At 58.3% G+C, this 57,671-nt stretch carries 48 protein-coding genes and 1 pseudogene (1 of these 49 running past the window's edge); 17 read left to right on the top strand and 32 right to left on the bottom strand.

All coding sequences use genetic code 11. The features are described 5' to 3' along the window. Positions 1-86 (top strand): annotated as a pseudogene (locus tag NW816_RS04830) (IS5/IS1182 family transposase); the annotation flags it as partial. Positions 87-368: 282 nt separating this feature from the next. Here the strand turns inward: NW816_RS04830 and NW816_RS04835 are convergent. From NW816_RS04835 to sufR, 6 genes are all read right to left on the bottom strand, one after another. After that, positions 369-2,669 carry a DUF1796 family putative cysteine peptidase gene (locus tag NW816_RS04835; protein ID WP_414408420.1) on the bottom strand — a complete coding sequence of 767 codons (2,301 nt, stop codon included), beginning with the start codon at positions 2,667-2,669 and terminating at the stop codon, positions 369-371. A gap of 309 nt (positions 2,670-2,978) precedes the next feature. After that, complete coding sequence (locus NW816_RS04840; RefSeq protein WP_414408421.1) at positions 2,979-4,328, bottom strand: sensor histidine kinase; 1,350 nt, start codon at positions 4,326-4,328, stop codon at positions 2,979-2,981. Between the two features lie 34 nt (positions 4,329-4,362). Then, complete coding sequence (locus NW816_RS04845) at positions 4,363-4,944, bottom strand: tRNA-(ms[2]io[6]A)-hydroxylase (protein ID WP_414408422.1); 582 nt, start codon at positions 4,942-4,944, stop codon at positions 4,363-4,365. A 30-nt stretch (positions 4,945-4,974) separates the two neighbouring features. Next, complete coding sequence (folB, locus tag NW816_RS04850; protein WP_414408423.1) at positions 4,975-5,421, bottom strand: dihydroneopterin aldolase; 447 nt, start codon at positions 5,419-5,421, stop codon at positions 4,975-4,977. 145 nt (positions 5,422-5,566) lie between these two features. Beyond that, a complete protein-coding gene (locus tag NW816_RS04855; RefSeq protein WP_414388446.1) occupies positions 5,567-6,637 on the bottom strand; it encodes a 3-deoxy-7-phosphoheptulonate synthase in 1,071 nt (356 codons plus the stop codon). 289 nt (positions 6,638-6,926) lie between these two features. After that, on the bottom strand, positions 6,927-7,643 hold the full coding sequence (gene sufR / locus NW816_RS04860) for an iron-sulfur cluster biosynthesis transcriptional regulator SufR (RefSeq protein WP_414344186.1): 717 nt from the start codon (positions 7,641-7,643) through the stop codon (positions 6,927-6,929). A gap of 179 nt (positions 7,644-7,822) precedes the next feature. Here sufR and sufB point away from each other — a divergent pair, with 179 nt between their 5' ends. From sufB to NW816_RS04885, 5 genes are all read left to right on the top strand, one after another. Beyond that, the gene (sufB, locus tag NW816_RS04865; protein WP_414332217.1) at positions 7,823-9,259 is read left to right on the top strand and encodes a Fe-S cluster assembly protein SufB; all 1,437 of its coding nucleotides are present in this window, start codon (positions 7,823-7,825) and stop codon (positions 9,257-9,259) included. A 128-nt stretch (positions 9,260-9,387) separates the two neighbouring features. Beyond that, a complete protein-coding gene (gene mscL, locus NW816_RS04870) occupies positions 9,388-9,786 on the top strand; it encodes a large-conductance mechanosensitive channel protein MscL (protein WP_414408424.1) in 399 nt (132 codons plus the stop codon). A gap of 97 nt (positions 9,787-9,883) precedes the next feature. Continuing rightward, the gene (gene sufC, locus NW816_RS04875; RefSeq protein ID WP_414408425.1) at positions 9,884-10,699 is read left to right on the top strand and encodes a Fe-S cluster assembly ATPase SufC; all 816 of its coding nucleotides are present in this window, start codon (positions 9,884-9,886) and stop codon (positions 10,697-10,699) included. Beyond that, positions 10,696-11,997, top strand: a complete 1,302-nt coding sequence (sufD, locus tag NW816_RS04880; protein WP_414408426.1) for a Fe-S cluster assembly protein SufD — start codon at positions 10,696-10,698, stop codon at positions 11,995-11,997. Before sufC ends, sufD begins: the two co-directional genes overlap by 4 nt. Positions 11,998-12,248: 251 nt before the next feature. Next, complete coding sequence (locus NW816_RS04885; RefSeq protein ID WP_414408427.1) at positions 12,249-13,469, top strand: S-layer homology domain-containing protein; 1,221 nt, start codon at positions 12,249-12,251, stop codon at positions 13,467-13,469. Between the two features lie 17 nt (positions 13,470-13,486). Here NW816_RS04885 and NW816_RS04890 read toward each other — a convergent pair whose 3' ends face one another. Then, on the bottom strand, positions 13,487-14,158 hold the full coding sequence (locus tag NW816_RS04890; protein ID WP_414408428.1) for an exopolysaccharide biosynthesis protein: 672 nt from the start codon (positions 14,156-14,158) through the stop codon (positions 13,487-13,489). A 94-nt stretch (positions 14,159-14,252) separates the two neighbouring features. On the opposite strand from NW816_RS04890, the gene NW816_RS04895 reads away from it, so the two are divergent. Then, complete coding sequence (locus tag NW816_RS04895) at positions 14,253-14,678, top strand: hypothetical protein (RefSeq protein WP_011433014.1); 426 nt, start codon at positions 14,253-14,255, stop codon at positions 14,676-14,678. A 151-nt stretch (positions 14,679-14,829) separates the two neighbouring features. Then, a complete protein-coding gene (locus tag NW816_RS04900; RefSeq protein WP_414408429.1) occupies positions 14,830-15,024 on the top strand; it encodes a hypothetical protein in 195 nt (64 codons plus the stop codon). 108 nt (positions 15,025-15,132) lie between these two features. On the opposite strand, the gene NW816_RS04905 is transcribed toward NW816_RS04900, so the two are convergent. The 9 genes from NW816_RS04905 to trmFO form a co-directional block, all read right to left on the bottom strand. Continuing rightward, positions 15,133-16,125: a tyrosine-type recombinase/integrase gene (locus NW816_RS04905; protein ID WP_414408430.1), complete on the bottom strand. Its 993-nt coding sequence runs from the start codon at positions 16,123-16,125 to the stop codon at positions 15,133-15,135. Between the two features lie 94 nt (positions 16,126-16,219). Continuing rightward, the gene (gene accC / locus NW816_RS04910) at positions 16,220-17,575 is read right to left on the bottom strand and encodes an acetyl-CoA carboxylase biotin carboxylase subunit (RefSeq protein WP_414332260.1); all 1,356 of its coding nucleotides are present in this window, start codon (positions 17,573-17,575) and stop codon (positions 16,220-16,222) included. Between the two features lie 154 nt (positions 17,576-17,729). Further along, on the bottom strand, positions 17,730-18,665 hold the full coding sequence (ispE, locus tag NW816_RS04915; RefSeq protein WP_414408431.1) for a 4-(cytidine 5'-diphospho)-2-C-methyl-D-erythritol kinase: 936 nt from the start codon (positions 18,663-18,665) through the stop codon (positions 17,730-17,732). A gap of 105 nt (positions 18,666-18,770) precedes the next feature. Beyond that, entirely contained in the window at positions 18,771-19,223 is a 453-nt protein-coding gene (locus tag NW816_RS04920; RefSeq protein WP_414388642.1) for a hypothetical protein, read from the bottom strand. A gap of 246 nt (positions 19,224-19,469) precedes the next feature. Continuing rightward, positions 19,470-21,491, bottom strand: a complete 2,022-nt coding sequence (locus NW816_RS04925) for an FHA domain-containing protein (RefSeq protein WP_414382798.1) — start codon at positions 21,489-21,491, stop codon at positions 19,470-19,472. Positions 21,492-21,666: 175 nt separating this feature from the next. Then, on the bottom strand, positions 21,667-22,209 hold the full coding sequence (locus tag NW816_RS04930) for an FHA domain-containing protein (RefSeq protein WP_414408432.1): 543 nt from the start codon (positions 22,207-22,209) through the stop codon (positions 21,667-21,669). Positions 22,210-22,738: 529 nt separating this feature from the next. Then, positions 22,739-23,206, bottom strand: a complete 468-nt coding sequence (locus NW816_RS04935) for a hypothetical protein (protein ID WP_414356936.1) — start codon at positions 23,204-23,206, stop codon at positions 22,739-22,741. Positions 23,207-23,343: 137 nt separating this feature from the next. Then, a complete protein-coding gene (locus NW816_RS04940) occupies positions 23,344-24,555 on the bottom strand; it encodes an acetate kinase (RefSeq protein WP_414374027.1) in 1,212 nt (403 codons plus the stop codon). A 110-nt stretch (positions 24,556-24,665) separates the two neighbouring features. Further along, positions 24,666-26,045 carry an FADH(2)-oxidizing methylenetetrahydrofolate--tRNA-(uracil(54)-C(5))-methyltransferase TrmFO gene (gene trmFO, locus NW816_RS04945; protein ID WP_414408433.1) on the bottom strand — a complete coding sequence of 460 codons (1,380 nt, stop codon included), beginning with the start codon at positions 26,043-26,045 and terminating at the stop codon, positions 24,666-24,668. A gap of 183 nt (positions 26,046-26,228) precedes the next feature. Here trmFO and trpD point away from each other — a divergent pair, with 183 nt between their 5' ends. Beyond that, complete coding sequence (trpD, locus tag NW816_RS04950; protein ID WP_414408434.1) at positions 26,229-27,260, top strand: anthranilate phosphoribosyltransferase; 1,032 nt, start codon at positions 26,229-26,231, stop codon at positions 27,258-27,260. A 51-nt stretch (positions 27,261-27,311) separates the two neighbouring features. Here trpD and NW816_RS04955 read toward each other — a convergent pair whose 3' ends face one another. After that, on the bottom strand, positions 27,312-27,938 hold the full coding sequence (locus NW816_RS04955; RefSeq protein ID WP_011431721.1) for a nitroreductase family protein: 627 nt from the start codon (positions 27,936-27,938) through the stop codon (positions 27,312-27,314). 263 nt (positions 27,939-28,201) lie between these two features. Between NW816_RS04955 and dapA the strand changes: the two genes are divergently transcribed. Both dapA and NW816_RS04965 read left to right on the top strand, forming a co-directional pair. After that, positions 28,202-29,122: a 4-hydroxy-tetrahydrodipicolinate synthase gene (dapA, locus tag NW816_RS04960; RefSeq protein WP_414408488.1), complete on the top strand. Its 921-nt coding sequence runs from the start codon at positions 28,202-28,204 to the stop codon at positions 29,120-29,122. Between the two features lie 232 nt (positions 29,123-29,354). Next, positions 29,355-31,190: a ribonuclease J gene (locus tag NW816_RS04965; protein ID WP_414408435.1), complete on the top strand. Its 1,836-nt coding sequence runs from the start codon at positions 29,355-29,357 to the stop codon at positions 31,188-31,190. 71 nt (positions 31,191-31,261) lie between these two features. On the opposite strand, the gene NW816_RS04970 is transcribed toward NW816_RS04965, so the two are convergent. Beyond that, on the bottom strand, positions 31,262-32,221 hold the full coding sequence (locus NW816_RS04970) for an SGNH/GDSL hydrolase family protein (protein ID WP_414390498.1): 960 nt from the start codon (positions 32,219-32,221) through the stop codon (positions 31,262-31,264). A 160-nt stretch (positions 32,222-32,381) separates the two neighbouring features. Here NW816_RS04970 and NW816_RS04975 point away from each other — a divergent pair, with 160 nt between their 5' ends. The 3 genes from NW816_RS04975 (at position 32,382) to purD (ending at position 36,328) form a co-directional block, all read left to right on the top strand. Continuing rightward, entirely contained in the window at positions 32,382-33,671 is a 1,290-nt protein-coding gene (locus tag NW816_RS04975) for an HD domain-containing protein (RefSeq protein WP_414349558.1), read from the top strand. Between the two features lie 83 nt (positions 33,672-33,754). Beyond that, complete coding sequence (locus NW816_RS04980; protein WP_414383000.1) at positions 33,755-34,930, top strand: glycosyltransferase; 1,176 nt, start codon at positions 33,755-33,757, stop codon at positions 34,928-34,930. A gap of 102 nt (positions 34,931-35,032) precedes the next feature. Then, positions 35,033-36,328 (top strand): phosphoribosylamine--glycine ligase, encoded by a 1,296-nt coding sequence (gene purD, locus NW816_RS04985; RefSeq protein ID WP_414408436.1) that lies wholly within the window; start codon positions 35,033-35,035, stop codon positions 36,326-36,328. Between the two features lie 366 nt (positions 36,329-36,694). Here purD and NW816_RS04990 read toward each other — a convergent pair whose 3' ends face one another. The 11 genes from NW816_RS04990 to NW816_RS05040 all read right to left on the bottom strand — a co-directional run bounded on the left by NW816_RS04990 (position 36,695) and on the right by NW816_RS05040 (position 49,284). Further along, complete coding sequence (locus NW816_RS04990; protein ID WP_414408437.1) at positions 36,695-37,183, bottom strand: nitrate reductase associated protein; 489 nt, start codon at positions 37,181-37,183, stop codon at positions 36,695-36,697. Between the two features lie 24 nt (positions 37,184-37,207). Next, a complete protein-coding gene (locus NW816_RS04995) occupies positions 37,208-39,343 on the bottom strand; it encodes a molybdopterin oxidoreductase family protein (RefSeq protein ID WP_414408489.1) in 2,136 nt (711 codons plus the stop codon). A 108-nt stretch (positions 39,344-39,451) separates the two neighbouring features. Further along, positions 39,452-39,985, bottom strand: a complete 534-nt coding sequence (locus tag NW816_RS05000; protein ID WP_414408438.1) for a Uma2 family endonuclease — start codon at positions 39,983-39,985, stop codon at positions 39,452-39,454. Between the two features lie 33 nt (positions 39,986-40,018). Beyond that, positions 40,019-40,861: an ABC transporter ATP-binding protein gene (locus tag NW816_RS05005; protein ID WP_414408490.1), complete on the bottom strand. Its 843-nt coding sequence runs from the start codon at positions 40,859-40,861 to the stop codon at positions 40,019-40,021. A 38-nt stretch (positions 40,862-40,899) separates the two neighbouring features. Continuing rightward, positions 40,900-42,891 carry a nitrate ABC transporter ATP-binding protein gene (locus tag NW816_RS05010; protein WP_414408439.1) on the bottom strand — a complete coding sequence of 664 codons (1,992 nt, stop codon included), beginning with the start codon at positions 42,889-42,891 and terminating at the stop codon, positions 40,900-40,902. Between the two features lie 72 nt (positions 42,892-42,963). After that, on the bottom strand, positions 42,964-43,923 hold the full coding sequence (ntrB, locus tag NW816_RS05015) for a nitrate ABC transporter permease (RefSeq protein WP_099834651.1): 960 nt from the start codon (positions 43,921-43,923) through the stop codon (positions 42,964-42,966). A 160-nt stretch (positions 43,924-44,083) separates the two neighbouring features. After that, positions 44,084-45,406, bottom strand: a complete 1,323-nt coding sequence (locus NW816_RS05020) for a CmpA/NrtA family ABC transporter substrate-binding protein (protein WP_414408440.1) — start codon at positions 45,404-45,406, stop codon at positions 44,084-44,086. A gap of 61 nt (positions 45,407-45,467) precedes the next feature. Continuing rightward, positions 45,468-47,015 carry a ferredoxin--nitrite reductase gene (locus tag NW816_RS05025; protein WP_414408441.1) on the bottom strand — a complete coding sequence of 516 codons (1,548 nt, stop codon included), beginning with the start codon at positions 47,013-47,015 and terminating at the stop codon, positions 45,468-45,470. 192 nt (positions 47,016-47,207) lie between these two features. Further along, positions 47,208-48,347 (bottom strand): CAP domain-containing protein, encoded by a 1,140-nt coding sequence (locus NW816_RS05030; protein ID WP_414330507.1) that lies wholly within the window; start codon positions 48,345-48,347, stop codon positions 47,208-47,210. 16 nt (positions 48,348-48,363) lie between these two features. Beyond that, on the bottom strand, positions 48,364-48,510 hold the full coding sequence (locus NW816_RS05035) for a hypothetical protein (RefSeq protein WP_187147246.1): 147 nt from the start codon (positions 48,508-48,510) through the stop codon (positions 48,364-48,366). A gap of 288 nt (positions 48,511-48,798) precedes the next feature. Beyond that, on the bottom strand, positions 48,799-49,284 hold the full coding sequence (locus tag NW816_RS05040) for an ureidoglycolate lyase (protein ID WP_011431703.1): 486 nt from the start codon (positions 49,282-49,284) through the stop codon (positions 48,799-48,801). A gap of 215 nt (positions 49,285-49,499) precedes the next feature. On the opposite strand from NW816_RS05040, the gene NW816_RS05045 reads away from it, so the two are divergent. From NW816_RS05045 to NW816_RS05055, 3 genes are all read left to right on the top strand, one after another. Further along, positions 49,500-50,291, top strand: a complete 792-nt coding sequence (locus NW816_RS05045) for a hypothetical protein (RefSeq protein ID WP_414408442.1) — start codon at positions 49,500-49,502, stop codon at positions 50,289-50,291. Between the two features lie 226 nt (positions 50,292-50,517). Further along, on the top strand, positions 50,518-51,159 hold the full coding sequence (locus tag NW816_RS05050) for an ABC transporter permease (protein WP_414408443.1): 642 nt from the start codon (positions 50,518-50,520) through the stop codon (positions 51,157-51,159). A gap of 18 nt (positions 51,160-51,177) precedes the next feature. Further along, the gene (locus tag NW816_RS05055) at positions 51,178-54,186 is read left to right on the top strand and encodes an ATP-binding protein (RefSeq protein WP_414408444.1); all 3,009 of its coding nucleotides are present in this window, start codon (positions 51,178-51,180) and stop codon (positions 54,184-54,186) included. 3 nt (positions 54,187-54,189) lie between these two features. Here NW816_RS05055 and NW816_RS05060 read toward each other — a convergent pair whose 3' ends face one another. The 3 genes in view from NW816_RS05060 to ureC are tightly spaced (at most 50 nt apart) and all read right to left on the bottom strand, a layout consistent with a single transcriptional unit that may run on beyond the window. Continuing rightward, positions 54,190-55,473, bottom strand: coding sequence for an ABC transporter substrate-binding protein (locus NW816_RS05060; protein ID WP_414408445.1), 1,284 nt, complete (start codon positions 55,471-55,473; stop codon positions 54,190-54,192). 45 nt (positions 55,474-55,518) lie between these two features. Continuing rightward, on the bottom strand, positions 55,519-56,625 hold the full coding sequence (locus NW816_RS05065) for an ABC transporter ATP-binding protein (protein ID WP_414408446.1): 1,107 nt from the start codon (positions 56,623-56,625) through the stop codon (positions 55,519-55,521). 50 nt (positions 56,626-56,675) lie between these two features. After that, positions 56,676-57,671, bottom strand: partial view of an urease subunit alpha gene (gene ureC / locus NW816_RS05070; protein ID WP_414351194.1) — the 3' portion only. It continues 723 nt past the right edge of the window; 996 of the gene's 1,719 nt are visible here — the last part of the coding sequence; its start codon lies beyond the right edge, outside the window — the gene reads right to left on this strand; its stop codon occupies positions 56,676-56,678.

The raw sequence follows: 57,671 nt of genomic DNA on the forward strand, positions 1-57,671 counted from the left end.
GGCATCTATGTTCTCGTTTTGACAAATTGGCCAGGAACTTCTTGAGTTTTCTCTATCTCGTCAGTGCTCTCTTTTGGATCAAATGAAAGATCAACACAACCTAGGGTGAGACGCCTGGGCTACTGAGATAAAGCCTTCTGGCTTAGTGCATTATTGCTCCGCAATGCTGACGCGAAGACGCGACCAACGCTTTAGGTGCGGCTGCAGTGTCCTGGCTTGAATCGGAATGACCGTAATTTTTGATGGCTACAGCAGCAGCCATTCTTCCGGATCACAGTGAAGCAGCTCGCAGAGATCAAGCTCCTCTCTCCTGATTTTGGAAAGAGGGTTGGGTGTGAGGGACAATCTCTTAAACTTACTTAGAACACCTATAGTTGTGGGGGGCACCAAAAGAGATTTCGGGTAGAGACCCCCAAAGAATGGAGAATATCCCTCATCAGCCCTGTGCAGTACTTCCAATGCTCAGGATCTGCGCACATGCGGTCGGGATTCAACTCCATCTCATAATGAATAACATTGGGGATCTCGGCAAATTCATCAGAAGACTGAGGGGAAATAATCAGCAACAGAAAAGGCTTACCCCTGCGCTTGGTCGATAGCTTATCCATCAAGTCAGTAACGGCCTCTCGCCGGCAACCTCCTGTGCGCACAAACAAGACTTTATCAGCTTTTTCCAAAACATGCATAAAGCGCTTGGCGCGAGCAGCGTAGCGAGTTCGCATTCGCTCATAGATGGGATCCATATTCTGAAGTGGATCCTCCCCCTCTTCCACCTCATGGCCAAAGGAGAGGCCCGTCCACTTGCTGTGGTAAATTCGCCGATCTTCAGGACTGTAGTGTAAATATTGCGGATCCCACATGCCCTGAAACTCGTTGTGGATCATATCGGCCACATCAGCCAAATTGCTGGTGCGTGTCAAATCAAAAGGAAAGGCAGGCCCGTCATATTCCAACTTGTAGAGCAGCATTCGCACCGCGCAGCGATCCCCTAACGGCACAATGGCAAAGCGATGAATATCGGATAATTTACAGGTGTATTCCAGCAGCATGACCGATCCAGGAGCAGCCTTTACCCGACTTTCGAGGCCACCTTCCCCGATCATCAGGGTTCGGAAGAGAGCTTCGCGGTGGCTCGGATCTTCATAAACACCCGCTGGCATGGCTTTGAGAGCGGCCCGCACTTCCTTCCACATGGGGTGGATGTTGTACTCGTGACTGCTCTGGTTGATCACGCACAGGCGAGGCATGGGATTAGAAGAGCCTTCTGAGGATCCACTGAGCTTGAGAAGGATCAACGATCCATCCTCGAAGATCGTTTCTACTGATTCCGAGGAAAAGAACTGAGCTATTGGGGAGAAGACCAGATCGGCATCTGCAGGAACGGAGAGGGTGGTTTGCACCGAACCATCTTCTTGTACGGAAAGGGAATATAAGGTAGCATCCCCTAGCCTTTCATCGCTTTTGCCAATATACAGACCCGGCTGTAGACCTGCTTTTTGGAAAGCGGCTTGCAAAGGTTGCCAAGTGGGCGTGATGGTGTAAGGGTAGGGAGTTATATTCACGATGCGAAATTGGTTTTTGCCTGTTTCTGCAGTCACCCAAAAACCATGCTCATCTGCAAAAACGACCCGTTCTCCAACGGGTTGAGCAAGCTTTCTACGAGCTGAACTAACTTGGCCGGGATCCAAAAGAGAGAGATCGATGGCCTCAAACATGACCTGATGACCCTTGGAATTGGGGTGAGCTGGGTCAAAAGCAAGGTCTGGTTTCCAGCGGCCCTGTCCATCTTCCAAATGGGGCAGCCAGTTGAACACAGGGCATCCCCAGTCGAGCATTCTCTGCTGAGTCTCCTGCAAAAGAAGATGCTGTTCTGGGCCGTAGTCTGCATGGGGATAAACCCCCCCCAGGATCGGCAAGGCTCCAATGTCTTGAATTCGCTGAATTAACCGCCGCAGGCCGTTTTCAAACCGTCTCTGCAGGGCGCGGCGATGCTGGGGCAAGGCCGATGCCAAGCCTTCATTTCCCAAGGACAGGGCAACAATAACGACATCAGGACGTTCAGGGATCACCGCCTGTTCAAACCGCAACAGAGTTCGGCTGACGTTTGCCCCCAGTTCAGAGAGATTTCGCACTTGATGGCCATAGCGTTCTTGCAGAGCTTTCTGCAACAGCCAAGCCCAACCTCGCAACAGCCAGGCGCTGCACCCCAGGGCAACAGAACTGCCCAAAATAACGACTTTTAGCCCTTGCGAATTTTCAGGTTCGACCTCGGGAATGGGATCGGCAAAATAGCCGTAAGGATAGGCAGGGATCTGGCCAAACTCCCCATCCTCGACAATCAAAACTGCCGGTAAAGGTTCTGGTTCAAGGGGCACCCAGCGATTGACAGCGGTGGATTCCCAAATCACTTGCCCACCGGCTTGCACGCGCAGATATCGGTACTCCACTCGAGGAGTTTCTTTTAAACATCCACTGTAGGGTAACAGCGGGCCGGGCGCGCCATCTGCCGGGCTCAACGGCAACTCTACCCACCACAGCGGATAGCGAGTCGGATCCGTTTGCAGCCAAATGCAATGGCAGGGATCCCAGGAGCCCAATTTTGCGCTGGATCCCACCAAGGCAATTCTCTCGCCCGGCTGGGTGATGGCACGAACCTGGAAGCGATACATAACGTTTTCCTGGCACAGGATTCAATGGGAAATTGTGGGGCTGCGCGGGCGGACTGCACTCACTCATCACCCAATCAACAGCTCAGCAGCCGGCTGAGAAGGGCAAGAGCCTGGGAGCTGATCCCATCTCTGCTGTTTTATCCGGGAAAAAGAGAAGTTCTTAAATCTGGAAAGGAAAGATCTCTAGTACCCAAAAATCCAGTTCAACTGGGCCAATACGGTTCTTAATACAGTTCTGAATAAAGACTCAGTCAATCTTGGCTTAAAGCTAGCATATTGACCGAGGGCTGTCTGTTTTCCAGAGCACTTTTAGACTCTCTCTGGGGTACAGATTTCCAACTGCCGCTGGGGCAAAATAACTTCAAAGCTGGATCCCTGGCCCAGCTTACTCTCCACCTGCACCTGACCTTGATGCTGTTGGGCAATGCTTTTGACGATCGCCAGCCCCAAACCTGACCCCGAGAGGCGACCGGGATCCCCGCTGCGAGCCGGATCTGCTCGATAAAAGCGATCGAACACATGGGGCAGAGCCTGAGGCGGGATCCCTGGCCCGGTATCTTGTACCCGTACCACCAGCTCTGGGGATCCGGAGCGCAGCCGTTGTTCCAGCCTCACCTGCACCTCTCCTTGCGGGGGAGTGTGGAGAAGGGCGTTTTCAATCAGGTTGGTGAACAGGCGGGCCAATTGATCTTCATCTCCCCAAAAACCGAAGGGATCCACTTGGGCGGGAGAAGGTTCCGTCCCGCTCTCAGGGGCAGCAATCTCCAGCTGCAAGCGGATCTGTTTTTGGTTGGCCAGGCCCTGCAGCTCCTCCACCACCTGCAGCAGCAGAGCATCCAGCGCACAGCAACGGGGTTGGAAAGGCACCATACCGCTGTCGTGGCGGGCCAGAAACAGCAGGTCATCCACCAGACGACCCAGCCGTAAACACAACCGCTCCACCATCTGCCAGCGCTGCCGGGTGTCGGCATCCAATTGGGAATCCGCCAAAGCCACCTGTACCGCGGTTTGAATGCTGGCCAAGGGGCTGCGCAGCTCGTGAGAGGCGTCGGCGGTAAATTGCTTGAGCTGCTGATAAGACTGCCGGATGGGTTGCATGGCCAAACCGGAGAGCATCCAGCCGATGGCTCCCACACTCGTCAAGCCGGCCACCACCCACAGGGAAAGATCCCGGATCAACTGTCGCGTTGGCTTGCTCACCTCAAACCAAGGATGGCTGACCCGCAGATAGCCCAGCAGCTTCCCATGGGCCACGATCGGCTCGGTGAACTGACGCAGCCAATACCCAGGAGCGATGCGGGCAGTGTGCAGGGATCCCTCGGTCAATAGGGGGGCAGGGATCCCGCCGGGTACCGTGGACCAGATGAGCGTTCCCTGAGGGCCGAACCACTCCAAGTCGATGTGATCGTCCTCTAGGGTGCTGGGATCATCCCGAAAGCTGGCCTCCAAGCTGCGGCGGGCCTGCTGCGGATCCAAGAGGCTCTCATCCACCACCAAAGACCGCTCGACAATTTCCACCACATGGCCAAGGGTATCGTCCACCCGCTCGATCAGGGTTGACTGCACGTACCAATAGAAGCTGCCGGCAAACAACAGCAGCAACACTGCCGTAACCGTTGTATACCAGAAGGCCAACCACTGCCGCGTCGCTTGGAACATGGGAGCTGCACCGCGGGGGGAGAACGGAGTGGGGCTAGCTGTGAACACGGGGGTCGGGGTGAAGGGTGGATAAGATCTCGGCTTCCACCTGGAGTAGAGTATCGAGACGCTCCTGCACCTGATCGGCAGGGAACTGATCCAAGGCCAAATCCAAATAAAGCTGCCAATGGCGCTCCTCCGCAGCCGCCAGCCACAGGTAAAACTGCCGCAACTCCAGGTCAGGCGCGTGGATCCCGAGCAGGCCCAAGCGCTCGTGGCTGCGGGCCTCAATGATGGCTGCCACCAGCAGGGTATCCAACAGATGCTCCGGCTCGGAGCGGCGCAGGTGTTGGTTCAGACGACCGGCATAGGGCGCAGCCGACAAGGGCTTGATGGGGATCCCCAGCCGTTGCAGGTGGCGATGCACCCGCTCAAAATGCTGCAGCTCCTCCCGCGCCAGTGGCGAGAGGGTTTCCACCAAACGCCCGTTAGCCGGGTAGCGAAAGAGCAGACTGAGGGCGTTGCCCGCTGCTTTTTTCTCACAGTTGGCGTGGTCTAGCAAGACCAGATCGATGTGCCGGATGGCCTGGTCGATCCAGTCCTTAGAGGTAGGAGAGGCGAGTTCTAGAACAAGCACAAGGTCGGTAGAAAAGGGCTAAGAGAAGTTTTAGGGACGAACGATCTCCACAGTAACCCGCCCCGTCAGCTCCGGGATCGGGGGATGACACTTGGTCAATCGGATCTTAGCTTTGCTGGCCCCCGTCTCCCGCAGCACCATTTCGGCAATCGCCTCCGCCAAACTCTCGATCAGCACAAACTGATTGCTTTTCACCAGTTCCGCAATCCCGGCCACTGCAGAACGGTAGTCGAGGCTATCACACAGTTGGCCGCTGAGAGCAGCCGGGCGCAGATCCGCCCACAACTCGAAATCCACCTCAAACCATTGCCCCAAAGCCCGTTCCGCCTCATCAAAACCGGTATAACCGTAGTAGCGCAGGCCGGAGACGATCAGCCGATCCCGCAACTGCTCAGGGGGTTGCCGAGGGATCCGATCGGGATCTGGATAGGGCTGCTGACTGTTGCTGCTGACACTGGTGGGGATCTGTAGCTCCATCACATCCTCCAAGCTCGACCTGGAGACCCCATCCCACAGGGCCTGACGAAACAACGAAACCTTGGCTCGACCTTAGGAGCCGGTTGCCCCCTGTTCCCATTTCCTTTTTGATTCCCTAAGGAATTGGCTCCGGGATCCCCATCCCTCAATGGCTGAGGGCCAACGCTCTTCCCTCTACGGTCGCCGCCATCTCCCGCAACAGATCTTCCGTCTCTTCCCAGCCGATGCAGCCATCGGTGATGGAAACCCCGTACTGGAGCGGCGCCCCTTCCTGCCAGGTTTGCTTGCCCGGGTAGAGGTTGCTCTCCAGCATCAGCCCCATCAGAGCCCGCTGCCCCGCCTGGTACTGCTGTAGCACTGCTCGACAGACGGATCCCTGGTTGCGGTAATTTTTGTGGGAGTTGTCATGGGAGCAGTCCACCATCACCGAGCGAGGGATCCCTTGATCCTTCATCAGCAGTGCTGCCCGCGCCACATCTTCCGGGCCGTAGTTGGTCTTGCCCCCTCCCCCCCGCAACACAATGTGTCGATCCGGGTTGCCGGTGGTTTTTACCAAAGCCGTCATGCCATCTTGGCCAATGCCCAAGAAACTGTGGGGATGGCTGGCGGAGAGGATGGCATTGAGAGCGATTTCCAGCCGTCCATCGGTGCCGTTTTTGAAGCCCACAGGCATGGAGAGACCGCTGGCCATTTCCCGGTGAGTTTGGCTTTCGATGGTTCTGGCGCCAATGGCCGCCCAGCTCACCAGATCCGCCGTGTATTGAGGGGTCACCGGATCCAGCATCTCGGTAGCACAGGCCAGGCCCAGCTCGTTGATCTGCAGGAGAATGGAACGGGCCAGTTGCAAGCCGGTGGCAATGTCGCACGAACCATCCAGGTGGGGATCGTTGATCAGGCCCTTCCAGCCCACCGTGGTGCGGGGTTTCTCAAAATACGTGCGCATAACGATCACCAGGTGCTCCCGAGTTTGGTCGGCCACCCGCTTGAGGCGATGGGCATACTCCAGAGCCGCTGCGGGATCGTGGATGGAACAGGGGCCGACGATCACCACCAAGCGATGGAGATCCCGTCCGTGGATGATGTCGCGGATGGCTTGCCGAGTGGAGAGCACCACTTGCGCTGCCGTTTCCGTAAGGGGCAGCTTGGCCTTGACAGCAGCAGGGGCAATCAAGGGAGTCACCTCTTGGATGTTGCAATTGTCGGTTTGGGGGGGCATGGAACTGTCCTTAGTGTGCAAGTGGGTGGATGGGGTCGTCGAGCCATCAAAAAAGCCCTGGCGCTGGGCTCAGGGCTTCAGGACTGACTCGGGTAAACCTAGGTCTTTAGTTTACGCGCCACCCTTCCGCCCTGGTCGTTGCCAGGGAAAGGTAAAGTAGCCAAAAAAGGAAGCGCGCCAGACCATGCGGAGAGCAAACTTAAAACCTGTACGAGATAACTATACCCGAAAAAACCTCGTTTGACACCTCAGGGATCCGGTTTCCTGGCGGAGAGACCAGCGGGAAGTCTTAAGCCGACCGAGCCGCCGGCTTGGCAATCCAGTAGCCGCAGGGGTGTTCTCCCTGCACCTGCCAGGTGATGCGCTCTACTCGGCAATCGGGCAAGGCGGCAGCAAACATCTCCAGCTCGTGGCCGCAGACGCTGGGAAAGGTGTGGGCAATCTGGGCAATGGCGCAATTGTGCTCGACCAACACATACTGCTCGACGTAAGGCTCGGATCCCTCTGCTGCCATCGGCACAGTCAGGTCGGCAGGATAGGGGTAGTACTCCGCCATGTAACCCTCTGCCTGGCGCAACTGCACCAAACGCTCCAGCCGCTCCCGCAGGGATCCGGATCCCAGTTGGGCCTGATACTCCCGGGCTTTGCGCTGCCACTGGTGGTGGAGAAGGGATCCCATCTGCTCGGATCCCAGAGTTTCGGCCAGGGTGTTGAGCAGACCAAGGGCAAACTCATCGTAGCTGGCGGGAAATTGCTCTTCTCCCAAGGGACTGAGCTGATAGAGATGCTGGGGGCGGCCTAGGCCATTGGGTTGAGCGATATGTTGGATCAACCCCTCTGCCTCCAGATCCTTGAGGTGGCGGCGGATGGCCTGGGGAGAAATGCGCAGGTGCTCTGCCAGCGTTTGGGCGTTGGCCTGCCCCGCCTTGCGCAGGTAGACCAAGATGGCCTGCTTACTCGAAGCGGGTTGAGCGACCTGCCCGGTGATCTTGCGCGTGCTGTCCACCCTCGCCCTCCTGGTTAGACTGGGTTAATCGGCTGCCGCTGCCAGCACAGCTCTCTGCTATTTTGACAACGGGATCATTGCTAAAGTAACCTGAGGATCAGTTAAACAACAACTCTGTTGTTTTATTTGGCCATCTGTCTTAGTCGCGTTTCTACCCTGTCACTACCCGAGAGCCATCCATGTCTACGAGCGTCCGCGCCCTGGTCAACCAGCCCTACAAGTACGGCTTTGTAACCGACATCCCCTCTGAGTCGATTGGCAAAGGCTTGAACGAAGAGGTGATTCGGCAGATCTGGGCCAAGAAAGGGGAGCCGGACTTTATGCTAGAGTTCCGGCTGCGGGCCTACCGCCAGTGGCTGAAGATGAGCGAGCCCACCTGGCCCAACGTCAGCTACCCGCCCATTGACTACCAAAACATTGTCTACTACTCGGCCCCCAAGGTGCAGCCCAAGAAAAAGAGCCTGGACGAAGTGGATCCGGTGCTGTTGGAGACCTTCGAGAAATTGGGGATCCCCTTGTCTGAACAGAAGCGGCTGGCCAATGTGGCGGTGGATGCCATCTTCGACAGCGTTTCGGTAGCCACCACCTTCCGGGAAAAGCTGGCCAAGGAAGGCGTGATCTTCTGCTCCATGTCAGAGGCGCTGCGGGAGTATCCGGAGCTGGTGCGCAAGTACTTGGGCAGTGTGGTTCCCATTGCTGATAACTACTACGCGGCGCTGAACTCGGCAGTGTTCAGTGATGGATCCTTTGTCTATGTGCCCAAAGGGGTGCGCTGCCCGATGGAGCTTTCCACCTATTTCCGCATCAACAACGGCGAATCGGGCCAGTTTGAGCGCACCCTGATCATTGCCGACGAGGGATCCTACGTCAGCTACTTGGAAGGGTGTACTGCCCCCATGTTCGATACCAACCAACTGCATGCGGCGGTGGTGGAGCTGATTGCCCTAGACAATGCCGAGATCAAGTACTCGACGGTACAGAACTGGTATGCCGGCGACGAAAACGGCAAAGGGGGCATTTATAACTTTGTAACCAAGCGCGGCCTGTGTCAGGGGGCAAACTCCAAGATCTCCTGGACGCAAGTGGAGACCGGCTCCGCCATCACCTGGAAGTACCCCAGCTGTGTGCTGGTGGGGGAAAACTCGGTGGGCGAATTTTACTCGGTTGCCCTCACCAACCACTACCAGCAGGCCGATACCGGCACCAAGATGATTCACGTGGGCCGCAACACCCGCAGCAAAATCATTTCCAAGGGCATCTCGGCGGGACACTCCAAAAACAGCTACCGCGGTCTGGTCAAAATCGGGCCGAAAGCAGAAGGGGCCCGCAATTTTTCCCAGTGCGATTCCATGTTGATCGGGGATCAGTGCAGCGCCAACACCTTCCCCTATATCGAGGTGCAAAACAACACCGCCAAAGTGGAGCACGAAGCTTCCACCTCTAAGATTGGAGAAGAGCAATTGTTCTACTTCCAGTCCCGCGGCATCTCTGCGGAAGATGCTGTGTCCATGATCATCAGCGGCTTCTGCCGAGAAGTGTTCAACCAACTGCCGATGGAGTTTGCTGTAGAAGCCGATCGATTGCTGAGCCTAAAGTTAGAGGGATCCGTCGGCTAGGGGATTGTTCCCGACGTGAAGCTAAGCAGCTGGGGAGAGGCTACTGACATCAGTGGGATTTCAGGAGAGGGGTGACTCCCAAGGCAGAGAGGTTTTGAACTATAAAGGCTAGGCAGGAGAAGTTCCCTATGCGGGCATTTCTGGAGGAGTTCAAAAAGTTCATCAGCCGGGGCAATGCCTTAGATTTGGCTGTTGGCGTTGTTATTGGAGGTGCTTTTGGGAAGATCGTGACTTCTTTCGTAGCAGATCTATTTACTCCGGTTTTAGGCTTGATTATTGGTGGAGTGAACTTCCAGCACTTGGCCTGGGAAATCGGTGGAAGTCCTGAAGATCCAGTTACGATTAACTACGGCAGCTTTCTGCAAGCTGTGTTTGATTTTGTGATTATCGCTTTTGCTCTCTTCTTACTATTGAGAGCGATCAACACTCTACAGCGAAAGGAGGAAGAATCTCCTTCTATATCGCCCCCATCAGAAGTGGTCTTGCTGGCAGAAATTCGGGACATCCTCAATCGCCGCTCCCAATAGAGCCGTAAGAGATCCTTTGGCCCAAAGTCCAAACCTAGTTCAGGGATCCCCTAACCTTCCAATCCCTGCCCTTCAGTGGCAACTCTAGAGTCTAGCTATGATCTGCGAAAACAGCCCTGTTATCTTATCCGTTCGAGATCTCAGCGCCGAGATCGACGGCACCCCCATTCTCAAGGGGTTGAGCCTGGAAATTCGCGCCGGAGAAATCCACGCCATCATGGGCCCCAATGGCTCTGGAAAAAGCACTTTTTCCAAGATCTTAGCCGGCCACCCTGACTACAGGGTGACGGGGGGCGAGATCCTCTACCTGGGAAAAAATCTCTTGGAGATGGAGCCAGAAGAGAGGGCTTGGGCAGGGATCTTTTTGGCATTTCAATACCCCATCGAAATCCCAGGGGTGAGCAACTTGGATTTCCTGCGCGCCGCCTACAACGCTCGCCAGAAATATCGGGATCAGCCGGAACTGGATGCTCTGGATTTTGACGACCTGGTACGGGAAAAGTTGGATATTGTCAAAATGGATCCCGTTTTTTTGGAGCGCTCTGTGAATGAGGGCTTTTCCGGCGGCGAGAAAAAGCGCAACGAGATCCTGCAAATGGCGGTGTTGGAGCCTACGCTGGCCATTTTGGACGAGACGGATTCCGGTCTGGATATCGACGCGCTGCGCATTGTGGCCCACGGCATCAACCGACTGGCCGGCTCTGAGAATGCCATGCTCTTGATCACCCACTACCAACGCTTGCTGGACTATGTTACCCCCGACTACGTGCACGTGATGGAGGGGGGTCGTATCGTCATCAGTGGGGACAAGACCTTGGCGCTGGAGCTGGAGGAACGGGGCTACGACTGGATCAAAACTCAGTCGGGTCAAGAACCGGCAGCTGCGACATCTCGGCAGGAGAAAGAGGGATGAGCGCCACCTTGCCCAAACCTTTTGCCCCAGAGAGCCGCCTATTCCTGGAGCACATCCTCGGCCAAATCCCGGAAAGGCAGGATCCCTACACCACCCTTAGGCAGCAGGCCCGCGCCCAATTGGCCGAACTGGGGATCCCGACCCCACGGGAAGAGGATTGGAAATACAGCGATCTCTCGCCACTGCTGGCCCACAAGTTTCGCCTGGCTGTCGCGGCGGATCCGGCTCTGGATGCGGCAACCCTAGAGCCCTGGCTTTGGCCGGAAGCCAGCCACAGCCGCGCCGTGTTCGTCAACGGCTACTTTGCCCCCCAGCTTTCTGATTTGAGCGGCCTGCCCACCGCTTTGCAGGTGATCCCTTTAGCCCAAGCCCCAGGGGAGTTGCTGCAAACCCTGGCCAAGACGGATGTGTTTACGGCCCTCAACACCGCTCATCTGGGAGATGGGATCCAGATTGGCCTACAGCCCGGCCAGGAAGTTCCGTCACCGCTGCACCTGCTGTTCATAACGGTGGCTCCTGAGGGAGAGGCCGTTTTGGCCCAGCCCCGCTGCCTGCTGTCTTTGCAAGCCCACAGCTCCCTCACGCTGATCGAAGATCATGTATCCCTGGGATCCGGGATCCCCTTTGGCAACGCGGTTACGGAGATCGCCCTGGCAGAGGGATCTCGTTTGCACCATGTGATTTTGCAAAGGCAGGGATCCCCAGCCTTCCACATCAACAAGACCGCCGTGCGCCAAAGCTGCGACAGCCACTACCGCCTCCAGGCGATTCAGTGGGGATCCCAGTTTTCTCGCCACAACCTGGAGATCACCCAAGCCGGAGCCCAGGCCCACACCCAACTGCAGGGGCTAACGCTGCTGAAGGGATCCCAGCACAGCGACACCCACTCCCGCCTGGTGCATCAGGCCCCCCACGGCAGCAGCCGCCAATTGCACAAGTGCATTGTGGACGAGACGGCCCATGCGGTCTTCAGCGGACGGATTCTGGTGAGCCGAGAGGCCCAACTGACGGACGCCGCCCAGACCAACCGCAACCTGCTCCTAGGCCCCAAAGCGCGGGTCAACACCCAGCCACAACTGGAGATCTTTGCCGACAACGTCAAGTGTGCCCACGGGGCCACCGTCAGCCAACTGGAGGCGGAAGAGATCTTCTATCTGCAAAGCCGGGGTATTCCCCAAGCTGAGGCCAGGCAACTTCTCACCTGCGCTTTTGCAGCAGAAGCCCTGGAAGGGATCCCTTTGGCTCAACTTCCCGCCCTGGTGGCCCGCCAGTTGGGATCCCATGCATTCAACCAATAGGTTTTTGCTCCCCCATTACCCTCAAGAGTGGCCAGGCTGGGGCGTAATGGATAGGCAGCACTGACGCGACAGAGATTTAGGGGTTTCCTTATCAATCCTCTGCAGTTGCGTTTTGCTGCAAATCTTAGGTTAGAAACGCTCAAATTACCTCAGAGCAAGGGTTTCCGCCATTGTCATCACTGAGGAAATAGCCAGAATAAGAGTAGCCATTGACCCAGCGATGGGCGCTACGACAACTCGGTGAACGAACGATGTTTCCCTCTCTTTTAACTCCACGTGCAGCAGGCATACTCCTATCGGGAGCTGTCTTGGGCATCCACTGCCAGGTGGCCATGGCCGCTCCCTTCCGCGACACCTTTGGTCACTGGGCCCAAGCCTACATTGAGACCCTCTCCGCTCAAGGAGTGTTGAACGGCTTCCCCGATGGCACCTTCCGCCCCAATGAGCCGGTTACCCGCGCTCAGTTTGCCACCATTGTCAATACCGCTTTCCGCCTCCGCAATACCTCCGGTACTTTCATCGGCTTCCGGGATGTGCCCCCCACCCACTGGGCAGCCAGCGCCATCTCGACGGCAGCAGCCAACAACCTGGTGGCAGGCTTTCCCGATGGCACCTTCCGTCCTGAGCAGCCCGTTACCCGCACCGAAGCGCTGGTGGTTTTGACCAACGCCATTGGCAACACGGGAGCGATCCCAGCCGCTCAGCCCAGCGATCTCTTCAGCCGCTATCGAGATGCGGCAGCCATCCCCAATTGGGCCCTGGCACAACTTGCGGCAGCCAACCGCGCCGGGTTGATTGTCAATTATCCAGACCCGATGCTCTTGGAACCCAACCGCCCCGCCACCCGTGCCGAGGTGGCAGCCTTCACCCACCAGGCCATGCTCAGCCGGGGATCCTTGGTGGCACAAAACCCAGGGGGCTTGCCCTCCGGTTCCCAGCCAGGCTTTGACCTGCGCCTTTCCACCCTAGCGGCGGGCACCCTGATGCAAACCACCACCCCCTTCAACGAGCGCCTCTTCATTGCCCCCAACGAAACCCGGCCCATGTCTTTGATCGTCCGCAACCCGATTCGCAACGCCCAGGGGGATATTCTGGTGCCTTTTGGCTCGCGGGTGGATGGCCGCTTTGAGCCAGCCCCAGGGGGCACCCGTTTTGTGGCGGAAAGCATCATTGTCAACAACCAACTGTTCCCCTTGGCTGCCCAGTCAGACATCATCCACGATGTCAAGGATCCCCGCTACACCACCACAGGCAAAATCATTCAGGATGCGGCCATCGGTGCAGCAGCAGGCGCTATTCTCGGCTTGGTAACCGGAGACAATGCCATTGCCACAGAGGAAGTGCTGGGGGCAGGGGTGGCCGGAGCGGTGATCGGCAATGTAACGGCGCCGCAGGTGGTGGTGCTGGATCCCAATCAGGTGATCGAGTTGCGCCTCACTCAGGATCTGGCGCTGGCCCCAGCATCCCGATAAAAGCGGTGCTGGCATAGCTATCTTCCCAGCCAATCCAAAAGGGTTGTTCCCCCCAACCACAGGCCGAGCAAAATGGAAGTGGTCAGCAGCCCCCCTGCCACACAGATCAGGGATCCCAAGCTGCACAGGATCCCGTCTTCTTCCAGGAGGCCAAAGGCGGTGACGAAAACCCCCATTGCCGGCAGGGTGTTGGTGCCTGGAACGGGGATGATCATGGAAATCCCCATCAAGCCAATCCAGGTGCCCAGCCAGACTTGGCCGAGCCGTGTGGTGCAAAGCTGCTTCCAACGGGGGCGGGCAATTTTTTCAATGCGCTGCAACCATGGGATCCCAGCCTGCACCCACTTTTGAAAATGCTTCCGTTCAATAGAGGTCTGCAACACCCATTTCGGCAGCCAAGGAGTGGTTCGCCCTGCCAGCATTTGTGCGGCCAGCAACAGGATGACCACGCCAAAGGGAGTGGAATAGCCGGGAGCCGGCAGAGGCAAAGCAGAAGGGAAAGAGAGCACCGCCAAAAACAAGCCAAAACTGCGCTCGCCCGCCAGTTTTAGAATGTCTTCGATGCGGATCAACCCTTCCGGGGAGGGTTCGGGTTGCTCTGGGCTCTCGGGAAGGCGGGAAAACCGGGCTAGCTCTTGAGACAGACGGGCCATAGAGGGGGCAGGGCTGGAGCGGGCAAAGTTTGGCAACGGGTGGGCACTACCTGGAGGGCCAACGATAGCCTACTGCAAATTCAAGTTGTGTTGGATATCTTGAGCAAAGGGGTGGTTTCGGAGAGGTGACATGCTCGGTGACAGGTTCAAGAGGGCCGTAAACATCAGCAGCCTTGAGCGACAGCAGAAGGCTCCGACTCAGTTCCGCAAAGGGGGGCGTGGGCTGGGATGGCTCCTGTTGCTGGGATCCCTGTTGATGGTGGGGCGCGGTGTGGCCCTGGCAGAAGCGCAGTTGGAGGTGGGCACTTCCACCACCCTGTCCCCGCAGGCAGCTCCGCCGGTGTTGCCACCCCCCCCTGTGGGAGTCCGACAAATTTCCCTGGATACCGATCCCGAACAAACTGCCGATATGCCCCTTTCCCTGATGGCCGAACAGGTGTTGGAGGCGGTGTGCGAAGCCCAGATTGATGCCCAACGGGCCTTGGCTCTCATGCCCGACCTGAGCGAATCCCACATCCGTGCTGCCTGTCCGAAGCGGCTGATCCCCAAAAGCTGAAGGGAAACAAGAAAAAAAGGTGGTCTCAGACCTGGGCTGAAGAGTAGCTGGAAATACGTTATCGAGAGATTGGATCCAAAACCCCGTCCTTACCGGGATGCGCCGTAAGGCTCCTGCCTTTGGGCATGGGTAGCATGTCGATGCTATTCGGGTGGCGTTGTTGGGACAGTTGCAGCCGGTGGGAGTATTGGTGGCAGCGTTTTTGTTCTCGGCCTTAAGTATTGGGGCAGAGGCGTTGCAGGTGCGGATGCAGATCCCGGCAGCGGTGGCTCAGGTGATTCAGGCGCTGGTGGTGCTGCTGGTGCTGGCAGGGGATGCTTTGGCCAGACATCGGGGCAACGAGTAAAGGCGGGATCCCCTGTTGGAAGGGAAAACTTGATACAAAGTTTCGATACCTTTAAATTGTCACTTGACCAAGTTGAAACAATGCAAGCCATAGCACACCAAGGGATCCCTAAACCAAGCCCTGATCCAAGATCTCGCGGGAACGGGCGATGGCTGCTCTCAAGTTGGCCCGCTGGGTGTAGCGCATCGTCATGGCGGCAGTTGTGTGGCCCAGCAAGTGCTGAATGTGTTCGGGGGCAACGCCGCGATCCAGCAACAAGGTGGCAAAACTGTGGCGAAACTGGTGGGGGGTTTGATGTCCCGGCTCAGGCTCGGTTAGCTTGAGCACAATATGCCGCAGGCCATCGTAGGTGAGGGGGCGCCCCCGGTAGGCCAAGCAGCGAGATTGGGAAACAAACAAGGGATCTGTCGGCGCGCACGGGCCCCGTTCTCGGCTCAGATACTGTTGCAACAGCTCGGAGAGGGGATCCCCTACTGCCACAGCGCGGGGTTTGCTCCCCTTGCCACAGCGCACTTCCAACAGGGATCCCTCAGGGCTGATTTGAAAATCTTGAACGGTTAAGTCCAACAGCTCCTGGGCCCGCAGCCCGCACTCCAGCATCAGGCGAATCAAAGCCGCGTAGCGCAGAGAATGGTTCTGGGCCCGCTGCAACACCCGCTGTAGCAATAACCGATCCAGATCGCGGGGCAAACGAGCGGGTAGGCGGGCAGGTCGAATGGCTTGAGTGGGCAGGGGATCCTGAAGGTAGCCCCGTTGGCTGGCCCATTCAAAAAATTGCTGCAAGGCCAACCGCTTCAGGTTGTAGGTGGCCGGGGAAGCGGGCGGATGGATCCGCTGGCCAGAGCGGCTTTGGAATGGTCGCCCTTTCAAGCTGTTCAAAAAGGACTGAACGTGGACAGGCTGCACCTGGGGCAGCGGCACCGGGCAAGTTTTGGCAAACTGCTCCAGAGCAATGCGATAGGTGCGGCGGCTGGCAGGGGCCAGATCCCGCTGCCGCTCCTGCAAAAATTGCGCCGCCAGATGGCTGAGGCTGGGAACAGGGCCAGTCGGCTGACTCTGGGGATGGGTCTCCTGAGCCCAGCCCGATCGAGGCTCCCTCATCCTGCCACCTCCATCCCTCTGCTAGCCCTTAACTTTATCCTCAACTTGTGGCCAGCTGCTGTCCAGAGAGGGATCCCGACCTGAGAGTCGATGGCTACTGGCCGGGCAGCAGGTGTTGGGTGATGAAATCCGTGTACACCTCGCCCCGCAAAAAAGCCTCGTGGCGCAGGATCTGCTGGTGGAAAGGGATCGTGGTGGGCACCCCAGTGATGGCGCATTCCCCCAAAGCCCGCTGCATGCGGCGGATGGCTGCTGCCCGGTTAGGCCCCCAGACGATCAGCTTGCCCAACAGCGAATCGTAGTAGGGGGGAATGGTGTAGTCGGTGTAGATGTGGGAATCCATGCGCACCCCCGGCCCCCCAGGGGGCAAATAGGCACTGATCGTGCCAGCGCAAGGCCGAAACTGCTGCTTGGGATCCTCGGCGTTGATGCGGCATTCGATGGCATGGCCCCGCAGTTCCACATCCTTCTGGCGAAAGGTGAGGGGTTGACCTTGGGCAATGCGAATCTGCTCGGCAATCAGATCCAGCCCGGTCACCATCTCAGTAACCGGATGCTCCACCTGGATGCGGGTGTTCATCTCGATGAAGTAGAACTGGCCATTTTTGTCCAGCAAAAACTCCACCGTGCCCACCCCCACATAATTCACCACCTTGGCCGCTTTCACCGCCGCTGCTCCCATGCGGGCGCGCAAGCTTGCAGTCAAAGCCGGGCTGGGGGCCTCTTCCAACAGCTTTTGATGCCGCCGTTGAATGGAGCAATCCCGCTCGTACAGATGCACCACATTGCCCTGGCTATCCGCCAAGATCTGAAACTCCACATGACGGGGGCGCTCGATGAACTTCTCCAAGTAAACCCCGCCGTTGCCAAAGGCTGCTTGGGCTTCCCCCTGAGCGGTGCGCAGCATCTTCAGCAGCTCCTGGGCATCCCGCGCCACCCGCATACCCCGCCCCCCGCCACCGGCGGTGGCTTTGATGATCACGGGGTAGCCGATTTTCTCCGCCAGCTTCACTGCCTCCTCCTCAGAGGTGATCAACCCGCGGCTGCCCGGCACCGTCGGCACCCCCACCGCTTGCATGGTCTCGCGGGCCGTGGCCTTGTCGCCCATCTTGCGCATCGCCTCTGGCGAGGGGCCGATGAAGATCAAGTTGTGGTCGGCACACATCTCGGCAAATTTGGCATTCTCCGCCAAGAACCCATAGCCCGGATGAATGGCAGTGGCCCCGCGGGTGAGGGCTGCCGAGATGATGTTGGGAATGTTGAGGTAGCTTTTGGCCACCGGGGCATCTCCTACGCAAACAGCCTCGTCCGCCAGTTGGACGTGCAGAGAGTTCTGATCCGCAGTGGAGTAAACGGCCACAGTTCGGATCCCCATTTCCTGACAGGTGCGGATGATGCGCAGGGCAATCTCACCCCGGTTGGCGATCAGGATCTTGGTGATGGGCGGCATGAGGGAGGTTCAGAGCAGAGGGATAACTTGACCGCTAAAGCCAGCAGTCTGTGAACGCAAGGTTAAGTTTAGGTGCTCATCCTACTATGCCAACCAGAGGGAAGAATAGAGAAGGCTGGTGGGGATCCCACATTCAGCCCATCCAGTCGACAACCTAGGTAGGACTGAGGCTACAGGGATCCGGCTGCAGCAGAATCCCAGTGGGGGCAAACTGCGTCACCCAAAACTCTACATCCTGAAACTGGTGACGCAGGGTGTTGCGCACTTGGGCGGCCAGCTCCAGGCTGGGCATGATTCCGAAGACCGTTGGCCCTGACCCCGACATCAGGGATCCCAGTGCCCCCGCCGAGAGAAGAGCTTGGCGCAGCTCCCCTACAATCGCGTACTCCGGCAAAACCACCTGTTCCAGGTCATTGCGCAAACTCCTGGCCAATGCCGGCGGATCCTGACGGCTGAGAGCCGCCAACGCCTGCGGCAAGGTGGGCAGTGTGGGTTTGGGTAGGGCATCCCCCCCCAAGCTCCCCTGACGAGAACGAAAGGCTTGATAGGCCCAGGCAGTCGAAACCCCCAGGTGCTTGGGCTTGGCCAGTAGCACAGGGATCCCTTCCCAATCGGCCAGCGGCTCCAAAACTTCCCCGCGCCCGGTGGCCAGTTGCGTTCCCCCCTGGATACAGAAGGGAATGTCGGATCCCAGACGGGCTGCCAAGCTCTGCAACTCTCCCACCGTCAGGCCCAGCCCCCACAGTTGGTTCAACCCCACCAAAACCGCTGCCGCATCAGCCGAGCCCCCCGCCAAGCCTGCTGCCACCGGAATGTGCTTTTCGATGTGAATCTCCACGCCAGCGGCAGAGTGACACTCTTTTTGCAGCAGCTCAGCGGCTTGATAGGCAAGGTTGCGGGCATCTGCAGGCACTTCTGGACGATCGCAGGTGAGGTGGATCCCGTGAGGACGGCTCTTCAACTGCAGTCGATCCGCCAAATGAATGCTCTGCAACACCATCGCCACCTCTGAATACCCATCAGGACGGGAGCCGAGGATTTCCAGGTAGAGGTTGATCTTGGCGCGGGCAATCAGGGTACAGGCTTGCATGGGGCAAAAATCTGGGTCAGCAACAACTTTTCAACTCCCCTCAGCCTGTACAGACTTATCCGGGGAGATCTCCCAGCCTGATTCTAGCGGCAGTGGATCCCCTCTCTAGCTGCCAGAGCGAGGCCATGGCCCCAGCCACTCTCCACCGCGAAAGCGCCAGCGGGGAAACAAAATGCGCATTACCACCCAAGCGCTGAGGTAAAGGCAAACCCAGACCACACTGTAGTGGAGAATAAAATCTCCCAAGTCAAACCGTTGGGTTGGGATATAAGGAAGACCCACCACCTTCAAGACTGTACCCAAAAAAAGCCCTTCCCAAATGCCGGCCAAAAGCTGAAGGATCCCAGGCCAATCGTGATCCCACATCCACCCCATCAGATAGTTATAAACGACATCCCAAACACAGCCAAACAGACCCACGTAGAGCAATACCCAAAAATAGGTGAGGCTGCCGCCATGTCCAGTGATCCCAAAATAAAAGGGTAAACTTGCCAAAACACCAACGGTGGCCAATAAGAAAATGCGAGTTTGCCAGCGGCCAATCAGGGTCGGAGTCATCTTTTCCTCCAGCAGTTTTGCCTATCGAGATCATCAGGATCCGTGTCGCTCCCAGTCTGTTTGAGGGAACCTTCTGGCCCTCACCCCCAACCCTTCCCCCTTTGGTATAGAAGAGTTGGGGATCAACGCAACACCCCTTTCACCAGGTTCAACGGGATGGGGAATAGCCATGATGTGTCGCCAACAATAGCGTTGATAACCATAAACATCCGGCAAAATCCAGGAGCGTTGCCCAATGTCGGCAAGCTAGGGGCTGATGTTTAGGGCCCACTTGCACCATTGCCACAGGGATCGGATCCCTTCTAGACCTTTGACCCCCGGTGCCCGCAGTCGGGCCAGGTGCTCCACCGAGCGATGGGCACAGTACTGTAAGCCCAAAAACGTATCTACCGGCGCATAAGGCCCGCCCAAGGTGATGATCCCAGCGGCGTACATTCGCCCATCCCGGTTGCGCATCTCCACCAGCTCAAAGTCGTTGGAGACATGCAAGCGCCCGTGAGGATTGAGGGGCAGGTTGTAGTGGGTAATTAGATCGTTGAGGAGAGGATTGGTCATGGGATCCGAAACCAAACCCGTACAGTCGATAACGAAATCGGCCTCCACCTTTAATTGCGTGTTGTTGTGGGTACCTCGAATGTAGGTTACCGGCTTACCCTTGTCGCCGGGAACCACCGACTCCACCTTGCCGAACACAATCGAGTACCAGCCCTCTCGCAACCCTTGCCGCACGATCCGCCGCCATTTCCGCCGACTTGCTGTCGTGGTGCCGCCCCAAGCTTCCAGCAGTTCGCGCCGTTCCAGGGGGGTCGCCGCTTCCAATTTGGCACGCAGAACTCCTCCCCAAGTGCCCTTGGGCCAGTTGAAGGGCTGAAACTCCCAATGGTTATCCACTGCCCGTTTGGCTCGTCCGAAGCGATTACCGCTTTTGGGCGCACGGCTCAGATGCACCACCGAGATGCGGGGGTTGACTTTGCGGGCTTCGTAAAGGCGTTCCATCACCTGAGAGGCGACGATCCCAAATCCCCGAATTAGGACGGTGCCACCTTGTTTCTCCAACTGCTCATAAACGTGATCATGAGGCTCATAGCCGTGTACCACCGATCTCAAATCTCCTGTTTTTTCGCGAAACTCCTGCAGGTCGTTGAGCAACTTGATGGCCGGATATCCAGTTGCCAAATGGAGATACTTGGCCACCATAAAACGGTGATCCGTATGGCCGGGCCGCGTTGCCGAATAGGCCACCACATATCGCCCATCCTCCGTTTTGCGAATGGCGCGAATATGGCCGTAACACAACATTTGCTCCCAACCAATTCGGGCTGCCTCCCGATCCATTGAGGCAAATACATCCCCCGCCCGCGGCGTATAGGTATCTGCCAACAAGGGCTCACTAAATACCTGCCACAAAAAGCCGAATGCTTCCAACAATCGGCCGGAGAAAAAGGAACGCCAAGCATCCCGCAGAGCATAGCCAGGCCAGCCCCAAATGTTGTCTGGACAAGAATCGGAGCCAGAGCGAATTCGCTTCCAGCGGGGGATCTGGCAGTTGGTCAAAAGCCGTTCATACCGTTCGTAGGGTTTACGGGCAATGCTGATGACGCGAATGTGCTCCGGTCTGACCCCGTAGATGCGCAGGGTATCCACCCAGACAAAGCTGCCGATACCGCCGCCCAAGGCCAAATAGAGGGTCTCTTCCACAGGTAGTCCGGTGGCTTTGAGGGCGCTCAGGGCAATTTGCTCAGCTCGAAACAAATCCGGCGGCGGAAAATCCGAGCCAGGCCGCACCTCGGGAAGCTGCTCTGGGGCAAAAACCACCGTGGAAGCCGGGGGAACCTCAAATGCGGTGTCGGGTTGGGTGGCCGGGCGAATCAGTTCGGTGCGCGGCTCCAGCAAAAGAGTAGGGGTGGCGGTCAGAAGGGTGGCATTGGGATCCCTGGGGGACACCAAACCCACGGTGATGCTGTAGGGGCCAAGCTCCACCACTTCTCCCCCCTGGAGCACCCGGCGTGCCTGACGGATTTTTTCCCCATTGATGCGGCTGCCGTTGGCACTGCGATCTTCATAGATGACCTGGCCATCCTCACCGAGATAGACGAGGGCGTGATAACGGGAGATCTCCTGGCTGGCAAACACAGCCCGCGCCACTTCTCGACCTTGCCATTCCTGTGGCAATTGGGCCAGCTCCCTGCCCAAGGCAAGAGGCAATGGAAAAATCAGCTCCTGCTGTTCTTCGGTGATGGGATCTTCCCAGCTCAGTTGAATTTGCATAGCTTCTGCTTACCTTTACAAAGATCATGAAGAGGCCATTGAGAAAACACAGAACAGCGCGACCTCACAGGTCACTTTTGGTTTGCCCGGGATCCCTTTTTTCTATCCCCCACGGACTTGGATCAGCCACTGGGATCTGTAAGAAGAATTAAGAAGAATAGAAAGGGTTGGTCCTCTAGAGAGGAGGTTGTGGGGCTTTGCCAGCTTCTGGAGGAGGGATCACCAAGGTAGCGCTCAAGACCAAATGTCCACAGTAGGGACAATTCTGACCCTGATATTCTGGGGGCAGGTAGTGAGGGTTTTCCAGGCGGCTGCACTTAACCTTGAGGGTGTCCAAAGTGCCGCGGCTGAGGAGATCCCCCTGATCCTTCCTGGCCACTTCTATAGACTTCACCCTCAGCACAATGTGCCCCAACTGAATTTGGCTATTGGCCTCAAGCGCAAGCTCTTCCTGAATTATTTTTCGGCCATTCACCCAGACAGGGTTGGGCTGCTTAGGAGGCAAACGATCCCGAGTTAAGTTGCGAATGTGAAAGTTTAAGGTTTTGGGATCAAAATAAAGCCCGGCGTGAATTCCTGAAACCGAGCGAGTTGGGTCGTGAAGCACCACATCGCAGCCGGGATCCCGTCCAATGGTAACCAGCTTAGAGGGGACAGGCGAAACCGTTTGAGATCGACGCCGGTCGGCTTCGGTCCATTCTAAAGTGAGTTGACACACGATCCCATTCTCCACAGTTCAGCGCCTCCATTCCCTAGATCGGCTTCAGCATATCCAAAGGTCAGCTTGGGGAAAGCAGAAGATGTCTTTTTCGTCAAAATTGTTATCTTTTTGGATAACTATAACCTACTCCCCTGACCAAAGGCTTGCGCTGATCCGGATCACCTGAGTTGGGATCTCCGAGTTACATTCCTGCTGGAGACCGTGCCCAAACGCTCCGCGCCGCTTCCGCGACCACCCTCAGCTCCTCTTCCAGAGGGAGAGGGGAGCCAGACGGAAAGGTTTCATTCATGATGTTTAGACCATGATGTTTAGAGTGACTACATACTCGACTTTATCCCCACCCGATTTGAAGCAACAAAACTCGATCTCCTCAGGAACGGCGAGGCCGTTCAAGTTTGACCGAGGTGGCCTGATCCCTTGGCCGGAAGCCTCAGAAATCCACCTGAGAGATAGGGCCTAGAGTGAGTTTTGAGTTTCTGGGGATCCTGCAAGACTAGTATCCTCTGTGTCTTTATCCAAACCGTTTTCAAAGCACTCCGGTAAATGTGAAACTGCCGCTGCCCAGCCGCTCCTGCCGATCGAACACACTGATGGTGAGCTGATGGGATCCCGTTTGAGTGAGGGTAAAGCGATTCTGGGTCAGGGTCAGCCCTGTAACGGTGCAGGTGGTCGCCCCAACGAAGCAGCCGGGCAACTGAGCGGCATCAAAAGCTCCCAGAGTTACGAAATTGCCGAGTGGGGTGGTGACAGAAGCCAAAAAGGCGTTGGAACCCCGGATCCCGGCAGGGGCTTCTACCCGGAAAGACACCACAAAGGTCGGGGTTTGCCCCACCGAGACGGTGCGCGGGGAGAGATCGGTAATGGTGAGGGACGGAGCAGGTATGGGAGGTGGCAGGGGCGGAAGATTGCTGCTGCCGGTTGTACCCCCACACCCCACCAGAGCGCTGCTCAGCAGCACCAGCACTGGGATCCGTTCATGTATCCGCTGCATCATCTCTTCTCCATCCCCAAAAGATCCCAAAGGAGTCTCAAAAGACCTTCTTTCTTGAGCTTATTGTCCGAGGTTGATCTTCACCAAGCCAGTGGGCAGAAAGGAGAGAACCTGGCAAGCAGCAGCCTGGAATCCTTCGTCTATTCCCCTTGCAAAAGGTTTTGGCAAGCTGTGGCAATGGCCCAGTCCTCTTGGGCTGAGATCACCAGAACCCGCACCGGAGCATCCGAAGTGCTGATATCGCAGTTGCGGGGGGATCCGGCATTCAAAACCGGGTCGATCTGGATCCCCAAAAAACCTAGGTCTGCACAGGCTGCCGCCCGCACCGGTGCTGAGTTTTCCCCAATCCCCCCAGAAAACACCAGCGCATCCAGCCGATCTAAGCTCATGAGCATTGCCCCAATCTGGCTGCGCAGACGGTGGACAAACAGATCGAAAGCCAGCTCCGCCCGGGCATGGCCTGCCTCCATTGCCTCCAACACAACCCGCATATCGCTGCTTAGTCCGGAAACGCCCTTCAGCCCTGATTCTCGGTTCAAGATCCGATCCAGTTCATCCACGCTCATGCCCTGGCGCAACTGATGGATCAAAATGCCCGGATCCACCGACCCCGACCGGGATCCCATCATCAAGCCCTCCAGAGGGGTATAGCCCATGGTGGTATCCACGCTTCTGCCCCCGCGAATAGCCGCCAACGAACAGCCGTTGCCCAGGTGACAGGTGATCAGCCGCAACTCTTCCAGGGGTCGGTTCAAGATCTCGGCAGCGCGACGGGCGCAATGCTCGTGGTTAATGCCATGAAACCCGTAGCGGCGGATCCCTTGTTCAGCCCAGGCATAGGGGAGGGGGTAGAGGGCTGCTGCCGGGGGCATTTGCTGGTGGAAGGCGGTGTCGAAAACGGCCACCTGAGGGATCCCGGGCAACAGTTGACTCAGCAGACGAATGCCGGCTAGCGCGGCAGGGTTGTGGGCCGGAGCCAAGGGGATCAGTTGCTCGATCGCCCGCTCCACCTCCGGTGTAATTAAGGTAGGCTGCCGGTACAGGGATCCCCCATGCACCACCCGATGGCCAACGCCGCCGATCTCAGCCGCCTGGGAGAGCAGGGATCCCTCCCCTTGCCAGAGGCTTTGAAACAGCGGGGCCAATTGGCCGATCCCCCTCTCAGGTGAAACGGAGGGAAAAGGTTCCCACCCACCGCCTCGCCGACGGGTCTGGATGAGGGCCTCCCCCGGCTTGTAGGTGAAATCCACCTGGGCTTGCCAGATGGGCGTGGCCTCCACCCTTCCCTCAACCGCCAGAAATAGGGAGGATTTGAGGCTGCTGGAACCGGCATTGACGACCAGAATATTCACAGCGTGTCTTCGTCGGCCTTCGCAAGGCTTATCGACTTCAAGCTAACGCTCAATCTCGACTTTGACTTCGGACTGCAACCGTTGGTAACACGCTCCAGCCTGGGCCTCCCCTAGGCAGTTTGCACTTGGCGCACCAACCCAGTCGCCCTCAGAGCAGCCAAAGCGCGATCCCGGTAACGGCCATAGCGCTCCTGCTTGTTGCGAAGCTGGCGCCCCTCCAAATCCGGCAGCAGCCCAAAATTGGCCGGCATCGGCTGAAAATGCTTGGGATCCGCGCTGCTGATGAATTGAAACAGGGATCCCATCATCGTCTCGGGGGGCAGCGTGATCAAAGGCAACCCCAGAGCCAAGCGGGCGGCGTTCTGTCCGGCCAACCATCCCCCTGCCACTGCGCAGGCATAGCCCTCGGTGCCCACCAACTGGCCGGCGGCAAACAGCGTGGGTCGGCGACGGAATTGCAAGGTCGGCCACAAAAGCTGGGGGGAATTCAAAAACGTATTGCGGTGCATCACCCCAAAGCGGACAAACTCCGCCTGTTCCAGGCCAGGGATGAGACGAAAGACCCGCTGCTGTTCTCCCCATTTCAAGTTGGTTTGAAAGCCCACCAAGTTCCACAACTGCCCTGCTTTGTCCTCTTGCCGCAACTGCACCACCGCATAAGGACGGGATCCCGTGCGCGGATCCACCAGCCCCACCGGCTTCAAGGGGCCAAAACAGAGGGTGTCTTTGCCTCGTCGCGCCATTTCTTCAATCGGCAAGCAGCCCTCGAAAAACTTGCGTTCCTCTCGTTCAAAATCCTTGAGGGGTGCCTGCTTCGCCTCCACCAGTGCCTGCCAAAACCGTTCATACTCCGCCTCCGTCATGGGGCAGTTGAGATAGGCTGCCTCCCCCTTGTCGTAGCGGGAAGCCTGAAACACCACCGCCCGGTTCAAGGAATCCCCGGTAACAATGGGGCTAGACGCATCGAAAAAGCTCAGGTACTCCAGGCCCGTAAAAGCTTGCAGCGCCTTGGCCAGGGGATCGCTGGTCAGAGGGCCGGTACAGAGGACGGCAATGCCTGCCGGGATCTCCGTTACTTCCTCCCGGCGCAGGGTGATGCGGGGATGGTTTTGAATGGCTTCCGTGAGAGCCTGGCTGAAGCGGGCCCGATCCACCGCCAATGCCCCTCCTGCCGGCACTGCATGGCAATCCGCTGTCGCGATCACCAGGGATCCCAGTTGTCGCAGTTCTTCCTTGAGCAGCCCTGCCGCCCGATCGCTGGCCGCAGCCCCAAAGGAGTTGCTGCACACCAGCTCCCCCAACTGATCGGTGTGATGGGCCGGGCTCTGGCGCACGGGGCGCATCTCCGAAAGAATGACAGGCACTCCTAACTGGGCAATTTGCCAAGCGGCCTCTGTCCCCGCCAACCCCCCGCCCACAACATGGATGGGGGCGAAGGCTCCCGCTCGTGCAAGCGGGCTGGAAGCCCTTGGGTTAGTTGGAGGGTTCATCACAACCTCCGGGAGGGAAGAGAAGAATAGAACGCACCCTGCCGAGGCCGGAAACGGCCCAGGTCAGACCCACTATACCAACCATCAGCATGGCCCGACCTGCACGAGGCAAGTGACCAAGAGGCGGGATACGCTACTAGATACGCTACTATGAGTACCCACTGACACCCAGGATCCCAACCCATGACGGAAACGGCTGACCTTTGGCCACAGCTTTTGGGGCAGTTGCTGGATCGGCAATCTCTGAGCGAAGCCCAAGCTGAACAGTTAATGAACGGTTGGCTCCAGAACCAAGTGCCAGATGTGGTGTCGGGGGCGATTCTGGCGGCTCTGCAAGCCAAGGGGGTCAGCGCCGGTGAACTGGCCGGAATGGCACGGGTGCTGCAGCGGGCTTCGATGGGATCCCCGCTGGACTTGCCTCTCCTGGTGGATACCTGTGGCACCGGCGGCGATGGGGCCGGCACTTTTAACATTTCCACGGCGGTGGCCTTTGTGGTCAGTGCAGCCGGGATCCCGGTGGTTAAACATGGCAACCGTTCCGCCTCTGGCAAGGTCGGCTCGGCGGATGTGCTGGAGGCCCTGGGGGTGAACTTGGGGGCTGAGCCAGAGCGGGTGCGGGCGGCTGTGGCGGAAGTGGGCATCACCTTTTTGTTTGCTCCCCAGTGGCACCCGGCCATGCGGGCGGTGATCCCCTATCGGCGGGCCCTCAAGGTTCGCACCATTTTCAACCTGTTGGGGCCCTTGGTCAACCCCCTCTATCCCAACCGCCAGGTGATCGGGGTTTACGCCCAGGAACTGGTGCCGGTGATGGCAGAGGCCCTGCGCCTGTTGGGACGGGAAGGGGCCATTGTGCTGCACAGCCGCGAAGGTCTCGATGAGGCCGGGCTGGATCAGCCCACGGATTTGGGCGTCCTTTGCGGCGGGTCGGTGCGGACGGAAGTCTTGAACCCGCGCGACTATGACCTCACTGCAGCACCCACCCAAGCCTTAAAAGGGGGAGATCTGCAGGAAAATGCTGCCATCCTCGCCCAAGTTCTCCAGGGATCCGGGACGCCTGCCCAGCAGGATGTGGTGGCCTTGAATGCTGCTTTGGCCCTGCAGGTGGCCGGAGTGGCCCCAGATTGGAGAGCCGGGATCGCCCAAGCTCGCGAGATTCTCGCCAGGGGTGCCGCTTGGGATCGCTTGCAACAGCTGGTTCATTTTCTCAAGGCTTGATGCCGGTAGGAGCCCAGGAGAGGGCGACAGGGATCCCACCTGAGCCTAGGGCTAAAACTCCCGCCCTCGCCCAAAGGCCAGAACTTCATCCACCCCCAAGCGAGGCTTGCGCGGCAGGTTACCCGCTGCCGCATATCCAACCGCCAGCAGCATCACCGGCACGTAGCGGTCGGCAATGCCGAACTCCCGCTTTACCCCTTCCGGATCAAAGCCGATCATCGGCCCGCTCACCAAACCCTTGGCCTGAGCCGCGATCATCAGCGCCATGGCAGCCATCGCCCCAGAGCGAATCGCTTCATCCCGCGCCAAGGTGGGATTGTGGAGATAGGTTGCCTGGGCCATGTTCACCCAGCCTTCCGCTTTTTCGGGGGGGAGGATCCCGGCAGCAACGCTTCTTTGCACAATTTCAGGCAGTTTCTCATACCCCCGCAGATCCCCCAGGATGATAAACACCACCGATGCATCCGCCACCTTCTGTTGGTTGTAGGCCAGAGATTTGAGGCGCTCTTTGTCTTCCGGGTCGGTGACCGCAACAAACCGCCAGTGCTGAATGTTGAAGGAAGAAGGAGCTTCCGTAGCATAAGCCACCAGCTCTCGGATCTCCGCTTCCGATAAACGGCGGCTGGGATCCAATTTGTCGGCGGAAATGCGCTCTTTCAGGGCAGTTAGGGCGTCCATAGGGATCCTCAAGTGTCGGTAGAAAGGCTGCTCCCCCCAAAGGTAGGGGCAGGATTGGCAAATGGCTATACATTCCGTGTTCAAACGGTCTGTCTTCTTTGTTATCTCCCTTTTATCCAGCCTGTGGCAACCGGGTGAGGCACAAACTGGGCCTTGGCAGGGCAGGCAAGCGGGATCCCTGACGCAAAGGCAGGTATGATAGAGAAACAAATAGGTCTCATCTGGATCGTCAGATTGGTGTGGTTGATGGGGAGAAGCAATTGGTGAACTTCGGTCGGGTGCTGACGGCCATGGTTACCCCCTTTACCGATGAGGGGGAGCTTAACTACGATGAGGCCGCTCGTTTGGCCGATTACTTGGTAACCCACGGCAGTGACGGCTTGGTGGTCTGTGGCACCACAGGCGAATCTCCCACCCTAACCTGGCAAGAGGAGTATGAGCTGTTCCGCGTGGTGCGAGATGCCGTAGCCGGTCGGGCTAAGGTGATCGCCGGGACGGGATCCAACTCCACCCGTGAGGCCATTGAAGCCACAAAAAAGGCCGCTCAATTGGGTTTAGACGGCTCTTTACAGGTGGTGCCCTACTACAACAAGCCTACCCAGGCCGGCCTTTATGAGCACTTCAAAGCCATTGCTCAAGCCAGTGACCTGCCCATCTTGCTGTACAACATTCCCAGTCGGACAGGGGCCAGTTTACAGCCGGAGACCGTAGCGAAATTGGCAGAATTGGAAACGGTTGTCGCCATCAAAGAAGCCAGTGGTATGATGGATGTAGCTTCGGAAATTCGGCGACTCACTCCCTCGCGTTTTGCCATTTATTCGGGAGATGACTCTTTGACGTTGCCACTCCTATCTTTGGGGGGCAGCGGTGTGGTCAGTGTAGCCAGCCACCTAGTTGGGTTGCAGTTGCAGGAGTTGATCCAGAGCTACATCAGAGGGCAACACGATCAAGCTTTGGCCCACCACCTGCGTTTGTTTCCGTTGTTCAAGGTTTTGTTCATCGAGACCAACCCGGTTCCGATCAAGGCAGCATTGGAGATGCAGGGCTGGCAAGTGGGTCGAGCTCGTCTTCCCCTAGCGCCTCTGCAACCCAGTTCTCTGCAGGTTTTGCGACAGGTGCTTGAAGAGATGGGCCTGCTGGCTGAATCAAAGGGATCCGAGCGAATGGCGACAAAAGTTTCATGATTGCATTTTTCGGTTTTGCTTCCGCTATGGCCGGGGTTTTTAAGGGTTTGCAAGGGGCTCTTTTGTGGCGTTTGACCTGTGGGTAAGTGGCTTTTTCCCCGAAAAGCTCTTTCCCAGCTTGGGAAGCAAATAAGTTGCGGCGGCTGAGTTCAGCTTTCACCCACAGCCTTGTTGGGGATAGCTTGTGCCCATTTCTGTTTTTGTTTTTTTACTGTTGAGGATCTAAACCCATATGCCAACACCACGTTCTTCAGTTGTTTCTCGTTCTGTAACCCCACAATCCACCTCTTCCGTTCAGATGATTCCGCTGGGCGGCGAACGGGAGATCGGCAAAAACACATGGGCCTTCCGCTACGAGGACGACATTATCCTCTTGGATGCCGGTTTGGCTTTTCCCGATGAGAGCATGCACGGCGTGAACATCGTGCTGCCGGACATGACCTACATCAAGCAAAACCGCGACAAAGTGCGGGGGATGGTGGTTACCCACGGCCACGAAGATCACATCGGTGGCATCCCGTATCACCTGCGGGAATTTGATATTCCGGTCATCTACGGCCCCAGATTGGCGCTGGCGCTGCTGGAAGAGAAATTGCGGGAAGTGGGCCTGCTCAACCGCACAGAGCTGCGTCCTGTTGGCCCCCGTGAAATCGTTCCCTTGAGTAAGCACTTTTTTGCCGAATTCATTCGCAACACCCACTCTTTTGCCGATAGCTTTACGGTGGCTCTGCACACGCCTGTGGGCGTCATTATTCAGACCGGCGACTTTAAGATCGACCATACCCCTGTGGATGGGGAGTACTTCGACCTGCAGCGGTTGGCCGAACATGGGGAAAAGGGAGTGCTCTGCCTGATCAGCGACTCCACCAACGCTGAAGTGCCGGGGTTCACCCCCTCTGAAGCCTCAGTGGTGCCGGGTCTCACCAAGGCAATTGCGGGAGCCAAGGGACGGGTGATCATCACCACCTTTGCTTCTTCGGTACATCGTCTCAACTTGGTGCTGCAGATTGCCGAACAGCAAGGTCGGGTGGTGTCTCTGCTGGGCCGCTCCATGCTAAACGTGGTGGCTCATGCGCGGCGCTTGGGCTACATCCGCTGCAAGGACGAGACGCTGCAGCCAATGCATGTGATCAACAGCCTGCCGGATGACCGGGTGATCATCCTCACCACCGGATCCCAGGGAGAACCGCTGGCTGCTCTTACCCGCATCGCCAACGGTGAGCACCCGCAGTTGCAAATCAAGCCAGGAGACACGGTGGTGTGGTCGGCCAACCCGATCCCTGGCAACACGATCGCAGTCTCGCGGGTCATTGACAAGCTAATGGAGCTGGGAGCCAATGTCATTTACGGCAAAGACAAGGGCCTGCACGTTTCCGGCCACGGCTGCCAGGAAGACCAAAAGCTGATGATTGCCCTCACCCGCCCCAAGTTCTTTGTCCCCACCCACGGGGAATACCGCATGCTGGTCAAGCACGCCGAAACCGCCATGAGCATGGGGATCCCGCGGGAAAACATTGTGATCATCGACAATGGCGATGTGGTGGAGGTGAACCGGGAGCGCATTGCCATCACAGGCCGCGTCCCCTCTGGCCTACAGATGATCGCCGCTTCCCACGATGGAGTGGTGATGGATGAGATGATGCAGGAGCGGCAGCAGATCGCCAAAGACGGTATGGTGACGGTGGTGATCAGCCTGGACGGCAGTGGCCAGTTGCTCTGCACCCCACAGGTGCAAACCTTTGGCTTGGCAGGCGGAGGCAACCACCTCAAGGGATCCGACCTGAAACCCCTTCTGGAGAACACGCTTCGGCAAGCGTGGCCCCAATTTGCTCGTTCGCTGGAGCGGGGCAGCCTGGACATCGACTGGGCCGGCCTCAAGGGCGAAGTGGAGCGGGTGGTGCGTCGTTTCTTGCGAGAACAATTGCCCGGCAGGCCCACGGTGGCGGTTTTTGTGCAATCTCCTGAAGAGGAGTCTGGGCCTTCTTTGGGTGTGGAAACCCAACCGGAGCCGGTGGCAGGTGCTCTGGGCCGGCGGCGGCGTTCCTCGACGGCTGTGGCTGCTTCCTAAAACTGGCCCGTTTTCCATGGGTGGATCCTCTGAGCGCCTTTGGGATCCCTTGCCCGGTGCAGGGATCCTTCCTATTGTGCCGGCTTGTATCCATCCGTGAGAAAACTGCGGAGGGCAGACTCTGCCGCCGCATCTGGTTGCAGGGATCCCACCTCGCTAAAGGGAGGGCAGCGGGTTTGGGGAGGGAGCGGTTGCCGAAGGGCGCTCAAGAAGGCATCGGCCAAATCGGCGTAGCCCCGGTCGTTGGGGTGAAAGCCGTCGGCCAGCGGGCCGGGAAAGAAGGACTCGCGTCGGTAGGAGCGGGGATCGCAGAGCAAGTCCACCACTGGGATCCCCTGTTGGCTTAAGGGGTTGATGGCCCGTTGCGTGAGGCCAACCGAGATCAGGGAGAGCAGTTGGCGCACGCTGCTGGGTTGCTGCTGACCCAGAGGAATCAGGGCGAAGTTGGGCAGGTTGGCCACCGCCAGGCGAGCTTGAGGGGCACGGGCACGCACCGCTTGCAGCAGGGTTTGGTAATCGGCGGCGAATTGTCGGATCTGCTGATCGACGAAGGGCAAGGGATCCTCACCTTGGAGAGCCCGTTGAGCCGCCGCCAGAGCGATGGCGTTGGTATCGTTTCCGCCCACCCAAATGGTGATCAGGGTGGCATCGGGGGGAAGGCGCGGCACTTGATCCTGCAGCAAATTGGCCGGGATCCCCTGCCTCAGGGCTTGCATGGCGGGGCTGAGCACCGCTCCCGAACGGCCCAGGTTGATAAGCTCCACTGGGCCGGGCAGCAAGCGAGCCAGGCGGGGCACATAGCCCGTTCCATTGGGGCAGTCCAGGGGCTCTGAGCGCTGGGGTCGAGTGCCGGCGGCGTTGGCTGGGCCATCACAGGAAATGGAGGCGTTGTAGCCAACGGCATCGCTGGCTCCCAGGGCAACGTAGCGGGTGAGGGTGGGTGGGCTGGGCACAACAGGGGATCCAGAACTGGCAGAGCAGCCGGTTAGCCCCAAACTGAGTATCAAAATCAGCAGGGAGAGGAGGAACACCCAGCTGTCTTGTTGTCTTGGAGTCGAGTTTTCTGGGGTTCGGGTGCTGGCATCCTTTGCAGAGAGAGGCATGGGAAAGCGGGCATAGATAGGGCGAGGCGGGAAGCACCCCCAGACAGGCTAGCCAAGGATCCCAAAATTGGCGAGGTATGGTGGGAGTATGCCGCTACGGTTTTGCAAGTCCCGCACCTACCACGATCCCCTGCATGGCGCCATCAGCCTGAATGGAGGGGACGCGGTTGAGGCTCTGCTCATTCGCCTGATCGATACACCGGCCTTTCAGCGGCTGCGCCGCATTCGCCAGTTGGACACGGCCTTTTTTACCTTCCACGGGGCAGAGGGATCCCGCTTTACCCATTCGGTGGGGGTGCTGCAGGTAACGCGGCGGCTGTTCGACAAATTGGCCCATCGCCACCCGGAGCTGCGTCCCTATCGGGCGGTAACCTTGGCCTCGGCTCTGCTGCACGACATTGGCCATGCCCCTTTTAGCCATGCCGGGGAAGAGATCTTCGGCTGCCGGCACGAGGTTTGGACGGCCCGCATTCTCCGGGAGGATCCCCAGGTGAGGACGCTGCTGGCGGAGTTTGATTCCCAACTGCCGGCCCAGATGCAGCAAGTGCTGCAGAAGCAGTTTCCCCTGCCGCTGGTGGGGCAACTCATCTCCAGCCAACTGGACTGCGACCGCTTCGATTACCTGATGCGGGATAGCCTGCTCACGGGTGCCCAATACGGCCACCTGGACTTGGATCGCATCCTAACGGTGCTGGATTATGACCCGGAGACGGGATCCCTGTCCATCCCCGCCCGCAAAGGCCTGGGGGCCATCGAGCACTACCTGGTGGTGCGCTATTTCATGTACACCCAGGTGTACCAGCACCCCAAGAGCCTCTGTGCCCGTTTTATCTTGGAGCGGCTATTCAGGCGGGCAGAGGCGCTCCTGCAAAGGGGGGAGATTGAGCTGGATCCCATCCTCAGCGCTTGGTGCTGGGCCTCGCTGGCGGCTCAAAAAGGGGATCCCTTCGAGTTGCCGCTCCCCCTCTACTTGGCTGCCGACGATATCATCTTCAGCTACCCCATGCGCCTCTGGGCCATGTCGGGGAAGGATCCCATCTTGGCGGATCTGTCGCGGCGCTACTTGGAGCGGGATTTGTTCAAGGCCCGCAACATTACCCAGTTGTCTGAGGAACAACGCCAAACCCTGGTGGCCGCCGTGCAGGCCAAAATGCTGCAGGACGGGCTGGATCCTGAAAGTTACTTGGGCATCCGCTCTGCCCATGTCCAGGGCTATAGCTTTTATGACCAAGGGATCCAGCTCAAAACCGAGCGTGGCTATGAAGAAATTGCCCATCTTTCCCCTTTGGTGCGTGCCTTGGTGGAAACCCAGCGCCAGGTCTGGCTAATCTTTCCCCGGCCCTATGGCGATATCGTAGAGGGGGTTTTGTCTGCCTAGAAAATCATTGGGCCATCCCAGAGCTAGAGCATTAGAGGTGGGAATCTGTTCCTGAGCACATCTAAACAACGAGGGAAGCAGGAGTGGGGATCCGAGAAATCCTAACGGGGGTATTGTCCTTAACAGCTTTGGCGATTGCCCTAGTGGCTCTGCAACTGAGGCGAGCGTTGCGGGCTTCCCCCTGGCTGAGGGATCCCCCGGCGGAACAGGCAGGGGAAATCGCGGCCGGGATGGAGCGGCTGGCGGTGATCGTGCCCGCCTACAACGAGGCCGAGAACGTGGTGGGCTGCCTGAGCAGCATTCTGGACAGCACCTCTGCCCCTTTACAGGTGTGGTTGGTGGACGATGAATCCACGGATGCCACCTGGGAGCTGGCCCAAGCCCTGGCTGCCGAACGGCAAGATCCGCGCCTACACCTGCTCAAGGGGGATCCCCGTCCCAAAGGCCAAAGGTGGGTGGGCAAAAACTGGGCCTGTGCCCAAGCCGTCGCCCGCGTAGAAGCCGACTACTTGCTGTTTCTGGATTGCGACGTGCGGCTGGGATCCGGTGCCATTGAAGCGGCCTTAGGACATTTGCTGGCAAGCGGCAGCGGCTTGGTGAGTGTAGGGCCGCAATTGGTGTGCGGTTGCCTGGCGGAGTGGCTGGTGCAACCCATCATGATGACCATCCTGGCGGTGGGTTACAACTTTGCCGCCGTCAACGATCCCGACAACCCCAAAGCCTTTGCCTTTGGTCCCTTCCTGCTGTTTCGGCGCTCTGCCTACGAGCAAGTTGGCGGGCATGCCGGAGTGGCCGATGTGGTGATCGAGGATGTGGCCCTGGGGCAACGGATCAAAGCCCAGGGGTTGGGCCTGCAAATTTGCCTGGGAGGGCCGCGGGTGCGCAGCCGCATGTATGCCAACGGGGCTGCCCTTTGGGAAGGGTGGACCAAAAACTGGTTCCTGGGCCTGGAGCGCAACTGGGCCTTGGCGGTGTTGGCAATGGGTACGGTCTTGGGGATCTGCAGCTTGCCCTGGTTGGGGGTGATCCTGGCTGGGGCTACGGGATCCCTGGAGGTGCTGTTGGCCAGCTTGGCAGGGATCCTGGCCCAATTGGCCATCCGGCTTCTGCTCCGGCATTGGGCGCATCTGCCCCTCTGCTACTGGTGGCTAACGGCAGTGGGGGGTTGGGCGACAGCGGCCATCATCTTGGCTTCGGCCATCCGCACCACCACCGGCCGCAACTGGACTTGGCGGGGCCGTTCTCTCGCCGTCCACTGACCGGAGTGCGCCAACACCCCAGAAATGGTACAAGAACATGGTCTAATGGGGGATGTTCGGAAAACAGGCAAGCTGGGTTTAGAAACAGCGGAATAGCACACCATGCAGGCTCTGGTCATCGGATCTGGGGGGCGAGAACACGCTCTGGCCTGGAAGCTGTTGCAGTCTCCCCAGGTTACTCGGATCTACTGTGCCCCCGGCAACGGCGGCATGCAGCAGCTGCCCCGCTGTCAATCCGTGGCTTTGGCGGCTACCGACATCGAAGGGCTGGTGCGGTTTGCTACCGTACAAGGGATCCGCCTGACGGTGGTAGGGCCAGAGCTGCCCTTGGTGCAGGGGATCGTGGACGCCTTCCAGGCAGCAGGGTTGCCCATTTTCGGGCCTAGCCGCGCCGCTGCCCAACTGGAAGGAAGCAAACTCTGGGCTAAGCAATTGATGCAAGAGGCGGGGATCCCGACTGCTCGCGCTACCGGCTTTGCTGAGCTATCTGCCGCTGTGGCCTATCTCGACTCCCAGAGTTTCCCAGTGGTCATCAAAAAAGACGGACTGGCTGCCGGCAAGGGGGTAACCGTTGCCCAAAACCGGGAAGAAGCCGTGCAAGCCCTGGAAGCAGCCCTGGCCAAGCCGGGCGATCAGGTGCTGATCGAGGAGTTTATCCCCGGCCAGGAGGTGTCGGTTTTGGCTCTAACCGATGGCCAGATCTGTGTGCCGCTGCCACCTGCCCAGGACTACAAGCGCCTTGGCGAGGGCGATACTGGCCCCAACACCGGCGGCATGGGAGCTCATGCCCCTGCGGATCACCTGGTCACTCCAGAAGGGTTGGCCCGCATCCAAACCCAGATCCTGGATCCCACCCTGGAGGCTTTGCAACGGCGGGGCATCCGCTACCAGGGGGTGATCTATGCCGGTTTGATGATCACGCCCAGTGGGGATCCCTACGTGTTGGAGTACAACTGCCGCTTTGGGGATCCCGAAGCTCAGGTCATCCTGCCCTTGCTGGAAAACCCTTTGGACGAGGTGCTGCTGGCCTGTATAGAAGGACGGCTGGCCCAAATCCAGCTCAAATGGAAACCCGGCTATGCCGCCTGCGTGGTGATGGCAGCCCCAGGCTATCCCGATGCCTACGAGCGAGGGATCCCCATCTCCGGCTTGGATGCAGCCGCTGCTACAGGGGCGTTGGTGTTTCACGCGGGTACCCGCCAGGCGGGCAAGCAGCTCCTGAGCGATGGCGGGCGCGTTCTCTGTCTTACCGGCCAAGGGGCAACCCTATCCGAGGCCCTGCGCCAAGCCTACGCAGCTGTGGAGCAAGTGCAGTTTCCCAAGGCCTACTATCGTTCTGACATCGGCAGCCACGCCCTGGGGCCTGCCGTCCGCCGAGGAGTGATCCCTACCCCATAAAGCCATCCCTTGCCCTCTCAGCTGCAGCCGGATGGAAGAAGCCCCAGAGGGGTCGCTCCTCCAGGGCCCATAAAGCAGCTTTGAAAAAAGCTTTGATGCTTAGACGATAGCGCTTTCGGTAACAAGACGGCAACAGTGATATCAAAAGCTCAACTTTACTTTAGATTCCTTAACAATAGCCCTCTGCTTTGACTAGGCACGGATATTGCTGAGCTGAGTCTCTCCCCTCTCGAGGGGGATCCCCCATTAGCCCACTTGAACTGTTGCGGACCCGGATCCCCTAGAGCAGGCATTTCCTCTCCCAGGGTGGAAGAGGGGTTGGGGGTGGTCGTCTGGGGCAGCGCATGGCAGAGGAGACTATCTCTCTCAAATAGATTCAGAGTAACTGCAATCACCATCCCTCGCCATCTTCAGGCCAAACTCTCGCAGAGCGGGCAAGAAATTTTTGTTTTCGTGATGGGATCGGCTTAACTTAAGCAGGGCAAATTTCTGGATGTCCTGCAGATTCTTCCAGAAATCAAGAGTAAGCTGGATCCCCAGGTCTTGAGCTTTTTGTTGGACAGCCATCGGGATCTGGTGCGGATTTTGCCATTCAGGCTGGGGATCGATGGGAATCTCTTGCACCTCTTCGTGGCAGATGGAGCGGACCAACTGACGTAGATAGCTGCGGAACTCTTGTAGATCTTGAGGAGATTCAGAGGGCCAATCAACACACTTCCGCCGCTCTTCTAAGGAAAACTTGGCCCATTGATGGAGCTTGAGCTTGATCCCGCACAAATCCAGCTTTAGGCGCAAGGTCATGGGGATGCATCGCAGAGAGTCGGCAAAATCTTGCTCAAACTGAAACAGAGTCATGGGAACCTCGATTAGGAACCAAATCTAGAGTTGAGGGGATTGCTTGAGCGGTGGGTCGGCTTTCTCAAGAGCAACGGCACAGGCTTTTAATTCCGGCTGGCCGGAATCGGGACAACTGATGTCATGGGTAAGGGCATTACACTCGGCTTGTTCTGCCCAGAGGGATCCCCAGTGCATGGGCACAAACACTGTTCCAGGGGCAATGTTGGCAGTTATCTTGGCCGGGAAATAGGCCCGTCCGCGGGCAGAACGCACTTGAACCCAATCTCCATCTTGGAGGCCCAGTTTTTCCGCATCGCGAGGATGGATTTCAATAAAGGGTTGGGGGTGCATTTGCTTGATTTTTTCAATCCTGCCGGTGCGGGTTTGGGTGTGCCAATGGCCGTAAAGCCTGCCCGTGGTTAATACGTAGGGAAACTGGGGATCCGGCGGCTCTGCTAGGCCACGGGAATGGTGGGGGATAAAGCGGGCGCGGCCATCGGGGGTCGGGAAACGCCAATCTGTGTAGAGGCGAGCAGGATGAGGAGCCGAGGCCCTTTCTCGGGGATAAGGCCATTGCTGAGGGCCTCGTTCTGCCAAAAGGGCATGGCTGAGGCCGGAGTGATCGCAGAGGCGATTTGCGGTAAGGGCGGCAAATTCTGCATAAACCTCTGCCGCGGTTTGGAAGGAAAATTGTGCTGCAAAGCCCAACCTGCGCCCCACTTCAGCAAAGATCTCCCAATCGGGTCGGGCCTCGCTAGGGGGATCTCGAAAGGCTTGACAAAGGGTAACCCTGCGCTCGGAGTTGGTCATCACCCCGGTTTTCTCGCTCCACTGGCAGGCGGGCAAAAGCAAATGGGCATATTCTGCCGTTTCTGTAGGGTAATAAGCCTCTTGGTAAACGGTAAAGGGAGACTTTTTCAGGGCTTTTTTGACCCGTTCCAGATCCGGAAAGCTCACCAAAGGATTAGTGGCCACAATCCAGAAGAACTGCAGGGATCCCGTCTCCAGAGCGGCAATCATCTCGGTGGCCCTCAGTCCTGGGTGGGGGGAGATGGAGCCGCCGGGCAAACCCCAAGCCTGCTCCACCTCTGCCCGATGCTGGGGCTGGCTCACCAGCCGATATCCCGGCAGCAGATGGGATAACCCCCCTGCCTCTCGACCGCCCATGGCATTGGGCTGGCCGGTCAAGGAAAAGGGGCCGGTCCCCGGTCGGCCAATTTGCCCAGTTAGGAGATGGAGATTGATTAGGCTGGTGATCTTGGCGGTGCCCTCGCTGGACTGGTTTAGGCCCATCGACCAAAGGGAGAGAACCCTTTGGGATCCCTGCCAAAGCTTGGCTGCTTCGATCAAATCCTCGGTGGCAATTCCGCAGCGCTGGGCCACAATCTGCGGTTCATAATCGGCCAGCAAAGCTGCATATTCAGCAAAACCTTGGGTGAAGCCCTCGATAAAATCAGCAGCAATGGATCCCCACTTTAACAACAAATGGGCAATCCCATTGAAAAGATCGATATCCGTACCGGGGCGAATTTTTAAGTGGAGATCGGCAGCTTCTGCTGTCTGAGTGCGCCGGGGATCCACGACCACCATTTTGAGGGGGGATCCGGTCCTGTGCCGCTTCTTCAAGCGATTAAAAAGAATGGGGTGGCACTCGGCGGTGTTGGTGCCCACCAGAAAAGCCAGATTGCAGAGATCGAGATCCTCGTAGCAGCAGGGGGGGCCATCGGATCCCAGGGATTGGGTGTAGGCCGAGACGGCTGAGGACATGCACAGGCGCGAGTTGGTGTCAAAATTATTGGTGCCCAGGCAGCCCTTAATGAGCTTTTGAGCAACGTAATAGTCTTCAGTGAGCAACTGCCCCGATCCATACATAGCCATGGAGTGAGGGTTGTCTTTGAGGCAGCGCAGCCGAGAAACCATCTCCTCAAAAGCCTGATCCCAAGAAATGCGGCGAAAGGGCTGATCCAAGCTCTCCCGAAACAGGGGAGAGAGCAGCCGATCTCGACCAACTGCCTCCAGAACCGTAGCCCCCTTTACACAGACCATCCCCAAGCTGGAAGGATGCTCCCGGTCGCCTCTCATTTTCCAGTCACCTGAGGCTGTCGAAACCGCCTCCAATCCACATCCCACACCGCAATAGGGACATAGGGTTTTGATGACAGCTTTTTCCGGCTCCATCGCGGTCACCATGAGTTGGGATCCCTATTAAACGCCCAATTCTCTCGCATTTTGGATCCCTTAGCTGAGAAGAGCAGCAACTTGGATCTCCAAGCCAGGTAATACAACCTAGCTCTTGTCAGTGTCCTGTTCAGCTGGCCAAAGATAGCGATCTTGAGTTTGGATAAAAACGTATTTGCTTCTGGGAAAAACCAGCCAGACTTCCAGTACATCGGAGCTGAGATACTCTTGGGCTTTTAGGAAAATATCTTCTCCACAGTCGGTTGGAGAGAAGATCTCCTCAACCAGAGGATAGCTCTGCAGCAGCGTGGCAATATCCTCTCCAAATTGCTGGATTAAATCTGGAGATGAGTAGGCAGCATCAGGTCTTCTGACTCTGCCTTTGGTTTGGCCGGGAGCCTTCACCAAAACCATACCCCCCAATGGCTGACATTCAACATAACCGAGCCAACGGAAGAGAAGTCGGGTTTGGATCTTGGCATGCACTAAGGTTTGCCCCACTTTCTCTACAATGCAGCCATCCACCCATTCGGTTTGGGCAACCGGATTGGCCAGATAGTCGGCAAGGGTTTTGGGCAGGGTAGAGACCCGCTTCTCCATTGGGAGATCGGTTGGAGCTACCTGAACCGGAGCAGCGGCCATCAACTTCCCTCCCCAAGCGTTTTGATTCCTAGCTTAATCCTCCCTATGGGCAAAGCGACGATAGAGGAAGTCAAGGGCGCGGTTGCGCAATTCGTAGAACTCGGGCATTTCCATAATGCGGGAGCGGATGCGCGGTCGCTCGAAGGGAATGGTCAAGATCTCGCCGATATGGGCAGCGGGGCCGTTGGTCATCATTACCACCCGGTCTGACAAGTAAAGAGCTTCGTCGATGTCATGAGTAATCATCAAAACCGTGCAGCGGTGATCCCGCCAAATGGCCAGCAGCTCGTCTTGCAGCTCTTCTTTGGTAATGGCATCCAAGGCCCCAAAAGGCTCATCCAACAGCAAAACTTCTGGACGAACGGCAAGAGCGCGGGCAATGGCAACCCTTTGCTTCATGCCTCCAGAAAGCTGCTTGGGCCGCTTGTGGGCTGCCTCTGCTAAACCTACCAATTCTAGGTGTTCTTCAACGATTTCCCTTTTCTCCCGCCGGGATTTGTTTGGGTAAACCTGATCCACCACCAGATAAACATTTTCAAAAGCCGTCAGCCAGGGCAAAAGGGAATAATGTTGAAACACCATCATCCGATCTGGCCCTGGGGAGGTGATGGGCTGGCCCTTGAGGGTAATGGATCCCGAAGTGGGGGTGGAAAACCCAGCCACCATGTTGATCAAGGTGGATTTGCCGCAACCGGAGTGGCCAATAATGCAAACAAACTCACCGGCAGCCACTTCCAAATTGACATTTTCCAGCGCAACAAAGGATCCGGCTGAGGTAAAGTAGGTTTTGCCCACATTCTGAAGACAAAGAAGGGGCAGTCCTGCAACCGGAGATGCAGAAGATAGCGGTGAGGAAGATAGGCGAGAACTGGTCATCATGGTGTTTTCCAATTGAGGGGCTAAGGTAACAAAAGCTAAACTTCGCTGAGCCGGTACTCCTGCAGTTTCAGGTTCTGCCGTATGGCTACAGACTCTAGGTAGGCAACGGGATCCTCTCCGTCGAAGCGGGATCCATCGGCAAAGAGCAAAGCTCCGCGGTCATGGGCCCGATCCGGCAGGCCCAGTTCTCTAGCGGCTAGGGCGTAGGTCTCACTGTCCAGAACTTGGTCGAGAACCGAAATCCAGTTGCGGGGAAAAGCGCAGAGTCCCCAGCGAGCCATTTGCGTCAAGATCCAGAGGTGTTCCAACCTTTCGGGACAGGTGTTGCGCCCGTTGGCAAACTGATGAAAACCGACAAGGGCCTGGGATTCATCGGCCATTCCCCGCTGCAGAATACCCGTCCACCCCGGCTGCAAATCCGCCTTGGCCGCTCCCACATGCTGGGGCTGGGCCAGCCACTCCAGGATCTCAGGGCGGTGCTGCGGCTGATCGCAGTATTGGCAAGCTTCCAGTAGTGCCTTGACCAGAGCTACATGGGTGCGGGGGTAGTTTTGCGCCCAATCCTGGCGCACTGTCAGCACTTTTTCAATGTGGCTGGGCAAGATTTCGGGAGTGGTGGTGACGATAAATCCCAACTGTTCCCGCACAGCGCGGGAGTTCCAGGGCTCGCCGACGCAGTAGCCGTCGATGTTGTCGGCCTTGAGATGGGCCACCATCTGCGGGGGTGGGATCACCGTCAACGTAACGTCCCGATCCGGATCCACCCCCCCACCGGCCAGCCAGTGCCGCAACAGGAAGTTTTGCATGGAAGCCGGATGAACCACTCCCAGGGTGTGGACTGTGTCGGGGGTGTGGTTGAGGTATTGGCGAAAATCCGCCAGGCTTTGAACGCCTCGCTCCAAAAGTCTGCGCCCAAAGGTAATGGCGTTGCCGCCGCGGGAGAGGGTTAGCGCGGTAATCAAAGGCACCGGAACTCCCCCTACTCCCAAGGTGGAAGCCAACGGGATCCCGGCCACCACCATAGCCGCGTCCAGCCGACCGGAGCGGATCCCTTCCCAGATGGTCTTCCAGCCTGGCTCTCGCACCAGGGTGACCTGCTCCAGGCCGTACTTTTGAAACAGGCCCTTTTGCTGGGCCACCACCAGAGGCGCGCAGTCGTTGAGGGGCACAAAGCCAATCTCCAAATTGACCTTCTCCAGGCCATGCTTGGCAATAGCCACAGAGATAGGCGTTTTCTGGCGAGCCCGCTTTTGCTGGTTGAGAAAGTAGATCATCTCTCCCCGCAGGCTGTAGTAATCGGGGTGACGCACCACTTCCAAACGATGGCGGGGCCGAGGAAAAGGGATCCGCAAAATCTGGCCAATGCGGGCAGCGGGGCCCTGGGTCATCATCACCACCCGATCCGAAAGCAAGAGGGCCTCATCCACATCGTGGGTAACCATGACACAGGTAAGCTGCTCCGCCTGGGCAATCTCCATCAGTTGCTCCTGTAGGCTGCCGCGCGTCAGGGCGTCCAGAGCGCCAAAAGGCTCATCCAACAGCAGCACTCGCGGACGAATGGCCAAGGCTCGGGCAATGGCCACCCGCTGTCTCATCCCCCCTGACAGATGCGCCGGGCGTTTATCGGCTGCCCCCTGCAACCCCACACGGCGAATGTGTTCTGCCACAATCCGGTCCCGCTCCGCTTTGGGAAGGGATCCCAGCACCTCGTCCACAGCCAGGGCAACGTTCTCCCGCACGGTCAGCCAGGGCAGCAGGGAATAGTTCTGAAACACCACCATGCGATCCGGGCCGGGATCCGTAACCTGTCGGCCCTCCAGGAGAATGCCCCCTCGGGAAGGCTTTTCCAGGCCAGCAATGATGTTGAGCAGGGTCGATTTGCCACAGCCGGAGTGGCCAATTAGCGAGACAAATTCCCCTTTTTGGATCTCCAGGTGGATGTCTTTCAGGACAGGATAGACCTCTCCGTTGTCGAGGAGAAATTCCTTGTCGACATGATCCACTTCAATGTAAGGCTGGGTCTTCATGATTCCCCTGAGATGATTTCTGAGAGCATGGAGAAATTGTCAGCAACCAATCTAAAACTCGGCCAAGCTCATTTAGCGATCCTCAGCCACCACCAGCGAGCCAATCCAAGCCGTGATCCGATCCAGCAGAAGACCCACCATCCCGACATAGATCAAAGCCAGAATGATTTCGCTGATGCGGGAGCTATTCCAGGCATCCCAGATGAAGAACCCGATGCCCACACCGCCAATCAACATCTCCGCCGCCACAATGGCCAGCCAAGACAAGCCCACCCCAATGCGCAAGCCGGTAAAAATGTAGGGTACAGTTGCCGGGAAAACTATTTTGAAAAAGTACTTCCAGCCCGACATGCGCACAATTCTCGCCACGTTGCGGTAGTCCTGTGGGATCTGCTGTACGCCGACAACGGTGTTGATCAAAATGGGCCAGAGGGCCGTAATGAAGATTACGAAAATGGCGGAAGGGTTGGCATCTCGAAAGGCAGCCAAAGAAATCGGCAGCCAGGCCAAAGGCGGCACCGTGCGCAGCACCTGAAAAATGGGATCCAAAGCCTCGTACAGCCAGCGATTGACCCCGATGATCATGCCGCCCACAACCCCCACCAAGCCGGCCAGGGCAAACCCAATGAACACCCGCCGCAAGCTGGCCCAAATTTGCCAGAACAGCCCTTTGGCATTGCCGCCATAGTCAAAAAAGGGATCTTTAATGAGGGGATCCCAGGTGTCCTGCCAAACCTGGAGAGGGGTGGGCAAGTTGGCTCCGGGGCGGCTATAGGCAATTTGCCAGAGAACGAGCACTATTAAAATGGCCGTGGTGGGCAAAAGAACGCGGCGCAGCACTTGGTGGATTTGGACTCGCTGCCTCCAAGCAGAAGAAGATGCAGAGCTGGCCGGGGAGTGGAGCCCGGCATTGGACTGAAGAACAAAGCCTGGGCTGGTTTTCAGCAGCCAGTGGCCTAGGCCAACCAGTAGGGGAAGCAGGATCCGAAAGAGGTGGTAGCCCAACTGTAGGGCAGAGTGGAAAATCCTCATGGCTTGCTGGGAGTAAGGTTGAAGTCAACTTAAGAGGATCCCAAGAGAGAAGGGGTTTCAGTTGAACACTCTTTGTGGGGATTCGGGGATCCCTTCTCTCCTGGGCAGAGGGCTTGCAAGGGTTTTTGCAACTTGCTCTGGAAGAATTGAGAAGATCAGGCTAGGCCAGCTTCTTAATCGCCAATTTCTCCAGGTAGGCGGCAGGATTTTCGGGATCGAACTGCACCCCGTCGAAGAAGGTTTCCACTCCTCGGGAAGGGCTGGGGGGAATGGCTGCCCCCTGACCAATGGCTTTGGCAGCTTCTCGCCAGAGTTCTTCCCGATTCACCCGCTCCACCAAGGCTTTGGTATCGGTGTCGGCAGGTAGGTAACCCCAGCGGATGTTTTCGGTCAAAAACCAGAGATCGTGGCTCTTGAAGGGGTAGGAAGCGTAGTCCTGCCAGAACTTCATCAGGTGGGGGCTGTTTTCAACGACCTTGCCGGTGCCGTAGTCAAAAGTGCCCCGAGAACGGCCCAAGATATCGGTCACGGGAACCCCCAGCCAGCGGCGGTCGCCGATGATGCGACACATCTCCTCTTTGTTTTCCATCTGGTCGCACCAGATCTGGGCTTCTAGCACCGCTTTCAACAGGGCAAGGGTGGCTTTCGGGTGCGCATCCACCCAGTCGGCCCGCAGGGCAAAGGCCTTTTCCGGGTGGCCGTTCCACAGCTCGCCGGTGGTGAGGGCACTATACCCCTCTTTTTGGTTCACCAGCTGGGCATTCCAAGGCTCGCCCACACAGAGGGCTTCCATGGTTCTGGATTTCATATTGGCCACCATCTGCGGCGGCGGCACCACAATGATGGAGACGTCGCTAGTGGGATCGATCCCGCCTGCGGCCAGCCAGTAGCGCATCCACATGTCGTGGGTGCCACCAGGGAAGGTCACCGCACATTTGGGATCCCCGCCGGCAGCTCGGACCTCGGCAAACTTGGCCTTGAGGGGGGAACTATCCAGGCCGATTTGCAAATCCCGATATTGGTTGGAAATGCTAATGCCCTGACCGTCCAGATTGAGACGGGCCAAGATGTACAGGGGCACCGGCTTGCCATCGGTAACTTTGCCGGTGGTGATGAGGTAGGGCATGGGGGTGAGGATGTGTGCCCCATCGATGCCGCCGGCGGCGGATCCCAGCACCAAGTTGTCGCGGGTGGTGCCCCAAGAGGCCTGCTTGACCACCTCTACGTCCTTCATGCCGTACTTGTCAAAGAACCCCTTTTCTTTGGCGATGATCAGGGGGGCCGCGTCGGTTAGAGCGATGAACCCCAGCTTGGCGCTGGTGGTTTCGGGAGTATCGGCCTGCGCCACCCAGTAGCCTTTGCCCAAGGATTGCGATTGGGCGCGCGGGATCCCAGCCGTGGCCGCCCCAGCCGTGAGAGCAGCCACCCCGGCCAAAAATTGCCGACGGGAGACGGGAGAGGAAGTGCTGAACAGCTTAGACATCGAAACCTCCAAGATTTACAACGACGAAGAAAGAAAAACTTTCAGGACGGCAACAGAACCGCTAGCGGGTTACCAAAACAGAAGCCTGGGCGGCGGACGGATGCTGACGCGGCCTGGCCCCAAAGTGTTCAATGAGCAGCTCCACCAAGACCGGCTTGAGGTCTTCGCAAGGGATCCCTTTGCGCACGCATTCGCCCAGCTTGGCGTCTTTGCCCACTTCTCCCCCCATGTAGATGTCCACTGCCTCCACCGCCTTGCCGTCCTTGCGAGCAGTGGTGCCCATGAGGCCGATATCTGCCACCTGGGGTTGGCCGCAGGAGTTGGGGCAGCCCGTCCAGTGGATGCGCACCGTTTGGGGGATCTCCAGCTCCGCCTCCAGCTCTTCCATCAAGGCCACGGCCCGGTTTTTGGTCTCGATGAGGGCAAAGTTGCAGAACTGGTTGCCCGTACACGACACCAGCCCCCGCTGCAATGGCCCTGGGTTGGGAGAGAACTTTTTCAACAGCGGCTCTTTTAACAAGGAAGCCACTCGGGAGTCGGGCACATTGGGGATGAGCACGTTCTGCTCCACCGTCAGCCGCAGCTCTCCGGAGCCGTACACCTCCGCCAAGCGGGCCAGCTCCATCATCTCCAGGGCGTTGAGCCGCCCCACCGGCACATGCAGGCCGACAAAGTTGAGGCCCGGCTGCTTCTGGGCATGCACCCCCAGCAGATCCCGCTTGTGCCAGACCACCTCATCTTTTTCCGCTGCCCTGGGCAGAGGGTGGCCTATCTGGCGCTCGACACTGGCCCGGAACGTTTCCAGGCCCCACTCGTCAATGAGCCACATCAGCCGTGCCTTTTGTCGGTTGGCCCGCAGGCCGTGATCCCGGTAGACCAGCAGCACCGCCTCACACAGGGGAACTACATCCCGGGGATCCACCCAGACATCCAGGCCGATAGCCTCTGCACAGCGGCGAGCCGAGAAAAAGCCCCCCACCAGGACGTTGAAGCCCAGGCGGCCATTTTTGAAGGCAGGTACAAAGGCCAGGTCGTTGATCTCGGCATGCACCGAGTTGTCGCGACAACCGCAGATGGCGATGTTGAACTTGCGCGGCAGGTTGCTGAAGGAAGGGTTGCCCTCGCCGTTGTTGGTGATCATGTCCTGCACCTTGCGGGTGAGACCGCGCACATCGATCAGCTCATCCGGGTCAATACCAGCCAGAGGAGATCCCGTGATGTTGCGCACGTTGTCCATGCCCGACTGGATGCTGGTCAGGCCTACCTCTTTCAGGTAGCCCAGGATCTGGGGCATTTCCTCGATGGGGATGCCCCGCAGTTGCAGGTTCTGCCGGGTGGTGATGTCGGCTACGCCCTGTTCTCCATAGGGGTGGATGATTGCGCCCAACATCCGCATTTGGCCGCTGGTTAGGATCCCATTGGGCAGGCGCAGCCGCAGCATGAACTGACCTGGGGTGCGCTTGCGAAAGAAGATCCCCAGCCACTTGAGGCGGTGATCCCGGTCGTCTTCAGGAATGTTCTCCCAACCCATCCGGGCAAACGCCTCCAGCTCGGCCTTGACCGCCAGCCCATCCTTTTCGCTTTTGAGGCGTTCAAATTGGTTCGCCATGATCGCTGCCGTGGGGTGAACACTGGCTACCCTAGCGATGACGAACCGTTAACTTTGGTATTGGCAGTTACACTTTGTAACAGGTTATGCAGTTTTGTCATTCTCGAATTGCGCTTTATGCATAAAGTCAGGCTTCCAGGAGCAGCAGACCCCTCTTTCCCCTTTGGGAAAGGGGCTGGGGGTGAGGAAAAGCTAGTTGAGAGGGTTGAAAGAGTTGAAAGGCTCCATCTGCCAGAGCAGACGGGGCGGGATCCCCAGCCCTTCGGTGAGGGGTGCGGGCCGTTGGGAAGTTTGGGGATCGCAGTCGTAGAGAGCGGTGGTGTAGCGGTAGCTGCGGGGGGGGCCACCGTTGAGGCGAATGCCGCTAATTTCAAAGGTGTAGTTGCGATTGGGCTGGATCGAACCCACGGAGTAGGTCAAAGTTTCCAGGCCAAAGGCGGGATCCCCCACGCGGAGATCTCCAACAGGCACCGGCTCGCCGCTGAGGGCATCGGTGATGCGGACTTGGGCTTGGCTGAGATCAGCCTTGCCGCCACGGCTGGGCACCGAGAAAGACCAGCGGTAGGCAGACAGGGGCTGGCCGGAAAACCCTTCTAGGCGGTAGAGGTAGCCGTCTTTCTCCGGGAAGGCGATGAACTCTGGATCTGGCACCGACTCGTCAAAACCGAAGATCCAGTTGGCGTTGGCCTGGGTCACCCGTCCAGCCCGTGGGTCAAAGACAATGCCGTAGGCCCCCTGGGCGTACTGAGGATACAGGTTCCAGCGGCGATGCCCCACATCCACAAAGTTTTCTCGACCTGGCTCGGCAAAATAGATGTCCACCTGCCGCGCCAACACCCGGCCTGGATCGGGGCCGTTCAGCTCTAGGATGGGCCCAACCGCCAGGTTGCTGAAGCGGGATCCCGCCTCCCCAGCAGGGGTAAAGCAGCGCCAAGAAGGGGGCGGCTGGTGGCTGAGAGTACCATTGGCTACCTGCATCAAGGCCGCTTGCTGGGCGGCTTCTAGGAACTGAGGATTGAGCTTCACCGGCGGTAACTGGTGCAACAGCCGTAGAAAATTCAGCCGATCCATCATCTTTTGGGCTGCTGCAGGCGTAAGGCGACCGGGGTTGCAGGTAGCAACCTGGGGCTGTTCGGCGTAAATAGGCCCCGTGAAGCTGCGGGTCTGGCGATCCAACCGGCACAGGAAGCTGGCAATCGGCACTTCCCCTGCCCGCGGTGGCTCCATCGAGGTAGGGGATCCTCCACAGGCCGCCAGCAGACAAAGACAAAAGATCCCCGCGATCCTCAAAGCCCAAAGCTGAACCAACTTGGGCAACCGCTGCAAGGGCATGCAAAAACCAGCCGAATTATGAGCCGGTGGGGGTGGGGGTGATGCTGGGGGGGCTGACGGTGCTGCTGCTGCTCTCGCCACAAGCAGGCAACAAGCCCAGACAGGCAAACAGGGCTAAGGCCGCCAAAAGCTGGTGGGTCACTTTGGGTTGCAACGTAGCCATGACAACAAACCTCCCAAATGCTGCTGGGTTTGACCCTGTTCTATCACCTGGCCGAGTGGGCCACAGCGTCAAAACTCATGCCGACAAGGGTATAACTTAAGCCCAAGTCAAGGAACGCTCACCCAAGTCGGCTACATCCACTAGGACTGGGATCCAAGCCCACTTTCTCTCTCCACCCATAGTGGAGTACGGATCCCCACAACTCTTCTTGCGCTCAAGCGAAAGATTGCTGTGATCAATGATCAATGCTGCTTTTTGCCCGATTGATAAGGGATCCCCAAAAGCTTGTCAGGGGGTGATCTGGAACTCCAGGTTGTAGGTTTGGAGTAAGTTTATGGTTTCGTGATCGGTGATGTTGGTGTCGGCCAGCTCCAAGTTGTAGAAATCGATGAACTCTTCGTGGTCAAAATAGGGGCCGGCATGCCAGGTACCCATCTCCAGTTTGATAAAGCGATCCCCAGGCACCCGAAAGGCTTGAATCTGATCCACGTGCAGCTCATCGGCAGGCGGTGCAACACCAATAAACCACTCCTTGCCATTCAGGGACCCCAGGCACTGGGTGCAGCGGATGTGGTGGGTGATCTGAGTAAACTTGAGGCCGCGGCGAGGCAAGCGCATGATGTAAAAGCGGGGCTGCCCTTGATTCAAGAACAACTGAGCATCTTGACTGTCGAAGGGTTTGTGATCGGGAGTGGGGCAAATGACCTGTCCATAGGGGGCAAAGTTTTCCGGTTCAGCGAGATGGGCCTTCAGTTGGCGCAATTGGCTGGTCACCCTGCTCTTCTCCTTTGCGTTTGACGAGCTGTCTTGTGTCTCACTGTTGCCCTACAACGTGAGCACGAGGGCGTGAAGACGCAAACAGCCCAGCGAACCCCATTCTATCGAGACTTGGCCAGGCAGCTTCCCTTCTGGGAAGGGATCCCTGAGCAAGCCCAAGCTGCTCAAGGTCGCAAGTACAATGGGAAAACTTCCCAGCCTCAGCAGAGCGAATGGCGATGCAGCGGGACTTGCAAGAGCTGATCATCTCTCCAGCTCAAGTGCAAAACCTCTCTCAAGTGCCGGTGGCTTGGTTGTATCGGCCTCGGCCCGTTCGTCGTTTTAAAGACCGTCTGCGCCAGTTCTCCGCCTTCTGGGATCTCCTACGCTTGCTGGTGACGCTGGACTTGTTCTTGCGTTTCTTGACCTTCTGGACAGGGGGATCCCTACTTACCCTGGTGGGGCGGATTTGGATCCCTGGCCTGCGCGCCACTTGGGGCACTTGGCTGGTGGAATGGGGGATCCTGGCGGCCATTGCCGCTCTGGGCCAAGCCTACTGGATTTTCCGCAGCCGCCGCATGCCGCTGCTGTTGAATTTGCTGGGGGAGGTGGATCGCTACAACCGAATCATCCAGGCCATCCACGTCAACGACCAGTTGGTGGAAGCGGGCAACCCCGAGGTGAAGCTGGCCCAGAGGGCTGAGGTGATCGAAGCGCTGAAGCTGACCCGGGCCGATCTCATTCGCGCCTTGAAAACCGAACGGATCTTGCGGCAAAACGAAGACCTGATCGAGCAGCAGAGCGAGTTCTTCGGCGATAACTTGGCAGCTTTGACAGCTCTGCAGGTGAGCGAGCAGGCCAGCGAACAGGGTCGTATCCTAGAGACTGCTTTACAGATTGCTTTGCAGGTGCGCTCCCAAATCCGCCGTTTGCAAGAGCGAGAAGCCAACCACCCCCCAAACAGGGATCCAGACAAGATTGAGAAAGATCAGCAGGATAGAGATGGCAACTCAGATGGGCAGTGAAACAGATGGTTATTTTTGTCGGCAGGCGGCGCTGTGGGTTCTAATCCTTGGGAGAAAGTTGAGGTTGATTGCACCGCGTTAGCAGGTCGGAGACCGAAATTGGAGTGACCCCATCTCCCTGATTGGTGCTAAATCCCCGCTCTGCACTATTCCGCACTGTCAAGATCGCCTGCCGGCGCTACACTGGGGCTTGTCTTGGATCCCTCTGTCATCCACACACCTCTAGATGAGCCTTTTGGCCCGCTCCCTGGCCTACGCCCAGAACCACAGCGACATGCTGTTTCAAGCTTTCGTCCAACACCTACAACTGGTGGCGGTGCCTTTAGGAATGGGGCTGCTGTTGGGTTTGCCGCTGGGTTTTTTCAGCTCCCGCTCCCAGATGCTTTCTCTGGTGGTGATCAATGCGTTTAGCAGCCTGCGGGTGATCCCCAGTTTGGCCATTTTGTTTTTGGCCATCCCCTATTTCGGCCTCAGCTTCCGTTCGGCAGTCGTCGCGCTAACCCTCCTGGCTTTGCCCCCCATTCTGATCAGCACGGATGTGGCCTTCCGCAGCCTTGAGCCGGCCCTACGGGAAGCTGCCCTGAGCATGGGCATGACTCCTGGCCAGGTGTTACGGCACGTGGAGATCCCTTTGGCTTTGCCGGTGATCCTGGCCGGTGTTAAAACGGCTACCATTGAGGTGATTGCCAGTGCTACGCTAGCAGCGTTTATCGGCGCGGGAGGGCTGGGCACTTTCATCACCCTAGGGTTTGCCCTCTACGACAACGCCATCCTGCTGGTGGGGGCGATCCCAGTGGCCCTTCTGGCCATTGCAGCGGAAGTTGGCCTGGGGGCTTTGCAGCGGGCTTTGGAACCTCCCCGAGCTTGAGGTTTTGCGAGGGATCCCATGCCGTCTTCCTCTGGTTCTTCTGAAGTGCGATCCCGTTGGCCTGGCCGCTCCATTCCTTTGCGGGTGGCGTTGCTGCTGCCCCCAGTGCTCTCAGTAGCAGGGGGAGTGGGGGGAGTGGCCTATCTCTCCTGGCAGGGCGGGCGACACCTGGCGCTGCGCTTGACGGAGCAACTGAGGCGGGAAGTTACCGACCGCACCGAAGAGCATCTTGCCAGATATTTGCAAGTTCCCCCTCGCATCAACGCCCTCAATCAAAGCCTCGTGAGAGGGGGGCTTCTGCCCGATTTGACGACACCCAGCCCAGCCGATCTAGAGCTTTTGGAAGCTCACTTTGCCCGCCAGTTGCAGCCATTTCCTGAGCTCAGCTATGTCGGCTTTGTCTCGGCTCAAGGGGGGTTTGTGATCGCCCGCCGTCACGCCGATGGGTCGATCTGGACTTACCACACACCCGGCCTCTTGCCGGGATCCGTCCAGGGCTGCCAACGGGATCCAGAGACAGGGGATCCCACAGGGTTCACTCGCCGGTTGGGCTTTGTGGATCTGAGGCAGTTGTTCTGGTTTCCCCAGCTCCTGCAGTCGGAAGGGATCCGCGACACTTGGGTGGTAACCCGATTTTTTGCGGAGCTTCCCGCCCAGGAGGCGGAGCGGCTGATCGTGACGTCCCTGTCTCTGACCGACTCGGAGGGACGGGTTTATGGCAGCTTGGTGGCTTCCCTGTCCATTGCGCAGCTTCAAGCCTTCCTGGAGCGGCTAGAAGGCCGTTCTCCTGCAGAGGTGAGTTTTCTGCTGGACGAGGAAGGACAGGTGGTGGCCAGTACGGCGGGGCCTGCTCCCCATCCGCTGCTGGTGGCTGTGCAAGAGCAGGTGGGCTCCTGGGAGACGGCCTCTTCTCAGAATTCGCTGCGCCTCGTGGTTGGCGGGATCCCCTACTGGGCGGAGGTGGAGTCCGTTCAGAGTGAAGGGAGGCTGGGCTTTTATTTTGTGCATGGGATCCCAGAGGCAACCCTTCTGGCCGAAGTCCATCGGGGCGCCCAACAGGCTGCGCTGCTGGGGGGTGGGCTATTGCTGAGCATGCTGGGGACAGGGATCCTCCTCGGCGAAGCTCTCTCCCGTCCCCTGCGCCGCCTCACCCAAATCGCCGAGCAATTTATCCAAAGCGGCTTCCAGCCCTGGCCCCCTTTGGATCCCGGCCCCATCCAGGAGGTGCAGACGCTAACCAAAGCCTGGCAGCAGGCGGCAGCAGCCCAGCAGGCCCTGCTGGATCGTCTCTGGCAGCAGCAGCAAGAATACCGCGCTGTGGTGGAACAGCAGACGGAGCTCATTTGCCGCTTTCGGCCCGATACCTGCATCACCTATGTCAATCCTGCCTATTTGCGCTTCTTCGGTCAGCGGGCAGAGGAGGTGATGGGCCAACCTTGGCGGGATCGGCTGCCGGAAGAAGAGCAGGCTAAGGTGTTGCAAGCTTTTGCTGCCCTCACTCCCGAAAGCCCTTGCTACAGCAACGAGCGGGAGTACCCCGGAGAAAACGGCCAGTCCCGCTGGATTAGCTGGGTGGATCGGGGCATTTTCGACAGCCAAGGCCGCTTGGTGGAGATCCTGTCGGTGGGGCGGGAGATCACCGAGCAAAAGCGGGCAGAACAACAGTTGCAAGCCCTCAACCGGGAGCTAGAAGCCCAGGTGGAGCTGCGCACGGCCAAGCTGCAGCAAGCCTTGCATTTTGAGGGGGTGCTGCGCGCCATCAGCAGCCGGATGGTGGTCAGCCTAAACGAGGGGGAAATCCTGGAAGAAGTGGTCAAAACCCTTGCCGAAGCGCTAAGCCTGACCTGCTGCCAAATCCTGCTGCTCAAGGACTCCGTCCGAGTAGCGCGAACAGAAGATGGGTCAACCTGGATCCCCGGCTACTGCTACTCCCCCCTTCTCTCTTCTGATGCAGCTCAGGGCGACAGGGCGGATCCCTTGCATGGCCGAGACTACGCCAGCGACCCGGAGTTCTTGCGCCTGCTGCAGTCCCATTCTTCCTCACAGCAGAAATGGGAAATCCACTGCTGTTGTCGCACAGGGAAAGAGGGACGCTGGGTGCGGCTGCTGGTCTGCACCCTTTGGGACAAAGAGAAGTGGCTGGGAGCTTTGCTGTTGGAGCGGCTGCCGGAGCAGGAGTTTTCCGAAGCGGAGATGCAACTGGCCTATCAGGTGGCCAACCTATGTGCCCTGGCCATCCGCCAAGCCCGTTTGTACCAAGCAGCCCAAGCGCAGGTGAAGGAATTGGAGCGGCTGAATCTGCTGAAGGATGATTTCCTCAGCACCGTCTCCCACGAGCTGCGCACCCCCATGACCAATGTGCGCATGGCCTTGCAAATGCTGCAAATGACCCGCGATAACCCCGAGAAACAGCGGCACTACTTCACCATTGCCCTGAAAGAGTGCAACCGGCAAATCGAGCTCATTAACGACCTGCTGGATATGCGACGGCTGGGAGCTGGGACGTATCTGCTGCAACCAGAGAATATTTTTCTGCCGCGGTATTTACAAGATTTGCTGGCCGGGGCTCAGCCTTTGGCCCAAGCCAAACATCAACACCTGCAACTGCACCTGGAGGCAGGGATCCCCTCGCTTTGGGCCGACCCCACCTGCTTGGGGCGCATTCTGCGCGAGCTGCTGCACAACGCCATCAAGTACACGGCCCCCGAGGGATCCATCCACCTGCGGGTTGTCTCAGAAGGAGAGGGGATCCTCTTCGTCTGCAGCAACAGCAGCGAGATCCCAGAGCCAGAGCTGCCCCGCATCTTTGAAAAGTTTTACCGGATCCCGCAATCGGATCGCTGGAAGCACGGCGGCACCGGCCTGGGGCTGGCTTTGGTGAAGCAACTGGTGGAGCATATGGGGGGGAATATCTCCGTCAACAGCTCGGATGGATGGACGCATTTCCAAGTTTGGTTGCCCCAAGGTGAGGATCCTGCTCCGCCATTGCCCGCAATGTCGGATCCCCAAGAGAGAGAGGCTGGGTGACCCCTATCCCGGCAAGACTTGTTGCTGCCAGAGGGCCTCCAGTTGCACTGTGTATTCGGAGTTCACGATGGGCACTGCCCCGGCAATGGCCTCTTGAATGGGGATCCCGGCGGCAGCCTCCAGTTGGGCAAAAGCTGTTTGGTAGTCGGCAGACAACCGGCTGACATCGATGAGCGGCAGATCCCCCCAAACCTCCGGCTTGAACTTTTCCAGCTGCCCCTCCGGGCTGGCCAAGACCTCTGCCAGGACCATTGCCCCCCAAGGATTGGCCGCATTAATGGGAATGGCTGTAAACGAGGGATCGATCAAGCTGGTGCCCGGGATCCCATAGGGGGTGGTGCTGGGGGGAAATTGGCCGTTGCCCTTGCGTAAGATCACCTGATCGATAAAGGTGGGGATGAGCCACACTTCGCCGTTGGCAAAAAGCTCCGCCAGGCGGGCAAAGGTGGGCGGGTAGGTTTGGCCCTGTCTCCACAGGAAGGGATCCAGCTTTCTCAGGTATTCCACCAGGGCAGGGGATTGTCGCGCCCAGAGATCGGCATCGAAGTCCGGCCCGCTGTACTGAGCATAGCCCCCGGTCACACCATAGAAGGCGCTCAACAAAAAGCGGCTGCCATGAAAATCCGGCGGGGCCACGTAGGTAAATCGCCCTGGGTTGGCCTCTGCCCAAGCCAACAGTTCGGCGTAGCTCTGGGGGGGCTTGGGCACCCGTTCGGCATCATAGGCCATTAAAAAGTAGTTGCCGGTGTAGGGTGCAGAATAGCCCTCGGTGGGCAGGCCAAAATCCGTTGCAATATCGGCGGGATCGTAGAAGGGCAAGCTGGGCAATTTCTCAGCAAAAGGGCCGAAGAGCAAATTCCCCTGCTTGAGGGTGCGGAAGTTGTTGCCATTGATCCAGATGAGATCGATGCTGCCGCCGCTGCGCAGCCCGGCCTGTACCTCCCCAATCACCTTGTTGACTGCTTCAACGGTATCCGTGAGCGGGATCCGGTTCAAGCGAATGCCATAACGCTCCTGCAACTGGCTTTTCACCCAGCCATCCACGAAGCCATTGATGGCCTCGCTGCCGCTCCACATGGCCCAATTGACCGTTCGCGTCAGCGGGACGGAGTCCTTGCTGCCCCGCGCCCGCTCCAGAATGTCTGCCCAGCTCAGGGATCCCAGATCCACCGAACTCTGTGAGGTATTCTGGGCAAACGGAGAGCCTTGACTCAACGCCCAAGCTCCCAGAGATCCCAGGCCGGCCAACACCTGCCGCCGCTTCCAGATAACGCTTTTGGGTTGCATAGCCTTGCCACCATCCCCATCAAACTTTCAGGTTTCAGATTCAACTTAAACTCTCCCCTCCTCCTTTGGGAAAAGGGCCGGGGGTGAGGGATCCCCGCCAACCCCCACAGGCCACAGAGCCTCTGGCGGCAAATGGATCCACACTGCCTGCCCCGGCGCAAACACCTGATGGGGAGCCACCCAAGCCTGCAGACTGCCCCAAGGGGTTTGTAAGGTCAGCCGTCGCTGGGTGCCCGCAAAGCGTTCCGCCATCACTTGAGCGGAGAAAACATTGTCGGCCAAGCCGGGCGGATGGGGAAACACCTGCACCTGTTCCGGGCGCACCGTCAGCCGCACCTGACCTTGGAGTGGCGCGGCGCTTTTCAAGAGGATCCCGTTGTTGAGGCGAAGCTGGTGACCCTCCGCCTGCGCATCGAAAAAATTGACCCCGCCAAAAAAGCGGGCAATGCGCTCGGAGCGCGGCTGCTGATAGAACTCCACAGGGGATCCCACCTGGTGTAGCTGCCCCTCAAACATCAGGCCGATGCGTTGGGCCATGGCTGTGGCTTCTGCTTGATCGTGGGTAACCAGCACCGTCGTCACCCCTGTTTCCGCCTGCAGCTCCAGGATGAGGGCCTGCATCTCTTGGCGCAGGTTGGCATCCAGGGCCGATAAAGGTTCATCCAACAGCAGCACCTTGGGCCGAATCACCAAAGCCCGCGCCAGGGCCACCCGCTGCGCTTGTCCGCCAGAAAGCTGGCTAGGCCGACGCTGAGCAAACCCGGCCAATTGTACCCGCTCCAGCATGCGCAAGGCGGCAGCCTCCCGCTCTGTCCGGGGAATGCCCCGCATTTTCAGGCCAAAAGCGACATTCTCCCCCACGCTCAGGTGGGGAAACAGGCGGCTGTGTTGGGACAGCAAAGTCACGCCGCGCCGTTCCGGCGGCAGAGGGTTGAGGGGGATCCCATCCAGCCAGATTTCCCCCGGATAGGGCAAGGGATCCGGCTCCAGCAGGCCGGCGATGAGATTGAGGGTGGTGGACTTGCCGCAGCCCGATGGCCCCAGCAGGGCGAAGATCTCCCCTGCCTCCACGCTCAAAGACAAATCCCTGAGGACAGGGATCCCTCCCTTGTGGAAGCGCTTGCTGAGGTGGCGAAGAACGAGGTGGCCCATGCTTGGGTTACCGATCAAACGCTCAATAGAGCTCTCAAACTCTCCCAAAATTAGAACAGAAAGTACCGTTGTGCCATGGGCAGCACCTCTGCCGGCTCGCAGGTGAGCAATTCTCCATCGGCCCGCACTTCATAGGTCTCCGGGTTCACCTCAATGTGGGGAGTGGCGGTATTGAGTTTCAAATCCGCTTTGCCGATCTCGCGGCAATTTTTCACCGCTACGGCCCGGCGCTGGATCCCCAGTTTTTCCGGGATCCCCAGGTCTAGGGCAGCCTGGGAGACAAAGAGCAGGCTGGTCTCGGTCAAGGCGCGGCCAAAGCTGCCGAACATGGGGCGAGGGTACACCGGCTGCGGGGTCGGAATGGAAGCATTGGGATCCCCCATCTGGGCGTAGGCGATCAGGCCCCCCTTCAGGACAATTTCCGGCTTAACCCCAAAAAAGGCCGGCTTCCACAGACACAGATCCGCCAGTTTTCCCACCTCCACCGACCCGATGACGTGGCTGAGGCCCTGGGCGATGGCAGGGCAGATGGTGTACTTGGCTACGTAACGCTTGGCCCGGAAGTTGTCGTTGCGGCTGCTGTCCTGCGGCAGAGGCCCCCGCTGCACCTTCATCTTGTGAGCTGTCTGCCAAGTGCGGATGATTACCTCCCCCACCCGGCCCATGGCCTGCGAGTCGGAAGAGATGATGCTGAACACCCCCATGTCATGCAAGATGTCTTCGGCGGCAATGGTTTGGGGGCGAATGCGGCTTTCGGCAAAAGCAATATCCTCCGGCACATTCTTGCTCAGGTGGTGACACACCATCAGCATGTCCAGATGCTCTTCGATGGTGTTGCGGGTAAAGGGGCGGGTGGGATTGGTGGAGCTGGGCAGCACGTTGGGCTCCGAGGCAATGCGGATGATGTCGGGGGCATGCCCACCTCCAGCCCCTTCGGTGTGAAAGGTGTGAATGGTGCGGCCATTGATGGCGGCGATGGTATCTTCCACAAAAGCCGATTCATTTAAAGTATCGGTGTGGATGAGGGTTTGGATGTCGTACTCATC

The sequence above is a fragment of the Synechococcus sp. W55.1 genome, assembly GCF_047461655.1.
In the GTDB taxonomy this organism is placed as follows: Bacteria; Cyanobacteriota; Cyanobacteriia; order Thermostichales; family Thermostichaceae; genus Thermostichus.

Excerpts from the sequence above, each read along its gene's own strand:
- NW816_RS05000 (WP_414408438.1), bottom strand. The coding sequence starts at position 39,985 with ATGGCCGCTGCTCCGGTTCAGGTAGCTCCAACCGATCTCCCAATGGAG.
- accC (WP_414332260.1), bottom strand. The coding sequence starts at position 17,575 with ATGCCGCCCATCACCAAGATCCTGATCGCCAACCGGGGTGAGATTGCC.
- NW816_RS04855 (WP_414388446.1), bottom strand. The coding sequence starts at position 6,637 with ATGCCCCCCCAAACCGACAATTGCAACATCCAAGAGGTGACTCCCTTG.
- sufB (WP_414332217.1), top strand. The coding sequence starts at position 7,823 with ATGTCTACGAGCGTCCGCGCCCTGGTCAACCAGCCCTACAAGTACGGC.
- NW816_RS04885 (WP_414408427.1), top strand. The coding sequence starts at position 12,249 with ATGTTTCCCTCTCTTTTAACTCCACGTGCAGCAGGCATACTCCTATCG.
- NW816_RS05030 (WP_414330507.1), bottom strand. The coding sequence starts at position 48,347 with ATGCCCTTGCAGCGGTTGCCCAAGTTGGTTCAGCTTTGGGCTTTGAGG.
- NW816_RS04935 (WP_414356936.1), bottom strand. The coding sequence starts at position 23,206 with ATGATGCAGCGGATACATGAACGGATCCCAGTGCTGGTGCTGCTGAGC.
- purD (WP_414408436.1), top strand. The coding sequence starts at position 35,033 with ATGCAGGCTCTGGTCATCGGATCTGGGGGGCGAGAACACGCTCTGGCC.
- sufD (WP_414408426.1), top strand. The coding sequence starts at position 10,696 with ATGAGCGCCACCTTGCCCAAACCTTTTGCCCCAGAGAGCCGCCTATTC.
- NW816_RS04975 (WP_414349558.1), top strand. The coding sequence starts at position 32,382 with ATGCCGCTACGGTTTTGCAAGTCCCGCACCTACCACGATCCCCTGCAT.
- NW816_RS05025 (WP_414408441.1), bottom strand. The coding sequence starts at position 47,015 with ATGGCGAACCAATTTGAACGCCTCAAAAGCGAAAAGGATGGGCTGGCG.
- NW816_RS05050 (WP_414408443.1), top strand. The coding sequence starts at position 50,518 with ATGAGCCTTTTGGCCCGCTCCCTGGCCTACGCCCAGAACCACAGCGAC.
- NW816_RS04905 (WP_414408430.1), bottom strand. The coding sequence starts at position 16,125 with ATGAGGGAGCCTCGATCGGGCTGGGCTCAGGAGACCCATCCCCAGAGT.
- NW816_RS04840 (WP_414408421.1), bottom strand. The coding sequence starts at position 4,328 with ATGTTCCAAGCGACGCGGCAGTGGTTGGCCTTCTGGTATACAACGGTT.
- NW816_RS04995 (WP_414408489.1), bottom strand. The coding sequence starts at position 39,343 with ATGGAGCCGGAAAAAGCTGTCATCAAAACCCTATGTCCCTATTGCGGT.
- NW816_RS05065 (WP_414408446.1), bottom strand. The coding sequence starts at position 56,625 with ATGGGCCACCTCGTTCTTCGCCACCTCAGCAAGCGCTTCCACAAGGGA.
- NW816_RS05045 (WP_414408442.1), top strand. The coding sequence starts at position 49,500 with ATGGCGATGCAGCGGGACTTGCAAGAGCTGATCATCTCTCCAGCTCAA.
- NW816_RS04895 (WP_011433014.1), top strand. The coding sequence starts at position 14,253 with ATGCTCGGTGACAGGTTCAAGAGGGCCGTAAACATCAGCAGCCTTGAG.
- NW816_RS04835 (WP_414408420.1), bottom strand. The coding sequence starts at position 2,669 with ATGTATCGCTTCCAGGTTCGTGCCATCACCCAGCCGGGCGAGAGAATT.
- NW816_RS05055 (WP_414408444.1), top strand. The coding sequence starts at position 51,178 with ATGCCGTCTTCCTCTGGTTCTTCTGAAGTGCGATCCCGTTGGCCTGGC.
- NW816_RS05020 (WP_414408440.1), bottom strand. The coding sequence starts at position 45,406 with ATGTCTAAGCTGTTCAGCACTTCCTCTCCCGTCTCCCGTCGGCAATTT.
- NW816_RS05035 (WP_187147246.1), bottom strand. The coding sequence starts at position 48,510 with ATGGCTACGTTGCAACCCAAAGTGACCCACCAGCTTTTGGCGGCCTTA.
- NW816_RS05005 (WP_414408490.1), bottom strand. The coding sequence starts at position 40,861 with ATGACCAGTTCTCGCCTATCTTCCTCACCGCTATCTTCTGCATCTCCG.
- NW816_RS04955 (WP_011431721.1), bottom strand. The coding sequence starts at position 27,938 with ATGGACGCCCTAACTGCCCTGAAAGAGCGCATTTCCGCCGACAAATTG.
- mscL (WP_414408424.1), top strand. The coding sequence starts at position 9,388 with ATGCGGGCATTTCTGGAGGAGTTCAAAAAGTTCATCAGCCGGGGCAAT.
- NW816_RS04990 (WP_414408437.1), bottom strand. The coding sequence starts at position 37,183 with ATGACTCTGTTTCAGTTTGAGCAAGATTTTGCCGACTCTCTGCGATGC.
- ispE (WP_414408431.1), bottom strand. The coding sequence starts at position 18,665 with ATGCAAGCCTGTACCCTGATTGCCCGCGCCAAGATCAACCTCTACCTG.
- NW816_RS05010 (WP_414408439.1), bottom strand. The coding sequence starts at position 42,891 with ATGAAGACCCAGCCTTACATTGAAGTGGATCATGTCGACAAGGAATTT.
- sufC (WP_414408425.1), top strand. The coding sequence starts at position 9,884 with ATGATCTGCGAAAACAGCCCTGTTATCTTATCCGTTCGAGATCTCAGC.
- NW816_RS04925 (WP_414382798.1), bottom strand. The coding sequence starts at position 21,491 with ATGCAAATTCAACTGAGCTGGGAAGATCCCATCACCGAAGAACAGCAG.
- NW816_RS04965 (WP_414408435.1), top strand. The coding sequence starts at position 29,355 with ATGCCAACACCACGTTCTTCAGTTGTTTCTCGTTCTGTAACCCCACAA.
- ntrB (WP_099834651.1), bottom strand. The coding sequence starts at position 43,923 with ATGAGGATTTTCCACTCTGCCCTACAGTTGGGCTACCACCTCTTTCGG.
- folB (WP_414408423.1), bottom strand. The coding sequence starts at position 5,421 with ATGGAGCTACAGATCCCCACCAGTGTCAGCAGCAACAGTCAGCAGCCC.
- NW816_RS04920 (WP_414388642.1), bottom strand. The coding sequence starts at position 19,223 with ATGACTCCGACCCTGATTGGCCGCTGGCAAACTCGCATTTTCTTATTG.
- trmFO (WP_414408433.1), bottom strand. The coding sequence starts at position 26,045 with ATGAACCCTCCAACTAACCCAAGGGCTTCCAGCCCGCTTGCACGAGCG.
- NW816_RS05060 (WP_414408445.1), bottom strand. The coding sequence starts at position 55,473 with ATGCAACCCAAAAGCGTTATCTGGAAGCGGCGGCAGGTGTTGGCCGGC.
- trpD (WP_414408434.1), top strand. The coding sequence starts at position 26,229 with ATGACGGAAACGGCTGACCTTTGGCCACAGCTTTTGGGGCAGTTGCTG.